We start from the raw sequence: 54,987 nt of genomic DNA on the forward strand, positions 1-54,987 counted from the left end.
GACCCGGGCCGGTCGCCGCGGAGTACAGCCATGCACTGGCTCGCACTGCAGCCCACGCCTGAGGCCCCCCACGCCCCGCTGGCCGACGCGCCCACCGCCTGGGCGTGGTGGGCCTTGCAGTTCACGCCGCAGGTGGCGTGCGTGGAAGACGCGCTGGTGCTGGAGGTGTCGGCCAGCGCACGCCTGTTTGGCGGCCACTCCGCCTTGCTGGCGCAGATATTTTCCGAAAATGGGCCGCTGGCCGGCGTGGAATATGCGCAAGGCGCTACATCTTTGGTAGCAATGGGGCGCCTGCGCTGCGCCAGCCAGGCCCTGCCACCCGACGCCTTGCCCCTGCACACCCTGGGCGCCGCCCGGGCGCACCTGCCCACGCTGGCGCGTCTGGGGGTGCGCACCTGGGGCCAGTTGCGGGCGCTACCGCGGGGCGGGCTGGCGCGGCGTTTTGGGGCGCCGCTGGTGGATGCGCTGGACCGTGCGTATGGCGAGCGACCCGAGACCTATGCCTGGCTGACCCTGCCGCAGGTGTTTGATGCCCCACTGGAGCTGGCGGCCAGCGTGGAGTCGGCCCCGGCGCTGCTGTTCGGCGCCAGCCGCCTGCTGGCGCAGCTGCGGGTGTGGCTGCAGGCGCGCCAGCGTGGGGTGCTGGCGCTGGAGCTGTTGTGGGAGTTGGATGCCCGGCGCGCCAACGCTCAGTATGTGGATGCCCACCACAGCGGGGGCGCACAGGGCCGCCTGCTGCTGCGCACCGCCGAGCCCACGCAAGACATGGGGCACCTGCAGCGCCTGCTGGCCGAGCAGCTGGCGCGCGTCACGCTGCCGGCACCGGTGCTGTACCTGCGTCTGCGCTCCCTGCAGACGCAGGCCCTGGCGGGCGAGAGCGCCAGCCTCCTGCCCGACGCCGTGCGCCAGGGCGACAGCCTGCACCAGTTGCTGGAGCGCCTGAGCGCCCGTCTGGGCCCGCAGCAGGTGCGCTGCGCCACGGCGCTGGCCGACCACCGGCCCGAGCGCATGCAGCGCTGGCAGGCCACCGCCGATGCCGCAGAGTCGGGAGGTGCTATCAAATCAGGAGCTGTCTGCGCAAGTAATACGGATGCTTCCGGTGCAAATGATGCTCAAAATGCGGTGCTCTATCCCACCTGGCTGCTGCCGGTGCCCCAGCGGCTGGCGGTGCAGCAGGGCAGCCCCCAATACCAGGGACCCTTGACCCTGCTGGCGGGCCCGCAGCGGCTGGAGGCCGGCTGGCTGGAGGGCGCCACCCACTGCGCCCTGCGCGACTACTTCGTGGCGCGCAGCCCGGTGGCCGGGCTGGTGTGGGTGTACCGCGAGCGGCTGGCCGGGCAGGGCGACGGCTGGTATCTGCACGGGCTCTTTGCCTGAGCCGGCGCGCGCCGGCACCCGGGCAATGCCAGAATACGTCCATGTCGAATCCTCCTGCCCCCGAATCCGCACCCGAGCCCGCGGCCCAGCCCCGCAACCCCTTGCACGGCCTGACGCTGGAGGCCATCGTCACGGCGCTGGTGGCGCACTACGGCTGGGCCGGGCTGGGCGAGCGCATACCGGTGCGCTGCTTCACGCAGGACCCCAGCATCGGCTCGAGCCTGAAGTTCCTGCGTAAGACCCCCTGGGCCCGCGAGAAGGTGGAGGGGCTCTACCTTTTCATGCTGCGCGAGGCGCGCCGCAAGGGCTGAGCCCGGCAACCCCGGCGAATTCGTGTCCAATAGCGGCATGGAATCACCCAACACCACCGACCAGCGCCTGACCGATCTGGAGATCAAGGCCAGCTTCACCGAAGACTTGCTGGATTCGCTCAACCAGGTCATCGTGCGCCAGCAGCAGGAAATCGACCTGCTCATGCGCGAGGTCCGCCAGCTGCGCCAGTACCTGCCCGACAGCGGCGCCGCCGCGCCGGGCCGTGCCAGCGACGAACTGCCCCCGCATTACTGAACCCCGTGAACTGCAAAGACCTGTGCCATGGATGTTGATTCCCTGGAATCCGTCGAATCGTTTGACGCCAAAGACAACAGCGCCGAGCCGTCCAAGAAGCTCAACCGCTGGGTAGCCATCACGGTGGCGCTGCTGGCCACCTTCATGGGCATCTGCAAGGTCAAGGACGACAACATTGTCCAGACCATGCAGCAGGCCCAGGCCAGCAAGCTGGACCACTGGAACTTCTACCAGGCCCGCAATATCCGCGAAGAAGTGGCCAAGGGCACGCTGCTGCAGCTGCGGCTGGCGGCGCCGTCCCAAGCCGGCGCGCAGCGGGCCAGCTATGACAAGGCCATTGCGCAGTACGAACAGCTGGTGGCCGAGCAGATCACGAAGAAGGAAGAGCAGAAGGCCCTGGCCGAACAGGACCAGCGCGACTACGACGCCGCCAACTTCTGCGACGACCAGTTCGACCTGTCGGACGCGCTGCTGGCCATTGCCATCTCGCTGTTGGCCGTCACGGCGCTGACCCAGTTCTGGTGGCTGTACGGGCTGGCTTTGGTGCCCACGGGCTTTGGCCTGCTGATGGGGTTGTCGGGCCTGGCCGGCTGGGGCATTCACCCCGACGCGCTCATCCGCCTGCTGTCGTGACTTAACGCGCTGGCGGGGCGGCAGGCTGCAGGTCCACCTGGTCCAGCCGCACAAACACAAAACCCCGGCGCAGCAACTGCAGCAGGCCGGTGGACAGGCCCTCGGCCGAGTCCGAGGCCGGCTTGTTCATGTGGGCAATGATCACGTCGCCCGCCTTCACGTGCTGCAGTCGTTCTTCGATGGCTACCTTCTTCAGCGTGGCGCCGGAATCGGCGTTGACGGAAAAGCCGGCAATCCTGTAGCCCAGCTTGCGGATTTCATCCATGGCCTGCGGGTCGTACTCGGCCGTGGCGCCGCGGTACCAGCGGGGTGCCACGCCGGTCACGGCCTCCACCGCGCGGGCGCCCTCGGTCACCTCGCGCCGCAGGTGGATGATGTCGGGCTCGCCCGCAATGCCGTACACCTTGCGGCCCGCGCCTATGACGGCCGGGATGTGGTTCTCGCCATGGTCTTCCACATCCAGCAGGTCCAGGTTCGCCTTGATGACGGAAACGCCATACGGATTCTTGTCCAGCCACTTCTTGGTGGCAAAAATGGTGGCCGGTATGCGGTTGCGCACCAGGAACTGGATCAGGTCGTCATCGTATTGGCCTGTGCACGCGTCCAGCGTCAGCGCCACGCGCGACGGGTTGGCCGCTTGCGGCACCAATTGGTCATGCAGCTCGATGGGGCGTGGCTGGGCGAAGGCCAGGGCCTGTGCCAGCAGCAGCGCGGCAAAGACAAGAACAGGTTTCATGTGGGTTAGTGTGGGGCAAAAATAAACCCCGCCCAGGAGGCCCGGGCGGGGTTGGTGCGGGAGGCCTTACCGGGAATTACTTGGCCGGTGCGGCAGGGGTAGCCGGTGTTGCAGGCGTTGCCGGAGTGGCGGGGGTTGCCTTCTCGGCGCGCTTGGCTTTCTTGGCCTTGCGGGCAGCCGCGCGGTCCTTCTTGGCTTGTGCCTTGTCAGCCTTCAGTTGGGCCTTGTCGGCCTTGATGACAGCGGGTTCAGCCTTGGCAGCCTTGTCGGTAGCCATTTTTTCCTTGTCTGCCTTTACCGCGGCCTTGTCGGCAGCAACGGCACCCGTCTTGGCAGCCGCAGCGGCGGGCGCTGCCGGCGTGGCGGGCGTTGCCGGAGCCTGGGCAAAAGCACCGACGGAGAAGAAACCAGCGATCAGGGCAGTAGCAGTCAAAGTCTTGAAGTTCATTGTCGTCTTTCAAAGTGGTTGTTGAGACACTTCCACAACGAGGGCCGGTGCAACTGAGTTGACGGCGCAACACCCATCCCTCTGTAAAGATATGTAACGCTGGCCTGCCGCTGCGTTTGCCGGCATGATGTGCACATAAATAAATAACAGGGTGGTGGTCAGGGATGGCGACTCTTATTCCTTCTATGGGTGCGTGCGTGTCACGCATGACTGGCGGCGAGCGCAGGCTGGCCGAGCGGCTCGAACAAAAACTCGACGACGATTACCTGCTCTGGTACGACGTGCCGGTAGGCCCCAGGCATTCGCACCCCGACTTTGTGGTCATGCACCCGCGCCGCGGCATCCTGGTGCTGGAGGTGAAAGACTTCAAGCTCGGCACCATCCTTCGGGCAGACAAAGACACCTGGGAAATCCTGGGCGACGCAGGCCCCAAGAGCGTGCTCAACCCGCTGGAGCAGGCCCGCCAATACGCCCACCAAGTGGTGCACGCACTGGAGCGCGACCCGCAGCTGGTGCAGGGCGAGGGCCGCTACGCGGGCAAGCTGGCCTTTCCGTGGAGCTACGGCGTGGTGTTGCCCAACATCACGCGCAAGCAGTTCGAGGCGGCCGAACTGCAGCACGCCCTGGAGCCCCACCGCGTGGTGTGCCAGGACGAAATGCTGGAGAGCGTAGGCGCCGAAGACCTGCAGAGCCGCCTGTGGGACATGTTCCCCCACATGATGCTGGGCGCCATGTCCTTGCCGCAGCTCGACCGCGTGCGCTGGATCATGTTCCCGCAGGTGCGCGTACAAACCCAGGGCGCCCTGTTTGACGACAGCGATGCCGAGGCCGAGCTGCCCAGCATCATGCGCGTGATGGACCTGCAGCAAGAACAGCTGGCCCGCAGCCTGGGCGACGGCCACCGCGTCATCCACGGCGTGGCCGGCTCGGGCAAGACCATGATTCTGGGCTACCGCGCCGAGTACCTGGCGCAGGCCAGCACCGCCAGCAGCAAGCCCATTCTCATCCTCTGCTTCAACGAGCCGCTGGGCGTGAAGCTGGCCAGCGTGATGGACGCCAAGGGCCTGGGCGACCGGGTGCACGTGCGCCACTTTCACAAGTGGTGCTATGACCAGCTCAAGTATTCAGGACAGGCCATGCCGCCCCAAGGCCCCGGGTTCTCGGACGAACTGGTGGAGCGCGTCATCCGCGCCGTGGAGCGCAAGCAAATCCCCAGTGGGCAGTACCAGGCCATCCTCATCGACGAAGGCCACGACTTCGCCCCCGAGTGGCTCAAGCTGGTGACGCAGATGGTGGACCCCACCACCAACAGCCTGCTGCTGTTGTATGACGATGCGCAGAGCATCTACGAGCGCTCGCGCAGCAAGCAGTTCAGCTTCAAGGGCGTGGGCGTGCAGGCGCAGGGCCGCACCACCATCCTGAAAATCAACTACCGCAACACCAAACAAATCCTGCAAACCGCCAGCCTGGTGGCCAGCGACTTGCTCACCGCGGACGACAAGGACGACGACGGCATCCCGCTCGTCAAACCCATCAGCTGCGGGCGCGAAGGGCAGGAGCCCATCATCCTCAAGCTCCCCAGCCTGCGCGACGAGGCCTATGCCATTGCCGGGCAGCTGAGCGCCGCCCACCAGGAAGGGCACGCCTGGGGCGACATGGCCATCCTGTGTCGCAACAGCTTCACCATGGAGCTGTGTGCCAAGGCGCTGCAGCAACGCAAGCTGCCGCACAAGGTGCGCCGCGGCACGGGAGACTTCGTTCCCCATGGCGACCACATCCACATCATGAGCATGCACGTGAGCAAGGGGCTGGAGTTTCCCGTGGTGGCGCTGCCCGGCGTGGGGCACATGCCCGCGGCGGGCGAGGACGAAATGGAAGCGGCGCGGGTGTTTTATGTGGCGGCGACCAGGGCGACGCAGCGGCTGGTGGTCACGGCGAGTGGGGCGGGCGGGTTTGGACAGCGGTTGGCAGCTTGATGGATCTTGGCCCGGCCAACAACAACCAACTATTCAGCGCACTCCAATCCTTCCAGTCAAACCGGACATCTGCGGCCTCCTGCGTTCCCGGCTGGGAGCAGCCGGCACGCAAGCCCTGAGTGGACATCGATTGGTTTGAAAGGTGCTATGCAATTCATAGCTGCCTACGCAGTGTTGGAGAGGGCTAGCAAAAGTATTTAACGCCACCCACGATGCCAGCCATGGCTTGGGTGGTGCCAGCCCCAGCCATAGCGGTCGTGGTACTGCCATACATAACCCGGCCCGGGAATGGCATAGGTGGGGGCCACGTAGACCACGCCGGGGGGCGCGGTATAGACGGGGCCGCCATAGCCTGGTTCATAGCCGACGGGTGCCACCACACAGCCTGCAAGGGCCACCGTGGCGCAGGCTGCAGCAATGTAAGCGGAGGGTGAGAATTTCATGGTGATGGTCCTAGTGTTGGGCAAGGGTGTTTGCGACCCTTGTTCAACGCCAGCCACGGCGCCAGGACGACCGGCCACGGTAAAGCTGCTGCAAACCTGGTGTTCCAAAAGTAACAGGCCGCGCGCCACACGGTGCGGGTTGCGGGCTTCGCGTGCCATGCCTGCCAACCCATAACGGAGATAGCAATGTTCAGTCACGTGATACTTGGCGTCAACGACCTCGAGGCCTCCCGCAAGTTCTACGACGCCCTGCTGGGCACGCTCGGCATCAAGCCCGGTGTGTACAACCACAACGGCGTGGTGGGCCGTTACTTTTATCGCACGTCCACCGGCTCGTTTGGCATCACCACGCCCCTCAACGGTGAGCCGGCCACGCATGGCAATGGCAGCACCATCGGGTTCAACATGGCGTCTCCTGAGCAGACGGACGCCTTTCATGCAGCAGGCGTTGCCAACGGTGGCTCCACCTGCGAAGACCCGCCCGGCTGGCGCGACGGCGCGGTCGGCAAGCTGTATCTGGCCTACCTGCGCGACCCCAGCGGTAACAAGCTTTGCGCGCTGCACCGGCCAGCCAAGTAGCACGCGTTACGGCGCGCTGGCGGCGCTGCGGGCGTTGCGCTGCTGCATGATGCGGTAGAGGTTGCCCTCGATCCAGTCGGCCAGGCTGTCGACTTCGTGGGCCACTTCGGTCCCCATGGGCGTGAGGCTGTATTCCACATGGGGCGGCACCACGGGGTAGGCGGTGCGCAGCACGAAGCCATCGGCCTCCAGGGCCTGCAGCGTCTGGGCCAGCATTTTTTCACTCACGCCACCCACCTTGCGGCGCAGGTCGCTGAAGCGGTAGGTCCCCTCCAGCAGGGCGACCAGCACCAGTACGCCCCAGCGGCTGGTGACGTTTTGCAGAACCTGGCGGGACGGGCAGGCGACGGAGAACAGCTCTCCGCGCCGCTTCTTGGGCGACATGGCCATGTATGTACTTACCTTTTTGTGCGTACTTACTAAAAGTTTGCGTGTTGCCTATTATCGCGGCCTGTCTGTTTCTTTACAAGGAGGTCCTCCATGATCGCTGTTACCGGAGCCACTGGCCAACTGGGCCGTCTCGTCATTCAGGAACTGCTGCGCAGCGTGCCGGCAGCCCACGTCGTTGCGGCCGTACGCACGCCGGCCAAGGCGCAGGATCTGGCCGCCCTGGGCGTGCAGGTGCGCCAGGCCGACTACGCGCAGCCCGCCACACTGCAGGCTGCCTTTGCGGGGGTGGACAAGCTGCTGCTGATCTCGTCGAGCGAAGTGGGCCAGCGCGCCCCGCAACACCGCGCGGTGATTGACGCGGCCAAAGCTGCCGGTGTGAAGCTGATCGCCTACACCAGCCTGCTGCACGCAGACACCTCGGCACTGGGTCTGGCTGCCGAACACAAGGAAACCGAAGCCGCACTGCGCGCATCGGGCGTGCCGTTCGTGCTGCTGCGCAACGGCTGGTATGCCGAGAACTATGCCGGCACCGCGCCCACCGCCGTGCAGCACGGTGTGGTGATGGGCAGCGCCAAGGACGGACGCATTGCCGCCGCTGCGCGCGCCGACTACGCGGCCGCCGCCGCCGCCGTGTTGGTGCGCGACGGGCAGGCTGGCAAGGTGTACGAGCTGGCGGGCGACACGGCTTTCACCCTGGCGGAGTTCGCTGCCGAGATTGCCAAACAGTCGGGCAAGCCCGTGGCCTATGTGGACCTGCCGCAGGCCGATTACGCAGCCGCGCTGGTGAAGGTGGGCCTGCCCGAGGGCTTTGCCGCGCTGCTGGCCGACTCGGATGCCGCAGCAGCCAACGGCGGTCTGTTTGACGACAGCGGCCAGCTGGGCCGGCTGATCGGGCGCAGCACCACGCCCATTGCCAGCGTGATTGCTGCCGCGCTGAAAGGCTGAGTCTCAGGCTCTCAGCAGCCGCCCGGGCTGAACCGTTCCAACGCCTGGCGTGCAGGAGGCACGCCGGGTGTCACAATCCGCACGAAACATACGGAGTGCAACATGGGTGCGGAACAGCAAATCAAGAATCTGGGTCTGGAGCTTCCTCCGGCCAGCGGGCCGGCCGGCAACTACGCTCCGGCGGTTCGGACCGGCAACCTGCTGTACCTCGCGGGCAAGGCGCCTTCGCCCGTGAACGGCGTTGCGCCCAAGGGCAAGCTCGGGCGCGAGTTTTCCACGGCAGACGGCTATGCATTTGCGCGCTCCGCGTGTCTGGAAGTGCTTGCGGCGATCAAGGCCGCATTGGGCTCGCTCGACCAGGTTGCGCAGGTGGTGGACCTGCACGGTTCCATCAACGCGGTGCCGGAGTTCGAAGAACACGCCCAGGTGCTGGACGGCGCGTCCGATCTGCTGGCCAGCGTCTTTGGTCCGGCCGGCGTGCATGTGCGCTCGGTGGTGGGGGTGAGTTCGCTGCGCAACGGCGTGCCGCTGACGCTCAAGGTCCTCGTCGAGGTCAAACCGTAGTTCTTTTTTTCCGCCAGAATGGGCGCATGAACACACTCTCTGCCTACCCCATCACCCGCAAATGGCCGGCGCAGCACCCCGACCGGCTGCAGCTGTACTCTCTGCCCACGCCCAACGGCGTGAAGGTGTCCATCTTGCTGGAAGAAACCGGCCTGCCGTACGAACCGCACCGGGTCGACTTCGAGACCCACGACCAGCTCTCGCCCGAGTTCCTCTCGCTCAACCCCAACAACAAGATTCCCGCCATCCTGGACCCCAACGGCCCCGGCGGCAAGCCGCTGGCGCTGTTCGAGTCGGGCGCCATTCTGTTGTACCTGGCCGAGAAGACCGGCCAGTTCCTGCCGCAGGATGCGGCGGCGCGCTACGAAACCATCCAGTGGCTGATGTTCCAGATGGGCGGCGTGGGCCCCATGTTCGGGCAGCTGGGCTTCTTCCACAAGTACGCCGGCAAGGACTATGAGGACAAGCGCCCGCGCGACCGCTACGTGGCCGAGAGCCGGCGCCTGCTGGGCGTGCTGGACCAGCGCCTGGCCGGCCGCGCCTGGATGATGGGCGAGGACTACACCATTGCCGACATCGCCATCTTTCCCTGGGTGCGCAACCTGTTCGGGCATTACGGTGCCGGCGATCTGGTGGGCGCGCAGGACTTTGCGCATGTGCAGCGCGCACTGGCGGCGTTTGTGGCGCGCCCGGCGGTGGCGCGCGGGCTGGCCATACCGGCCTGACACACCATGCCACCACCGTCTGACCCCAACGCGTCCGCCTACCTGGAGAACCGGGCCCTGCTGATGCTGCTGGCGGCCGTGTCGCTGGCGATGGGCTGGATTCTGCTGCCGTTCTACGAGGCCATCCTGTGGGGCTTCATCATCGCGCTGCTGTTCACGCCCCTGTACCGCTGGCTGCTGCCGCGGTTGAAGTCCCGGCGCAACGCCGCCGCGCTGCTGACCCTGCTGACCGTGCTGGTGGTCGTCGTCCTGCCGCTGGCCCTGATTGCCACCACGCTGGCGCGCGAGGCGGCGCTGCTCTACCAGCGCGTGCAGGCCGGCGAGTTCAGCCCCACGCTGTACCTGCATGGCGTGTTCGACGCGCTGCCCGCCTGGGCCCTGTGGCTGCTGGAGCGTTTCGGGCTGGCCGACTTCGATGTGCTGCAGCGCCGCCTGAGCACGGCCCTCATGCAGGGCAGCCAGTTCATGGCCACGCAGGTGCTGAGCGTGGGGCAGAACACCTTTAACTTTGCCGTCAGCGCCGGCATCACCCTCTACCTGGCGTTCTTCCTGATCCGCGACGGCGACGCCGTGGGCCGCAGCGTGCTGCAGGCCATTCCACTGGCGCCCGCGCACAAGCGGGAGCTGCTGGACAAGTTCACCACCGTCATCCGCGCCACCGTCAAGGGCAACCTGCTGGTGGCGGCGGTGCAGGGGGCGCTGGGCGGCGTGGCGTTCTGGTTCCTGGGCGTCAGCGGTGCGCTGCTGTGGGCGGTGCTCATGGCCTTTCTGTCGCTGTTGCCGGCGGTGGGGGCCGGGCTGGTGTGGGTGCCGGTGGCCGGCTACTTCTTCGTCACGGGCGCCCTCTGGCAGGGCGTGGCGCTCACGGCCTGGGGCGTGCTGGTGATCGGCCTGGTGGACAACCTGCTGCGCCCCATGCTGGTGGGCAAGGACACGCGCATGCCCGACTACGTGGTGCTGATCACCACCGTGGGCGGCATGGCGGTGCTGGGCATCAACGGCTTTGTGGTCGGCCCCACCATTGCGGCCATGTTCATGGCGGTCTGGCAGCTGTACGTGTCGACCCGGTCGCGGCGCTAGGCCACGCCGCCTGCGCGGGGCGCGGGCCTGTTCGGGCGGGCGTGCCATGGATATACTGTTGTTTTATACAGTATTTTCATGGAGCCCACCGACCCTCTTCCGGCCTACGCCGAGCTGCACTGTCTCTCCAGTTTCAGCTTCCAGCGCGGCGCCTCGCAGCCCGATGAACTGGTGGAGCGGGCCGCGGCGCTGGGCTACCGTGCGCTGGCCATCACCGACGAATGCTCGGTGGCCGGCGTGGTGCGCGCGCACGAGGCGGCGCGCCCACGTGGCCTCAAGCTGCTGCTGGGGGCGGAGTTTGCCGTTCCCCTCCCGGGTGCGGATGCGGGCTTTACCGTCGTGGCCCTGGCGCACCACCTGCAGGGCTGGGGCCAGCTGTGCACCTTCATCACGGCGGCGCGCCGGGCTGCGCCCAAAGGCCGGTACCGGGTGGGCTGGCACAGCGCGGCCGACCACGCGCTGTGGGCGCAGCTCGGCGGTTGCGAGATCCTGCTGGCGCTGCCGCTTGCGATTGCTTTTGAAGCAGCCTGCGCCCTCATCGCGCGGGCCAGAGGCCTGTTTGGCTCCCATGTCTGGCTGGCTGTGACCCAGCATCTGGGGCCCGACGATGCCGTGCAGCTGCACCGCCTGCTGCAGTTGTCGCGCCACACCGGCGTGCCGCTGGTGGCCACGGGGCACGTGCACATGCATGTGCGCTCGCGCAAGCCCCTGCACGACGTGCTCACCGCCGTGCGGCAGGGGGTGCCGGTGGCGCAGTGCGGCTTTGCCCTGCAGCCCAACGCCGAGGCGCACCTGCGCTCCCGCGCGCGGCTGGCCACGCTCTACCCGCCCGAGCTGCTGGCCAACACGCTGGTGGTGGCTGACCGCTGCCATTTCAGCCTGGAGGAGCTGCGCTACCAGTACCCGCGCGAGGCGGTGCTGCCCGGCCACACCCCGGCGCAGACGCTGCGCCAGTACACGCTGCAGGGCGCACAGGTGCGCTACCCGCAGGGCATGCCGGCGGCGGTGCAGCAGCAGGTGGAGCACGAGCTGGCGCTGATTGCCGAGCTGCGCTACGAGATGTATTTCCTGACCGTGCACGACATCGTGCGCTTTGCCCGCAGCCAGGGCATCCTGTGCCAGGGCCGCGGCTCGGCCGCCAACTCGGCGGTGTGCTACTGCCTGGGCGTGACCGAGGTGGACCCGTCGCGCAGCCAGCTGCTGTTCGAGCGTTTCATCAGCCGCGAGCGCAACGAGCCGCCCGACATCGACGTGGATTTCGAACACCAGCGGCGCGAAGAAGTCATCCAGTACATCTACGCCAAGTACGGCCGCGACCGGGCCGCGTTGACGGCCGTCGTCATCAGCTACCGCCCGCGCAGCGCCCTGCGCGACGTGGGCCGCGCGCTGGAAATACCCGAGGCGCTGATTGCCGCGCTGGCCAAGGAGCACCCCGGCATGTACAGCCGCGAGGTGCTGGCCGAGCGCCTGCAGTTTGCTATCGAAAAAGTAGCTGTTTGCGCAGAAGACACGGGCGCTGCAGGGCTGAAAGGCTCTGAAATACCGGATGCGCGCCGCCTGCAGCTGTGGCTGGACCTTGCGCGCCAGCTGCAGCGTTTTCCGCGCCACCTGAGCCAGCACGTGGGCGGCTTTGTGCTCACCCAGGGCCCGCTCACGCGGCTGGTGCCGGTGGAGAACGCCGCCATGCCGGAGCGCTCCATCATCCAGTGGGACAAGGACGACCTGGACGCCGTGGGCCTCCTGAAGGTGGACGTGCTGGCCCTGGGCATGCTCAGCGCCATCCGCCGCTGCCTGAACCTGGTGGGCCAGTGGCGCGGCACGCCCCTGCGCCTGCAGGACATTCCCGCCGAAGACCCCGCCACGTACGCCATGGTCTGTCAGGCCGACACCGTGGGCGTGTTCCAGATTGAGAGCCGCGCGCAGATGAGCATGCTGCCGCGCCTCAAGCCGCAGTGTTTCTACGACCTGGTGGTGCAGGTGGCCATCGTGCGGCCCGGCCCCATCCAGGGCGGCATGGTGCACCCCTACCTGCAGGCGCGCAAGCACCCCGACCAGGTGGTGTACCCCAGCCCGGCGCTGGAAAAGGCCCTGGAGCGCACTCTGGGTGTGCCCATTTTCCAGGAGCAGGTGATGCAGATCGCCATGCTGGCGGCCGACTTCTCGGCCGACGAGGCCGACGCCCTGCGCCGCTCCATGGCCGCCTGGAAGCGCAAGGGCGGCGTGCACGTGTTCTACGACCGCATGGTGGGCGGCATGCTGAAAAACGGCTACACGCAGGAATTTGCCGACGCCCTCTTCAAGCAGATGGAGGGTTTTGGCGAATACGGCTTCCCCGAGAGCCACGCCGCCAGCTTTGCCCTGCTGGTGTACGTGAGCAGCTGGCTCAAGTGGCACGAGCCCGCCTGCTTTCTGGCGGCGCTGCTCAACAGCCAGCCGCTGGGTTTTTACGGCCCGGCGCAGCTGGTGCAGGACGCCCGCCGCCACGGCGTGACCGTGCGTGCCGTGGACGTGGCGCACAGCGACTGGGATTGCACCTTGGAGACCATGGCGTCAGATCACCGCCTTGTGCCGCAAGGTGCGTGCTCGGCCTCCCTCACTTCAGGGCGTCCCCAGCCCGCCGTGCGCCTGGGCCTGCGCCTGGTCAGCGGCTTGGCGCAGGCCGTGGCCCTGCGCATTGCCGGCGAACGCGCGCGCGCGCCCTTTGCCAGCACCCAGGACCTGGCCCTGCGCTGCCGCCTCGGCGAGGGTGATCTCAAGGCCCTTGCCAGTGCCGACGCGCTGCAGTCGCTGTCGGGCCACCGCCGCCAGCAGGTGTGGGACGCCTCGGCCCTCAAGCCCGCGCCGGCGCTGTTGCAAGGCGTTCCCATCGACGAAGACCCCCTGCGCCTGCCTGCGGCCGGCGAGGGTGAAGAGGTGGTGTTCGACTACGCCGCCGTGGGCCTGACCCTGCGCCGACACCCGTTGGCGCTGCTGCGGGCGCAACTGGCCGCCAGAAAGCTGCTCACCAGCGCGCAGATGGCCGACATGCCCAGCGGCCGCCTGGTGCGGGCCTGCGGCATCGTCACCATGCGCCAGCGGCCGCAGACCGCCAAGGGCGTGGTGTTTGTCACGCTGGAAGACGAAACCGGCAGCGTGAACGTGATCGTGTGGAAGGCGGTGCACGAGCGCTTCCGCCAGGCGGTGTACCAGTCGCGCCTGCTGGCGGTGTACGGCGTGTGGCAGCGCGACGATGCCAGCGGCGGCCAGGTGCGCCACGTCATCGCCAAACGGTTGGTCGACCTCACCCCCTTGCTGGGGGAACTGGCCACCCGCAGCCGGGACTTCCACTGAGCCGGGGCGGCTGCGCCGGCTAGTCCCTGGGTGTCAGGCGGCCGCGGACCAGCAGCATGGCGGTGCGCAGCGCCAGGTAGCCGATGAACCCATTGGCGCCGATGAAGACCGGCACGGCCAGCACCTGCGCGGCAGGCACCCCGCTTTGCGCCAGCTTGAGCCCCGACACGGTGGCGGCCGCCACGCCGAAGGTGTAGGCCCAGTACGAGGGTGCAAAGGGCTGTGCCCCCAGCCACGGCCCCAGCCGCAGGCCCAGCAGGAGCTGGAACAAGCCGTAGCCCCACAGCATCAGCAGCCAGTGGTCGGTGCTGCCGGGCACCAGCGCCAGCCACGCCATGGCGCAGACCACCGGTGGCGCGAACTGGATGCCGATCAGGGGGCGCTGCGGTGCGGGAACGGCGCTGGCGTGCCACAGGCGCTGGATGATCAGCGACTCCAGCGCCAGCCACGAGAAGAAACCGGTCCCCAGAAACAGCCAGCCCCAGTCCGGGTGCCCCAGCGCCCCCAGCGCCGCTGCGCTGGTGAAGTTGCCGGCCACGGTGGGCAGGTACAGCGTGGGCGCGGTGTCCAGCGCGTTGCGCCCGCCCTGCCAGAGCAGGCCGGTGTGCCAGAGCGAGAAAACCAGGTGCCAGCCGATGCCGCCGGCCGTCAGTACCCAGGCCAGCGTGCGCGAGTAGGGCAGTACCGACAGCGCGATCAGCAGCGTGGCCACCGCCAGCAGCGCGGGCGTGCTGCCCTGCACGGGGTGCATGAACTCGTCGCGCACGGTGTCGGGGTGCCGCAGGGCCTGCCACAGGTAACGCACCAGCAGCGTGGCCCAGACGGCACACGCCACCAGCAGGACAGCTTCGCCAACGGCCGGCGGCAGGCTCCACAGACTGCTGGCCAACCGCCAGGCCTGCCCGAGGCCGGAGAGCCCGAGAACCATGCCGAAAAACGAAGCGGGAAGGGGAGCCTTGTTCATGGGAGTTGCTGCGGTTGGGAGGAAACGCCACGCCCGGAGGCGCGGGGTGCGTTGGATTCTGCCTGAATCCCGGTGCCACAGGCCCTGCGGCCCGGGCCTTCCATTGGGCCTGCAACACCGGTACGATAGGATGCACCTCCCGTCGCAACTCACTGTGTCCACACCATGCTGCCCCTGAACCTTTCCACCCTGCAGCGCTCTGCCTGGACGCGCCGTGCCGCCTGGGCCCTGGGCGTCTTGCTGCTGCTCTGGGGCGTGGCCTGGATGAGCGTACCCGGCCTGGTGAAGCGCCAGATCGAGGAGCGGGGCAGCGCCGCGCTGGGGCGCAAGCTCACGGTGGGCGCGGTGGACTTCAAGCCCTGGACGCTGGAGCTGACGGTGAGCGACATCGCCGTGGCCACGGCCGACGGTACGGGGCGCCAGCTGGGCATTGCGCGGGTGTATGCAGATGGCGAGCTGTCGTCGCTGTTTCGCCTGGCACCGGTGCTCGACGCCGTGGTGGTGGAGTCGCCCACGCTCACGCTCACCCGCAGCAGCGCGGGGCACTACGACATCGACGACATCATCGGCCGCCTGAGCGCGCCGTCGCCCCAGCCCGCCTCGGCGCCGCTGAAGTTCGCGCTCTACAACATCGAGCTGCGTGGCGGCTCGGTGGACTTTACCGACGCCCCGGTGGCGCGCCAGCATGCTCTGCGCCAGATGGAGTTGTCGGTGCCGTTCCTGAGCAACCTGGACGCCAAGCGCGACGTCAAGGTCGAGCCCCACCTGGCGTTCACGCTCAACGGCAGCGCCTTTGATTCCGCCGCCGAGGCCACGCCCTTCGCCCAGATCCGCAAGGGCGATGTCCGCTTCAAGATCAGCCGCCTGGACGTGGCGCCCTACCTGGCCTACCTGCCGGCCGATTTGCCGGTGCAGCCCAAGGCGGGCGTGGTGGACGCCGACCTGCGGCTGGACTTTGCACAGACGCCCCAGGTGGCGCTCAGCCTGTCGGGCACGGTCAAGGTTTCCAGCCTGAAACTGGCGAACGGCGCCGGTGCCGACCTGCTGGGGGTGGACGCCATCCAGGCCACGCTGGCCGACGTGCGCCCGCTGGAGCGGCGCGTCAAGCTCAGCGCGCTGGACATCAGCGGCCCCACCGTGTGGGCGGCGCGCAACCGTGCCGGGGTGCTGAACCTGGGCGCAGCCCCGGCCAAGTCCGTTGGGGACGCTCCTAAAAAAGGAGCTGTTGACGCAGATTCCACGGCGCCTGCAGCCCCAAATGGCACTGAAAAACCAGCCGCAGGCTGGCAGCTGGAACTGGCCCGCTTCGCCCTGCACAAGGGCACGGTGAACTGGGCCGACGACAGCGCTCAGCCCGCCGTGCGCATGGCATTGGGTGCGGTGGAGCTGCAGGCCGAGGCGCTGCGCTGGCCGTTTGCGCAGGCACCGGCCAAATTCTCGGGTTCGGTGGCGCTGGCGGGCGCCGACAAGCCCGGGCGGCTGCAGTTCGAAGGCCAGGGAACCGACCAGCAGGGCCAGGTGCACGCCACCGTGACCGACTTCGCCTTGGACAGTGTCAGCCCCCTGGCGGCGCGCTACCTGGAGCCCCGCCCCAGCGGCGCGCTGGAAGCCGAGCTGGGCGCCACCTGGCAGGCCGGTTCCGTGCAGCTGACCGTGCCGCGCCTGGCCGTGCGCGACTTTGCCCTGCGCTCGGGCAAGGGCGGCAAGACCGCGGCCAGCGAGATGCCCCAGTTCAAGGCGCTGGACGTGAGCGACGTCCAGGTGGACCTGGCCACCCAGAGCGTGCGGGTGGGCAAGGTGGGCCTGCGCACGCCCACCGTGACCGTGCAGCGGGGCGAGGACGGGCGCTGGATGTTCGAGTCGTGGCTCAGGCCGCAGTCGGCCGCCCCCAAGGCGGCGCCGTCCAAGCCCTGGAACGTCACGGTCGCCGAGCTGGCCGTGGACGAAGGCGCGCTGGCCTTGAACGACGCCAGCCAGGCCCGGCGCGTGCGTCTGGCCGTGTCGGCCCTGGCGCTACGCATGCAAGCCCTTACGCTCGACGGCAAGAAGCCGGCGCCGCTGACCGTGTCCGCCCGCATCAAGGCCGGCCGCACCGAGCCCGGCACCCTGCGCTACCAGGGCACGGTGGCGTGGAACCCGTTGGCGGTGCAGGGCAGCGTGGACGCACGCGACATTCCGGCGCACGCCGTGGCGCCGTACTTTGCCGACCGGCTGAACCTGGAGCTGCTGCGGGCCGACACCAGCTTCAAGGGCCAGGTGCGCTATGCCGCCGCACCCGCCGGGCCCACGGTGCAGGTGCGCGGGGACGCGGCGCTGGAAGACTTCCGTGCCAACAGCGTGTTCAGCGACAAGGGCGACCTGCGCGTGGCCGAGGAACTGCTGAGCTGGAAGTCGCTCAACGTGCCCGGCATCCGCCTGGCCATGGCCCCGGGTGTGGCCACGCGCCTGGACGTGCGCGAAGCCGCGCTGACCGACTTCTTTGCCCGTGTGGTGGTGCGGGAGAACGGCCGCCTCAACCTGCAGGACCTGGTGAAGGGCGACGCCCCCGCTGAAGCCCCGGCGCCTGGTGCGGCCGCATCGGCCCCTGTGGCCCCGGCGCCCGCCTTGGCGGCTTCCGCTGCTTCCGTGGCTTCTGCGGCATCCGCACCGGCTGCCGGCGGCGCGCCCGCAGCCATCGTCCAGATGGGCCCCATCAGCCTGGTCAACGGCAAAGTGCTGTTTTCCGACCACTTCATCCAGCCCAACTACTCGGCCGACCTGAGTGAACTCACCGGCAAGCTGAGCCAGTTCTCGTCCCAGCCCAAGGACGGCGTGGTGCAGCTGGCCGACCTGGACGTGCGCGGGCGTGCCGAGGGCACGGCGGCGCTGGAGATCACTGGCAAGGTCAATCCGCTGGCGCGCCCGCTGGCGCTGGATATTCGGGGCCGGGTGCGCGACCTGGAACTGCCGCCCCTGTCGCCCTACGCCATCAAGTACGCGGGCTATGGCATCGAGCGCGGCAAGCTCAGTGTGGACGTGCAGTACACCGTGCAGCCCGACGGCCAGCTTACCGCCACCAACAACATCGTGCTCAACCAGCTGACCTTTGGCGACGAGGTGGCGGGCGCGCCGCACAGCCTGCCGGTGAAGCTGGCGGTGGCGCTGCTGGCCGACCGCAATGGCGTGATCGACATCAACCTGCCCATCAGTGGCTCCATCAACGACCCCCAGTTCCGGCTGGGGCCGGTGGTGTTCAAGCTCATCGTCAACCTGATCGTGAAAGCCGTGACGGCGCCGTTCAGCCTGCTGGCCAATGCCTTTGGCGGCGGGGGCGACGAGCTGGGCATGGTGGTGTTCGCGCCGGGCAGCAGCGCCCTGACGGCCGACGCCAAGGCCGGGCTGGACAAGGTGGTCAAGGCGCTGGTCGAGCGGCCCAGCCTGAAGATGACCGTGACCGGCTCCGCCGCACTGGAACTGGAGCGCGACGGTCTCAAGCGCGAGCGCCTCAAGGCCCTGCTGTTGGCCGAGAAGCGCCGCCGCGCTGTGGGCAGTGGCCAGGACGCCGCAGCTGTGGGCGTGGTGACCGAGGCCGAATACCCGGTGCTGCTCAAGGCCGTGTACCGGCGCGCCGACATCACCAAGCCGCGCAACTTCGTGGGCATGGCCAAGGACATCAGCGGCCCCGAGATGGAAGCGCTGCTGCTGTCGAACATGGCGGTCACCGAAGACGCCATGCGCGAACTGGCCTTGCAGCGCGGCGTGGCCGTGAAGGACTACCTGGCCGCCAAGGACATGCCCGCGGACCGCCTGTTCCTGGGCGGGGCCAAGGTCATCACGCCGCCGGCCAACTGGAAGCCGCAGGCCGAGCTCAGCTTGACCCTGCGCTGAGTTGCCGGGCAGCAGCCGCCCGGCGTATGAATGAATAAGGAGTTCGCGCCATGAAACGTGAGAAGCCTTCCGTACCCCGGGACGACTATGAAACACAGCTGCACCTGCTGCAGGTGGAGCTGGTCAAGCTGCAACGGCACTTCATCGGCTGCGGCGACAAGATTCTGGTGCTGTTGGAAGGGCGTGATGCCGCCGGCAAGGACGGCGCCATCAAGCGGATTGTCGAGTTTCTGAGTCCACGCGAAACCCGTGTCGTGGCGCTGGGGAAACCCTCGGACCGGGACAACAGTGCCTGGTACTTCCAGCGCTATGTTGCCCACTTGCCGGCCGCCGAGGAATTTGTGCTCATGAACCGCAGCTGGTACAACCGCGTGGGTGTCGAACACGTGATGGGTTTCTGCACCACGGCACAGTACGAGGAGTTCATGCTGTCGGTGCCCCAGTTTGAGGCCATGCTGGTCAACTCCGGCATCAAGCTGATGAAGTACTACCTCGACGTCAGCAAAGCCGAGCAGGCGAAGCGGCTCGAAGACCGCAAGCGCGATCCGCTCAAGCAGTGGAAGTCCAGCCCGATCGATGCCGTTGCCACCAAGAAATGGAAGGCGTATTCGCAGGCCCGCGACGCGATGCTGCTGCGCACGCATACCGCGGTCGCACCGTGGCACATCGTGCGCGCCGACGACAAGCACCTGGCGCGCCTGAATCTGATCAAGGACATCCTGTCGCGCCTGCACTACGCCGACAAGAAGAAAAAGCTGGTCCAGCCCGACCCGGACATCGTGTTCGAGTTCACGTCCGACTGCATTGCCGCCAAACGGCTGGCATGAGGCGGCTATGCGCATGCGCCCCTGGGTCGGGGGTGCATGCCCATCAGGTGGGGTCGGCTTCGCTGCCGTGTCCGCTGCGTTGGGTTGCCGCCCAGATCAGCAGTGCCAGCAGCAGGAAGATACCGGCGCCGGCGCCCCACACCACGGCAAAGCCGGGCATGGAGAGCATGGGCACCGTGGCGTACAGCACGGCCAGCACCGCCCACACCACGAACACGATTGCCATCAAAACCATATCGTCTTTCATTGCCGGCTCCTCTCTAGTGTCCTGCGCCACTGCCGGCCATGAGCGGCAGCGTGCGCAACAAGACAAATGCCACTTGGGTGAACAGCGCCATGGCGCCCACCAGCACGACCACGCTCAGCGGGCCCATCCAGGCCTGGTGGCGGGCGACCGCGGGGCCGTCCCACTGCACGCTGGGCAACGCGGGCTGCGCCCGCGGTGCGCCGGCGCGGGCCAGCAGGGTGCGCAGCAGGCCGTACAGGTAGACCAGCAGCGCAAGGGCCATGAGCGTGCCGCCCACGCCCACGCCCTTCATCAGCAGCGCCCAGACGGCGGGCGCCCCGCTGTCGTAGGCCACGCTGAGCACGCGCCGGGGCACGCCGTTGTAGCCGGCCGCAATGCCGGCGGCGCCAAACAGGCCCAGGCCCAGCGTCACCAGCCACGGCAGGCGCGCCAGCACGGTGGGACGCCACAGGCGGGCGCCGGTGAGGCCGGGCAGCACGTAGCACAGGGCCGCCAGAAAGGTCAGTGACACCGTGCCCACCGTGAGAAAGTGGAAGTAGCCCGGCACGAAGAAGGTGTCCGAGAGCAGGGGGGCGAGTTTCTCCTGGATCAGCACGAACGAGAACACGCCGCCCAGCGCCAGGTTGATGACTGCCGCGCCCATGGCTGCCATGGCTGGGTTGCCCCAGGGCAACTGGCGCATCCAGCCAAACAGACCCTTGGCACCGCGGTTGCGGGCATGCACTTCCAGCGAGCACACCAGTACTAGGAACACCAGCACCGTGGGCACGCTGATGAACAGCGACAGCAGCGAGCCGATGACGCGCACCGGTGCCGCCAGGTCGGGCTCCAGGAACATGTGGTACAGCGAGGTGGGGGGCACGAACATGAGGTACAGCGAGAAGATGATCTTGGAGAAGCGCGCGCCGAAGATCGACTTCACGCCGGTCACGTTCTCCACCAGCACGTACCACACCAGCACGGTCGACATCAGCGGCAGGTAGTGCATGTTGTGGAACAGCACGTGCCAGCGCGTGGCGTAGTCGGCGGGCATGGTGCCCAGGCCCAGCGCCCACAGCGCTGCCGGGAAAAAGGCGTACAGCGAGGCCAGTGCGCTCACCATCAGCAGCCCGGCCCAGGCCACGGCCGCAAAGCCGATGGCCGACCAGCCTGGCGTGCTGGCCGGGTGGGCGGTGAAACGCGACTTGAGCGCCGTGGCCACGCCGGCCGCGGCAATGCAGAACAGGCCTGCGGCCAGCAGCAGGTAGCCCGCGTAAAACGCGGCCACGCCCGGCTCGCCCGGATGGGCCAGTTCGGGGGGCGCGTCGTACAGGCGCGGCACGCCCACCAGGGTGGCGTAGCCATTCACACCAAAGCCCAGCACCATGGCCAGCAGCCCCAGCCAGGCCAGGCCACGCCACGCCAGGCGCCCTTCGCTGTTGGCGTAGACGGCGCTGATGACCAGCAGCAGTCCGGCCTGCACGAAGTACAGCCAGTAGAAGAACACGTTGACACCGTGCGCCGTCATCAGGCGGTAGCCCTCGAGCTGGTCGGCCTGGATGAAGCCGGCGCGCACGGCGGCGGTGGCCACGCCGGCCAGCACCCCCAGCGCCAGCGCCAGCAGCGCAATGGCAAAGCACAGCCGCAGCAAGGTCTTGTCGCCAGCGGGCAGCGCGGCCAGCCCCTGGGTGAGTCGGTTGGTCGTCATGGTTGTTCTCCCTGGCTGGCGCTGGATACGATGAGGCGGCCCTGCATGCGGTCATGTGCCACACCGCAGTACACGGTGCAGTACAGCAGGTGTTCGCCCGGCTGGGTGAATTGCACTTCCTGCTCGACCAGCGTGCGGGCGCGCAGGCGCACGATGTGGCTGGCCGCGCCGAGTTGCAGCGACGCGCCGTGCGCCACGTCTTCGGCCATCATGCGAAAGCGGTAGCGCACGCCGGTCTGCAGCCGCAGTACGGAAGGCAGGTAACCCCACTGGTGCGCCAGCAGGTACACGTCCACCGGCGGGCTGGCGTGGCTGTCGGTGGCGTGCATCAGCTCGGGTTCGGGGGCGGGTTCGGATGGAGCCATCGCGGCCATGTCGTGGCCGGCGTGCGCGGACACCGGCGCCGGGGCGCCGTGCCCGGCGTGTGCGCTGGGGGGCGTTGGCGGCGTGGCGGCCATGTTCATGTCCATGTCTGCGTGCGCAGCGTGGGGGTCCGGGGCGCTCATGTCCATTGCCGCGGGCGCCGTGGGGCGCACACTGCCGTCGGGCAGCACGTTGGCGGCGATGAAGGCTTCCGTCAGGCGGCGGAACTCGGCGGGTGACATGCCGCTGCCGCCATCGCCGTGTTCACTGTGGCCGCCACCGGCAGAGGGCTTGGCGGTCGGGCCGCCCAGCAGGCTCAGTGGTGCGGCCCCGTTGGCGGCCCATACGCCGTACAGGGCCAGCACGCCAAATCCGGCGCCGAAAATGAAGCCCCGGCGCGTGGTGAAGGAGGGCTTGGGAGGGGTGTGGTTCATGCGTGTTCTCCGGGCAGCGGTGGCCTAGCCCCGCGGGTAGCTTTGGTAGACGCGGGTGCCGCCGCCGCGCTGGATGAGCAGCACGGAATAGACGTCCTTGCGGCCGCCATACACGGCGCCATCCATGCCGGGCGAACCGATGGGCATGCCGGGCACAGCCAGGCCGATGGCGTTGGGCCGCTCCATGAGCAGCCGGTGGATGTCGTGGGCCGGCACATGCCCTTCCAGGGCGTAGCCGCCCACCTGGGCGGTGTGGCAGGAGCCCAGCGCGTTCGGTACACCCAGGCGGGCCCGGGCGGCGGTGTTGCCGCTGTTGTGGACCTGCACGGTGAATCCGTTGGCGCGCATATGGCTCACCCAGTCTTCGCAGCAGCCGCAGTTGGGGTCTTTCCAGACCTCGACGTTGGGCTGGGGTCGGCTGCGGGTCTGGGCCTGCAGGCGGGTGGCCAGCGTGGCGGTGCCGGCCAGCGCCAGGAAGTGGCGCACAAAAAATCGTCTTTGCATGGTGGTTTTTTTCCTGTGAACGGGGACATGCACGCCGGCGCACGCGGGCCATGGCCAGCACGCTGCGGACGCACCTCGGGCGACGGAATCAGGAAATGGGGGGTTTGAAGCCGCGCGCAGGCTCTGCGCTGGCAAAGGCGGCATCCGCGTAACGGGGCACGCTGTGGAGCGTCAACGGCAGGGGCGGCACACCGGGCTGCAGGGCCACGGGGGTGGCCGAGCAGGTCTGGCAGGCGGTGCAACTACTGTGCTGTGTGTGCCCGGTGGCCCCATGGGGGTTGGGTGTCGGGTCGCTGGCGCTGCCGTCCTGGGCGTGCTCCTGGCATCCGGCATGGGCGGTCATCGCATTTTTGGCATGTTCATGGCTTTCAGAGCCCGTAAACATTGCGTGAATAGCTATGGTTTTTGTAGCATTCGGCGCATGTCCCAGCATGTTCACGGCCATGGCGTCCGTCGCCCAACCGCGCAGGGGCAGCAAAGCGATCAGGAGAATGGCAAACAGCACACGCATGGTTGAATGATACGGGACGGCCCGAAAAGTTCCAACCGGCCGGCTACCGTTCTTCCCGCCGTCCGTCGGCATGCAGCGCAAAGCGGCCCTGGTCGCGCGGGTGAACCGGGTCGGGTTGCGACCAGGGCCAGCCGCCGAATCCGGTGCGGCGGTAGTCGGCAAACGCCTGCTGGATTTCGGCCTGGGTGTTCATGACAAACGGGCCATATTGGGCCACCGGTTCGCCCAGGGGCCTGCCTTGCAGCACCAGCAGTTCGGCGGTATCGGCGCCGTTGACCAGCTCGACGTCCTGGCCCGCGTGCACTTCAATGGCGGACGCGGGCGGCACGGCCTGTCCGCCGATGGACAGCGCGGACCCCTGGAAAAAATACAGCTGGCGGCGCGTGCCGGCGCCCGCGGCGGCGGGCAGGGTCCAGCGGGCGCCGGGCGCCATCCGGATGGTGTAGATGGCCAGGTCGGCTTCCGGTGCCGAGGCCCAGGAATCGGGCGGGGGCGGCAGGCCCCGTTGACCGGCCAGAGCACCGGCCACGCACACCACCTCGGTGGTTTTCCCTTGCGCGTCCTGGAACTGCAGGCGGGGAATCGCCTCGCGCCACAGCATGGTGAAGTGCGGCTCCACCATCTTGTGGCGGGCTGGCAGGTTGAGCCAGATCTGGAACAGCTCCAGCGGGTTGGGTTGCTCGGGGTGGACCAGGGGAAACATCTCGCAATGCACCACGCCCTTGCCGGCGGTGAGCCATTGCACGTCGCCGCCACCGAAACGGGCGGTGGCGCCCAGCGAGTCGGAGTGGTCAATCAGCCCTTGGCGCACGATGGTGACCGTCTCGAAGCCCCGGTGCGGATGCGCCGGAAAGCCCGGCACGGTGGTGCCGTGGTACATGCTCCAGCCGTCCTTGCGGCCGAAGTCCTGCCCCAGGTCGCGCCCGGCCAGCGAGGCATCCGGCCCCTGGCGCGCATTGCCACGCGGATAGGCGTCGTCGTGGTGTACGCAGAACAGGAACGGGTCGAGGGTCTGCCAGGGGAAGCCCAGGGGCTGGACCTGTATCACGGGGTGGTTTGGCATGGGGACTCCATCGGGGACATGGGAGTTGCCATTGTCCGGGGATTGACCCGGGCGTGCGCTCAGAGCTCGGAATCGTCCTTCAGGGTGCGGGGTTTGTTGACCAGGCGCACCGCGCAGCGCGTGGCCGTGTCCTGCACGATGGCCAGCAGGTCGGTGTCATCGGCCACCCACAGGGCCGTGTCGCCGGTTTCGGCGGTCAGGGTGTCGCTGCCCCGGACCACCGACGCGCCGTACCGGGCCTGGACTTCGCGGGTGACGTCCTCAAACACGGCGCGGGCGTCGCAGGGTTGGGCGGACGACACCCAGGTCTGCTCGATGCGCTGCAACTGGTGGTTGCGAAAGTAAAACACGGTGTCAAATGGGTGCTGGGCCACGGTGGTGCGCGGCAGGGTCCACAGCCCGCGCGAACCGCCCGGGCCCGGCAGCGGCCGGTGCAGGCGCTGGAGCTCCGGCAGGGTCGACAGCAGCTGCGGTTCGCTCATGCCAAAGGCGGTGGCCGCCAGCAAGGGCTCGCCGCTGGCGGGCGGGGCCATGCCCAGCAGGACCACGCCCGGCACCAGGGACAGCAGAAAACGGAAGGGGAAGCGCATCGGCGCCCATTATCTGGCCGGTTCGCGGAACTTTGTGCAAAACATTTGCACAAATTCAGGCTGAATATAATTCAGCCCATCCCTTAACCCCTAGACCGGTCCGGACCTGGACCACGGAGAACACACCATGCGTTTCGTTAAAACCGCCATTTTTGTATCGGGCGTTGCTGCCTTGCTGGCTGCTTGCAGCAGCACGCCGGTGGCAACTTCGGATGCGGGGCAAACCGCTCCGGCGGCCCCGGCGGTGGCGGCTGCACCGGCTGCCAGCACCCAGGCCGTGACCATGGTCACCCCGCCGTACCTGGATGCCAACAGCGCGTTGTCCACCAAACGCAGCGTTTACTTCGATTTTGACGATTTTTCTGTCAAGAAGGAGTTTGAATCGGTGCTGGAACTGCACGGCAAGTTCCTGGCCCGCAACCCGGGCGTGGCGGTGAAGATTGAAGGCAATTCCGACGAACGGGGTGGTGCCGAGTACAACCTGGCGCTGGGCCAGAAGCGGGCTGAAGCCGTGGTGCGGGCACTGAAGGTGTACGGCGTCAAGGACAGCCAGCTGGAAGCCACCAGCTGGGGTGAAGAGAAGCCCAAGGCTGCCGGCCACAACGAAGCCGCCTGGTCGCAAAACCGCCGCGCCGACGTGGTCTACCCCAAGCAGTAAACGCGGGCCCGACGGCAGAATCTTGCCGCCAGCCGGCGGCGTAGGGGGCACCTGCCACTAAGATAGCCACGTTGGCGTGTTGCGGGTGCTTCTTGTTGTCGTCTTTTTTCTTTTTCCGGTCGGTTTTTGGGCGCCTGCTGGCTGCCGTGCTGGGCGCGGTGGTGCTGCTGGCGCTGGATGCCGGGCAGCGGGCCCCGGTCCCGGCGGCAGCGGCCGTCTGGAGCGGCGCGCCCTTGCCGGCCAACCCGGTGCTGCACGTGGTGGCACGTGGGCCCATTCCCATGCCCCCCGATGCGGCGGCGGCGCACGCCAGTTCGTTGCTGCCCATGCCACCCGGCCACGCGGCCGCGCTCACGGTGTTCTGGTTTTCGGGTGAACGCGAGAGCGGGCCCCAGGTGCAGATTGCGGCCTCGCAGTTCGACCGCGCCACGCAGCGGTGGTTGCCCCCCCGCGCGGTGGTGAACCGGCAGGTGATGGGGGCGCAGCTGGGCCAAGGCTTGCGCCGACTGGGTAACCCCGTTGCCTGGATGGACGGTGATGGAAAGATCAACCTGTTTGTGGTGGCCACCGGCTGGGGCGGCTGGGCCGCGTCGCGCATCCTGCAGGTTCGTCAGACCAGCAGCAGCAATGCGCTGGCCGATCTGACGTTCGCCCCGGTGCGCGTACTGCCCCTTTCGTGGTTCTGGAACACCAGCTTTCTGGTGCGCAACGCGCCGCTGCCGCTGGCCGACGGCGGCATGGTCTTGCCCCTGCATTTTGAGCTGGGCATCAAATACCCCAGCGCCGCGCGGTTTGACGCCCACGGGGCCTTCAAGGGCATGGTGCGCCTGTCGCAACGGCCTTACCTGCTGCAACCCACGCTGCTGATGCAGTCGCCCCAGGAGTGGCTGGCCCTGATGCGCGACGAACGCCCCAGCGGCAAGATCGGGGTGGCGCGTACCACCGATGGCGGCCGGCACTGGAGTGACCTGCCCGATCTGGCGCTGGACAACCCGGACTCTGCGGTGGCGGGCCTGGGCGTGGCGCCGGGCCGGATGCTGCTGGCGCACAACTCGTCGCCGGGGTCGCGTGCCACGCTGGACCTGAGCTACTCTCAGGATGGCCGCAACTGGACCGTGCTGAACACCCTGGAGCGTGGGAAACCGGAGGATGAGTTTTCCTATCCGGCCCTGACCTGGGCCGATGGCAGCTTGTGGCTCAGCTATACCGTGGACCGCGAACGCATTGCCTGGCAGCGTTTTGCGGTCGGCCCGGCGCCGGCGGGAGGCAAACCATGAGCGCGCTGGCCTGGGATTGGTTGGCGCCTCTGCTGGCCACCGACGCCCCGGTGCTGCCGCAGGCTGGGTTGGTGGAGGTGAACCTGAGCCTGGGGTGGAGCGTGGTATTGGCGTGGCTGGGAGCATGGGGTGTGGCGCGCTGGACGTCGCGCCCAGGCGTGCAGGCCGGCGTGGCACTGCTCCTGGCCCTGTGGGCGTGGCTGCCGGGGGCTTTCACCCCCGACTACTGGCTGGGGTTGGCGTTTCAGGCGCCCAGCCTGGTGACGACCTTGCTGTCTGCCGGACTGCTGTGGGACCGACTGGCGCGCACGCCCGCGCACAGGCCGCAACCCGCGCAGCGCAGTGCCCTGGCCCTGACGGTGCTGGGCGTGGGCGCCGGCTGGGCTTTGCTGGCTGACACCTTCGCCCGGCTCCCCGTGCCACTGTATGCCTGGGGCTTCAGCCCGCTGGTCACGGCACTGGTGCTACTGGCGGCGGCCTTGCCGTGGGTGCTGTGGCGGGACGGGCGGCGGCCCTGGCTGGTGCCCCTGGCGGTGCTGGTGTTTGCGGTTCTGCGCCTGCCCAGCGGCAATGTGTGGGATGCGGTGCTGGACCCCTGGCTGTGGCTGGTGCTGCACGGGTACCTGCTGCGGGCGATCTGGCGGCGCACCTGAACTGAGAATTCGATCCTAATCACGCGATGGCCCTTGTGGGTATTGCGTGATCAGCTATCAAAAACAGAGCATATCCGCTTAGGGGCTTGTCTTTTCCACCAGCCACTCGCGCCTAAACAACCACTGCTGCGGATACCACAGGTTGTCCAGCGTGACTTCGCCGCTCTTGTGGCGGCTCTTGATGTGCCAGCGCTCGCCCACCACCGTGCAGTGCGGCACACACGAGGGTTGGGGCTGGTCCAGGCTGTCTTGCAGCCACACCACGGCATCGAACTGGGCGAGCAGGAAGTCCAGCCGTTCGGCGGGCGGCAGATCGGGCTGGAGGGCGCCGGTGTTGCGTCCTTCGGCGTCGTAGGGCGTGATGCGTGCGCCCGGCAGAACAAAGTGGAAACGCTCGTACTGGCCGGTGAAGCCGTTGGGCACGGCCACGCGCCGGCCCTGCATGCGGGCTTGCACGGCGGGGCTGTAGTCGGCTGTGGGTGTGCTCAAGGGCGCCACCATGAGGCCGAAGGTGGCATACACGGCCAGGCAGGCCAGCAGGGTGGCGTTGCGGGTCCAGGCCGGGTTCAGCAGGCCCGCCAGTGCGGCTCCTGTGCCCACGCCGGCGGCCAGCAGGGTGGCGACGAGCATGCCGGTGGAGCCGACGTCCATGCCGGCAATGACCCAGGCAATGCGCCCCAGCACGGTGAATGCCGGCAGCGTGATCAGCAGGGTGATCCAGAACCAGGGGCGGGCGATGCGTTCCCATGCCAGCGCCATGACAATGGCCAGTGCCGGCATGGCCGGGATGACATAGCGCGCCGAGCGCTGGCTGGGAATGGTGAAGATGATGAGCCACACCGCCAGCCACGCCAGCAGAATCCACTGCCAGGGCGCCAGCCGCGCATAGGTCTGCCGCTGGAAGGCGCTGCGCAAGCCCACCCAACCCAGGCCCAGCACGGTAAACAGCAGCAGGCCGGCGTTTTCCGGATAGGCCAGCAATTGCGTCCACATGGGGTAGGCCCCAGACAGCGCGGCCTGCCAGTAACCCTGCGTACCCGACATCTTGCCGGCGTTCTCGGCCACCACGAACTCCTGCCAGACCGAGGCCGGGTCCGGGTCGAACACAAACCACAGGGCGAAGATGGCCACGCCGATCACGGTGCTCCAGCCAATGCCCAGCGTGGTCCGCACGACGACCGACCCGCGCAGGCGCGACTCACTCAGCAGGGTGGCGCACCACAGGGCGGCCGCCGCCGGCGCCACCAGGGCGAAGGATTTGTAGGCGGCGCCCAACCCCATGGCCACGCCCAGCAGCGTGTAGGTGACGAAGCCGGGGGCTGGCGCCGGGCGGGCGTAGAGGCCGGTCGTGCGCAGGCGCAGCCACAGCAGCCAGAACAGGGGCAGGGTCAGCCAGAAGGTTTCGGGGGCCGAGGTCAGGTACACCCGCCCGTAGCGGAAGGTCGAAAAATACAGCAGGTACAGCGCGGCGGCCAGGCAGGCGGTGCGCAGCCGGCCGCTGATGCGCAGCGTGGCCAGCGCCAGCAGGGCGGTGGTGAGAAAGGTGTAGACGATGCTGGGCAGGCGCAGCGTCAGCAGGGACCAGTGCTGGCCCCAGTCGCCCGCGACCATGGCCTGCCAGAACAGCAGTGGGGGCTTGGTGTTGCGCGTGGCAATGATCTCGGACTGCAGGGGCAGCCAGTGGCCAGACTCGGCGGTCATGCGGGCGATGTGGATGTAGACCATCTCGTCGCCATTGGTGGGCGCGTAGACGCTGCCCAGGCCGTACAGGTACAGACCCGCCACCAGGGCCAGCAGTGCCAACCAGGGCCAGGGCAGGGGCGAGCGGTTGGAGATCATGGCGGCAGAGTTTAAGGGGTGACGCGCGCGGTGGGGCGTGGGAGCCTCATTTTCCGTGGCGCTTGAAGGTCCAGCGGTCGTTGGCCAGGAAGTTGCTCACGCTGGCGGCGATGATGGCGATGATGTTGGCCAGGCGGTAGTCCATGCTGCCCGACAGCAACAGCGTCAGCACGTATTGCAGGGCACTGCCGAAGGCCGACGCCGTGATGTACTGGCCGAACTCCATGCCCAGCACGCGCAGGCTGACGGGCTGGGCCTCGCCGGCCTCCAGCGTGCGCACGCGGTCGGACCAGGTCCACAGCCGGTTCCAGGTGAAGTTGTTCAGCGTGGCCAGGGCGATGGCCAGCGCCAGCGAGAGGTAGGGCTTGTTGTACGAAGCCTCGATGGCGTTGAAGAGGTATTCGTGGCCTAGGTGCAGCACTACCAGGTTGACCACGGTGCCGCTGGCGCCGACGATGCCGAATTTTATGTAGCGGTAGCGCTCGATCCAGTCCAGCGCCCACAGCACGGCGCGCTGCAATCCCGAATGGCCGCTCATGCCGCAGCGCCTGTGCTGCCCGCCGTGGCAGGGGCGCTGCCGTCGCGCAAAAAGGCCAGGGCCTGCTCCAGCACCGGGTCGGGCGCAATGCGCTTGAGGCACTGGTTGTCGCCATCGCAGAAGGTCAGGCGGTGGTTGTAGGCCGACAGGCAGGGCGAGCAGGCAATGCCGCTTTCCAGAATGATGGTGCGCTGGCCCAGCGGGCCGTACAGCCTGCCGGTTTCGGGGCCGAAGAACACCATGGTCTGGATGGGGGTGACGGTGGCGAAATGGCTGGGGCCGCCGTCGTTGGTGATGAGCAGGCGGCTGGCGTGCATCAGCATCAGCAGTTCGCGGATGCTCTTGGTGTAACCGGTGAGGTCGAGGCAGGCATCGCTGCCGACCTGCGCCTTGAGATCGCGCGCCAGTACGGCGTCGTCCTTCAGGCCGATCAGGCCCACGGCATGGCCGGCCGCGCACAGGCCCTGCACCACGCGGGCGTAATGGGCGGCGGGCCAGGCGCGCTCGGGCAGGATGCCACCGCCGGCATAGACCAATACCAGCTTGCGCGTGCACGTCACGGGATGGTCGGCTTCGACCTTGCTGCGGTAGGCAGCCAGTTCTTCGGGCGTGAAGACTACGGACAGCTCCGGCTCGGCGGGTACGTCGCGGATGGGCGCTGCCTTGTTGCGCGGCATGGGGTCGCTCGCCTGCAGCGCATCCACCAGCGACAGGAACTGCTTGCTGATGTGCTGGTACGGGTTGTAGGGAATGGCGTGGTTAATGAAGCTGCCGCGGTACAGGCCTTCCTGCGTGTGCGGCGTAAAGCCCACACGCACCGGTGCGCCGGTGGAAAACGACAACAGGGCGCTGACGCGCGAGAACAGTTCGCAGTCGATGACGGCGTCCAGCCCCATGCGGCGCATCTTCAGGCTGACCGCCAGGATGTCGCGCACCAGTGAGCCGCCCGAGCTGTCGTCCAAGCTGTGCATGTACTCGGGCGCTGTCAGTTGCAGCAGCTTGGTGACTTCCTGGTTCTTCTTGAGTTGCAGGATGTGGATGGCTGCCCCCGGGTACTGGCGACGCAACTGGGCAAACATCGGGCCGGCCAGCACGATGCTGCCCATCTCGGAGAGCAGGATGACCAGGATGTTCCTGGGAGCCGGCCCAATGCGGGCCGGTGCCGTGAACAGGCCGGTGACGCGCACCCACGCAGACACCACGCTGCACAGAGCCTGGCCCACCCAGCGGTCAATGAAGCGTTGTGTCTGCAGTTTCATGGGCGCTTATTTCAGACCGGCGGCGTCGCGCAGGAAGCGGGCCTTGTCGGTGCGCTCCCAGGCGAATTCGGGCTCTTCGCGGCCGAAGTGACCGTAGGCGGCCGTCTTTTCGTAGATCGGGCGCAGCAGGTCCAGCATCTGGATGATGCCCTTGGGGCGCAGGTCGAAGTACTCGGTGACCAGGGCGGCGATCTGATCGTCGGGGATCACGCCCGTGCCTTCGGTGTAGACCGTCACGTTCATGGGGCGGGCCACGCCAATGGCATAGGCAACCTGGATCTGGCACTGCTTGGCCAGGCCCGCGGCCACGATGTTCTTGGCCACATAGCGGGCCGCGTAGGCCGCCGAGCGGTCCACCTTGCTGGGGTCCTTGCCGGAGAATGCGCCACCACCGTGGGGGCAGGCGCCGCCGTAGGTGTCCACAATGATCTTGCGACCGGTCAGGCCGCAGTCGCCCTGCGGGCCGCCGATGACAAAACGGCCGGTGGGGTTGACTAGGTACTTGGTGTCCTTGAGCCATTCCTTGGGCAGCACCGGTTTGATGATCTCTTCGATGACGGCCTCGGTGAACGAGGCCTTCATCGTGGTCTGGGTTTCCGACTGGTCGGGGCTGTGCTGGGTGGAGAGCACCACGGTGTCGATGCTGTGGGGCTTGCCGTCCACATAGCGCATGGTGACCTGGCTCTTGGCATCCGGGCGCAGGAAGGGCAGGCGGCCGTCCTTGCGCAGCTGGGCCTGGCGCTCCATCAGGCGGTGGGCGTAGTAGATGGGCGCGGGCATCAGCTCGGGCGTTTCGTCGCAGGCGTAGCCGAACATCAGGCCCTGGTCACCGGCACCGGTGTTGAGGTGGTCGTCGGACGCGTGGTCCACGCCCTGGGCGATGTCGTTGGACTGCTTGTCGTAGGCCACCAGCACGGCGCAACCCTTGTAGTCGATGCCGTACTCGGTGTTGTCGTAGCCGATGCGCTTGATGGTGTCGCGCGCCACCTGGATGTAGTCCACGTGCGCGTTGGTGGTGATCTCGCCGGCCAGCACGACCAGACCGGTGTTGGTCAGGGTCTCGGCGGCCACACGGCTGCGTGGGTCCTGCTTGAAGATCGCGTCCAGGATGGCATCGGAAATCTGGTCGGCGACCTTGTCGGGGTGGCCTTCAGAGACCGACTCGGATGTAAAGAGAAAATCGTTCGCCATGGGTAATAACTCCAAAAAAACATCAAGTCGCGTTGCTTGGGCTTTGGAGCTTCGGCGAACGCTTTAGCAGATTTGTCGGTAGTGACAAGGCACAATGGCATCCCGTTGAAGAATGCCCCTGTGGGCGTCGCCCTGCAAGTAGTTCCGTAACTCAGCGACGCGCCGATTTTAGCCCAGACATGACCTCATTATTCAAAACATTGTCCTTCCTGCCCTTGTGGATGTTGCACGGGCTGGGGTGGGGGCTGGGCTGGCTGGCTTTCCTGGGGTCGCCGACCTACCGCAGGCGTTTCGTGGCCAACGCCCGGCAGGCCGGCCTGGCGCGTGCCGGCTGGGTGCCGGCCGTCGGGGCCGCCGGTCGACTGGTCAGCGAGTTGCCGCGGCTGTGGATGGGCAGGCCGGTGGCCGTGCATTGGGACGGAGCGCAGCACGTGGAGGCTGCGCTGGCGGCCGGGAAAGGCGTGGTGTTCCTGACGCCGCACATGGGGTGTTTCGAGGTGACGGCACAGGCTTATGCCGCCCGGTACGGGCAACAAGGGCAGCCCATGACGGTGTTGTTTCGCCCGCCGCGTCAGCCGTGGCTGGCACCGCTGGTGACCTCGTCGCGCGCGCGCCCGGGTTTGCTCACGGCGCCCACCACGCTGGCGGGCGTCAAGCAGATGATCAAAGCGCTCAAGCAGGGGCAGTGCGTGGGCCTGCTGCCCGACCAGGTTCCGCCCCTGGGGCAGGGCGTGTGGGCGTCATTCTTTGGCAAGGACGCGTACACCATGACCTTGTCGGTGCGGCTGGCAGCGCAAACCGGTGCCACGGTCCTGCTGGCTTGGGGCGAGCGTCTGCCCTGGGGGCGCGGCTATGTCGTGCATGTGCTTCCCCTGGCCGAACCGTTGTCGGCCGATCTGCCGGCGGCAGCAAGGCAGATCAATGCCGCCATGGAGCAACTGATACGCCAATCGCCCGGCCAGTATCTTTGGGGCTATGCCCGCTACAAGACGCCACGTGATGGCGCATAAGGGAAAGAGTGGCGGCATGACCCGTATCGTTTTGGTGTTGATGCAGTGGGCAGCGCGGTTGCCGCTGCCCTGGGTACGTGCGCTGGGCTGGGTGCTGGGCTGGGTGCTCTATGGAGTGCTGGGTTCTCGCCGCCGGGTGGTGTGGATCAACCTGGGGTTGTGTTTTCCGCACTGGAGCGAGGCGCAGCGGCGTGCCTGCGTGCGCCAGGTGTTCGTGCTGTTTGCGCAGAGCTGGCTGGACCGCGGCTGGCTGTGGCACGCCCCGCCGGACGTGGTTCGGGCGCGTCTATCTTTGGGTGGGGCCGTGCAGGAACTGGAGGGCGATGCGCCCACCGTATTGTTTGCGCCGCATTTCGTGGGGCTGGACGCTGCCTGGACGGCGTTGACCCAACAGGTGCCGCGCCGGTTTGCCACCATCTACTCAGCCCAGGCCAACGCGGTGTCGGACGCCTGGATCCTGGCTGGACGCCAGCGTTTTGGCGATCCCGAGATGGTGGCCCGCCTGGCTGGTGTCAAGCCCATTGTGGCGGCGGTGCGCACGGGCGAGCCGCTGTACCTGCTGCCGGACATGAACTTCGACCCCGGGGAGTCGTTGTTTGTGCCTTTTTATGGTGTGCCGGCCTGCACGGTTCCGTCCCTGTCCCGTTTCGCCAAGCTGGGGCGTGCCAAGGTGGTGCCGGTGGTGACCCGGCTCACGCCGCAGGGCTATGACGTGCAGGTGTTGCCCGCCTGGACGGACTTTCCCACAGCGGATGTTGAGGCCGATACCGCCCACATGAACCAGGAACTGCAAAGCTATATCGATCCCATGCCCGCGCAGTACTACTGGGTGCACAAGCGGTTCAAGGACCGCCCCCACGGAGAAGCGCCGCCGTATTGAGCGGCGGCCGGCTGCAGGTGCGAACGCTGGCCTTCAGTGGGGTGCGACCTGCAGTAAGTCCTGCAAAAAGCGGGTCACCAGATCGGGGCGTTCGTGGATGATCCAGTGCGTGGCGTCCGGGACCCGGTGCAGTGTCAGGTTGGGCACAAAGGCGTCGAGCCCCTGAATCAACTCCGGTGGCAGTGCCGTGTCATTGAGCCCCCAGACCACCAGGGTGGGCAGGGAGACCGTCAACATGCTGAGAGGCAAATCAACGGCCGCGGCCGCCGGGTCCTGGGGGCGGGGTGGCCGCAACGGTGACGAGCGGTAGTAGTTGCAGCCGCCGCGCAGGCCCCGGTCCCACACGCTGCGGTACTGGGCCTTTACGGCTTCAGTCAGCCAGGATGGGGGCGGGCTGCCTGCCGTCGGGTTGGCCAGAAACCCCCATAAGCGTTGGTAGTCGTTCTCGGCCAGCAGGGTCTCTGCGTCCTCGCGGATTAGGAAGTTCATGTAGGCGCTGGCTTGCTGCTGCGCCGGGTTGTTCTTGAGTTCCCGCAGGAAGGTTCCGGGATGGGGGGAATTGATGATGGCCAGCTTGCGGGCGAGATGGGGGTGCTGGTTGGCAAAATTCCAGGCCACGGCGCCACCCCAGTCGTGTGCCACCAGGCAGGCCAGAGGTGCGGCGCCCCGGGTTTCAATGGCTACCAGCGCGGCAATATCCTGCACCAGATGCTTGGGACGGTAGGCCGCCACCTCCTGCGGTGCACTGGATTGTTCAAACCCCCGCAAGTTGGGCGCCACGCAGCGGTAGCCGCCGTTCTGCGGCTGTGCGAAGTGCTCCAGCAGGGCGTCCCAGACAAAGGCCCCTTCGGGGAAGCCGTGCAAAAACAGCAGTACCGGCCGCCCCGGTTCGCCGGCGGCGCGGCAGCTCAGCGTGATGCCGTGCGGCAGCGGTTGCTGGTAAGTTTCAATCATGTTGCTGCGTCAGGCGCGGGGGTGGTGGTCTGGGGGTGCGTCCATTTCCACAGCAGCTTGGCCACGTCATCCACCCCTTTGCGTTTGGTGGCGGAGAACAGCATGACCTCGCCGCCGCCGGCCTGCAGCTTGGTGATCGACAGCACTTTGGCGGCTTCGCTGCGTGTCAGTTTGTCGGCCTTGGTCAGCACGATCAGGAACTTCAGCCCCTCCTGGACCCGTGGACGGATGACATCCAGCAGGATTTCGTCCAGCTCGGTCAGCCCATGGCGCGGGTCACACAGGAGAACGATGCCCGTCAGGTTCTTGCGGGTGACCAGGTAGTTGGCCATGACCTGCTGCCAGCGGATCTTGTCGTGTTTGGGGACGGCGGCGTAACCGTAACCGGGCAGGTCGGTCAGGATGGCATCGGTGATGCCTTGCTTGCCCAGGCTGAACAGGTTGATGTGTTGGGTGCGGCCGGGTTTTTTCGAGGCATAGGCCAGTTGCTTCTGCTGCGTCAGCGTGTTGATGCAGGTGGACTTGCCGGCATTGGAACGCCCGACAAAGGCAATTTCGGGGACTTCCAGCGGCGGCAAAAAATGCAATTCCGGCGCGGTTGTCAGGAATTTGGCCGTGTGCAGCCAGCCCAAGGCGATGGTGGCTTGTGTCTTTTCGTCGAGGGCTGGCGCGGTGGCCGCCCCTGAGGAAGGGGGTGGGTTTGAGGTGGTGGTCATTAATTTAGGCAGTAAACCCGAAGCGCCATTGTAGAATGGCGCTGTTTTGCTCACCAGACACAACAGCACCATGAAGTTGATTGCCCCTTTGCTTATCGCCGCCGCCGTGGCTGCAGCCCCCTTTTCCGTCTTCGCACAAGAAGCCAAGCCCGAACCCGCCGCACATGCCGGGGCAGCCGCTGCCAAGGTGGTGAAGCCCGATCTGGCCAAAGGCGAGGCGATGTTCGGCGCCGTCTGCGCGGCTTGCCATGGCGCGGACGGAAACTCCGGTACCCCCGCCTACCCCAAGCTGGCACAGCAGCACCCGGAATACCTGGTCAAGCAGTTGCAGGAGTTCAAGTCGGACAAGCGTGCCAACGCGATCATGAAGGGCTTTGCCTCCATGCTGTCCGATGAAGACATGAAGAACGTGGCTTTCTGGGTGGCAACCAAGACCGCCAAGCCGGGCTTTGCCAGCGACAAGACCCTGGTTACCCTGGGTGAGCGCATTTACCGCGGCGGCATTGCCGATCGCCAGATTGCCGCCTGTGCGGGCTGCCACAGCCCCAATGGCGCCGGCATTCCTGCGCAGTATCCCCGTTTGAGCGGCCAGCATGCGGACTACGCGGTGGCGCAGTTGACGGCGTTCCGTGATGGTGTGCGCAAGAACAGCGCGCAGATGACTGCCGTGGCGGCCAAGATGAATGACCGCGAAATCAAGGCGGTGGCGGACTACATCGCCGGACTGCGTTAAGACTTGGCCTGAAAGTTTGGTTCTTTGCGGAACCAAACAGCAACAGTGCACCCTAACCGGGGCGGACGCATCACGCGATGGTCTGCCCTTTTTTTTTGAGCTCCCTGCCACTTATCCATGACAGTCTCCACCCAAGGTATTGAACTGAAGACCGGATCGCGCGCCTGGCGCGCGTTCGTGGAGCTGCTGTCTTCCATGCGGTTTGCCATTTCCCTGTTGACGGTTATCTGCATCGCCTCCGTCATCGGCACGGTACTCAAGCAGCATGAGCCGTTCAGCAACTACGTCAACCAGTTTGGCCCGTTCTGGGCCGAGGTGTTCGCAGCGGTCAGCCTGTACAGCGTCTACAGCGCCTGGTGGTTCTTGCTCATTCTCGGGTTCCTGGTGGTCAGCACGTCGCTGTGCATTGCGCGCAACACGCCCAAGATCCTGGCGGATCTGCGGTCCTACAAGGAAAACATCCGGGTGCAAAGCCTGCAGGCGTTTGGGCACCGGGCGCATGCGTCGCTGGAGGACGCGCCGGAATCCGCGGCGCACCGGATCGGGCAACTCCTGGTGGGCGGCGGCTGGAAAGTCCGGCTCCAGCAGCGCGAGACGCCGGACGGCGCGGGCTGGATGGTGGCCGCCAAGGCCGGGTCGGCCAACAAGATTGGCTACATTGCCGCGCACAGTGCCATTGTGCTGGTGTGCCTGGGGGGGCTGCTCGATGGCGACCTGGTGGTCCGTGCCCAGATGCTCTTGACGGGCAAGACCCCCTACAAGGGGGGGGGCATGATTGCCGATGTGGCGCCCGAGCATGTGCTGAGTGCACGCAACCCGACCTTCCGGGGCAATCTGGTGGTGGCCGAGGGAACACAGTCCGGCACGGCCGTCCTGAGCCAGTCCGACGGTGTGGTGCTGCAGCCCCTGCCTTTTGCAGTGGAGCTGAAGAAATTTGTCGTCGAGTACTACTCCACCGGCATGCCCAAGCTGTTTGCCAGCGACATCGTGATCCACGACCGGGAGACCGGTGAAAAAATCCCGGCCCGGGTGGAGGTGAACCATCCGGCGAGCTACCGGGGCATCGAGATCTACCAGTCGAGTTTCGATGACGGTGGCTCCACGGTGCACATGCGGGCGGTTCCCATGAATGCGCCGGCCAAGCCGTTTGATCTGCAGGGGATCATTGGTGGCACTTCCCAGCTGACCCGTGGCAACACCCCCGGGGCGGAACAATTGACGGTGGAGTACACCGGCTTGCGCGTCATCAACGTCGAGAATTTCGGCGACGGCGGAGATGCTGCGGTAGATGTGCGCAAAGTGGACCTGCGTGACGCCATCAATGCGCGCATGGGGGCCGCCAACAAGACGGTCAGCAAGAAGGAATTGCACAACGTGGGTCCCAGCGTGAGCTACAAGCTGCGCGATGCGGCCGGCCAGGCGCGGGAGTTCAACAACTACATGCTGCCGGTGGACATGGGCGATGGGGTACCGGTGTTCCTGCTGGGCACCCGCGACAGTCCCGCGCAGCCTTTCCGCTATCTGCGGATTCCTGCCGATGCGCAGGGCACCATGGACGAGTTCATGCGCCTGCGCATGGCCTTGCTCGATCCTCGCATGCGCGATCTGGCGGTGCGGCGTTATGCCAGCAAGGCGGTGGACGCCAAGCGACCGGAACTGGTCCAGCAGCTGAGTGTGTCGGCCGCGCGCGCCTTGTCGCTGTTTGCCGGAACCGAGACGCGGAGTGCCGCTGCCGCTCCTGCCGCGGGCTTGCAGGCCGTTGCCGATTTCATTGAAGCCAACGTGCCGGAGGCAGAGCGCAACAAGGCAGGAGAAGTGCTGATCCGTATCCTGAACGGCGCCCTCTTTGAACTGGCGCAACTCGCGCGTGAAGAGGCTGGCCTCAAGCCGCTGGTGCCCGATGCCACCAACCAGGCCTTCATGACCCAGGCGGTGCTGGCGCTGAGCGATGCTCCCCTGTACCCGGCGCCGGTGACTCTGCAGCTGACGGACTTTACCCAGGTGCAGGCCAGTGTTTTCCAGGTGGCCCGTGCGCCGGGCAAGAACGTGGTGTACCTTGGGTGCGCCTTGCTGATTCTGGGGGTATTTGCCATGCTTTACATCCGCGAGCGGCGGTTGTGGATATGGTTGGCCCCCGTGGCATCCACGGAAACCGCTGCGGCGGGTTCGCAGGCCACCATGGCCCTGTCGACCAACCGCAAGACGATGGATGGAGAGCGCGAGTTTGCACAGCTCAAATCCCGCTTGTTGGGCTTGAAGGAGGAATGACATGAATACGATGGTGAACAAGGGGCCGGCAACGCCCCGCAACATCACGCTGAATGAAGGCTACTTTGCCAAGCGCAACTGGCTGGACTGGCTGTTTGCCGCCGCGGCCGTGGCCGGCGGGCTGTACGCGTTCATGCTGTACGGCAGTGCCATGGATGTGTACGACAAGGGCATTCTGATGGCCGCCGTGCCCAGTGCCATTGCGCTGGGCTGGTTCTGGCGGCCCTTGCGGATCCTGATGCTGGCGGTGGCCGGCCTGTCGATCCTGGGGGTGGTGGCCTACCAGGGCAGCCTGGACCGGGCCGAGACGGTGTTCTGGCTCAAGTACTTCCTTTCCAGCCAGTCGGCCATCCTCTGGATGAGCATGTTGTTCTTTGCCAGCACGGCGTTTTACTGGGTGGGGGTGTTTGCGAAGGGCCGCGCCGAGGGCCTGGAGCTGGTGGCATCCCGCCTGCTGTGGGTTGCCGTGACCATGGCCCTGGTGGGGACCATGGTGCGCTGGTACGAGAGTTATCTGCTGGGGGCCGATATCGGCCACATTCCGGTCAGCAACCTGTACGAGGTCTTTGTGCTGTTCTGCTGGCTGACGGCGACGTTCTACCTGTACTTCGAAGCGCAGTACCAGACGCGGTCGCTGGGCGCCTTCGTCATGCTGGTGGTGAGTGCCGCGGTAGGGTTCCTGCTGTGGTACACCCTGGTGCGCGGGGCCCATGAGATCCAGCCACTGGTGCCGGCGCTGAAGAGCTGGTGGATGAAGCTGCATGTGCCGGCCAATTTCATCGGCTACGGAACGTTTGCCCTGTCAGCCATGGTGGCGTTTGCCTACCTCATCAAACAGCAGGCCGGCGAGACGCGCTGGTACAAGCTGGCGCCGCTGTGGCTGTTGGGTGTGGTGCTGTGTTTTGAGCCGGTGGTCTTTCGCAAGTCCGCCGTGCTGGGCATGAGCGACTACTGGGCGGTCTATTTCGGCATCTCGGCCCTGATCGTGGCCAGCATTGTGTTTGGCCGTCGCCGTCTGGCGGAACGGTTGCCGTCCTTCGAGGTGCTCGATGACGTGATGTACAAGTCCATTGCCGTCGGCTTTGCCTTTTTCACCATCGCCACGGTGCTGGGGGCGCTGTGGGCTGCCGAGGCCTGGGGCGGCTATTGGAGCTGGGACCCCAAGGAGACCTGGGCCCTGATTGTCTGGCTCAACTACGCAGCCTGGCTGCACATGCGCCTGATGAAGGGTTTGCGGGGAACCGTGGCCGCCTGGTGGGCTTTGAGCGGCCTGGCTGTCACGACCTTTGCGTTCATTGGCGTCAATATGTTCCTGAGCGGGTTGCACAGCTACGGAACTTTGTAAGCCCGGCGGTTCTCAGACGGTTCACCGCGACACGAGGACATCACCATGCTGATCAAAACGCCAGGCAACGGTTTCAACCACGCGGTTGCCAGTGAGATTACCGATCGTTCCGTGTACGAGGGGCGCCGTGACCTGCTGCGGATGGCGGCGGCCGGGGCTGCCGGCACCGCCTTGGCGGGCTGGGCATCGCGCCAGGCCCTGGCACAAGGGCAAAGCGGGGTGCCGCGTCCGGGCAAGCTGGCGGCACTGGCGGGCAGGCCCTCTGGCGTGGCGGGTGCCAGCACCATGGAAAAGCTGACGGCGTACAAGGACGCCAGCACCTACAACAATTTCTACGAGTTCGGCACCGACAAGGCCGACCCGGCCGTCAACGCCCACACGCTCCGAACCGCGCCTTGGTCGGTGGAGATCGAGGGGCTGGTCAAGAAACCGGGCAAGCTGGCCTTGGAAGACTTGCTCAAGCTCAGTCCCCTGGAGGAGCGCATCTACCGCTTGCGCTGCGTGGAAGGCTGGTCCATGGTCATTCCCTGGGTGGGCTATTCCCTGGCCGAGCTCGTCAAGCGGGTGGAACCCCTGGGCAGTGCCAAGTACGTCGAATTTGTGACCCTGGCCGATCCCAAGACCATGCCTTACGTGGGTTCCCGCGTGCTGGACTGGCCCTATGTGGAAGGGTTGCGTCTGGACGAGGCGATGCACCCGCTGACCCTGCTCACGTTCGGCATGTACGGAGAGGTGTTGCCCAACCAGAACGGCGCACCGGTGCGGCTGGTGGTGCCCTGGAAGTATGGCTTCAAGAGTGCCAAGAGCATTGTGAAGATCCGTTTCACGGACCGGCAGCCATCGACCGCCTGGAACAAGGCCGCGGCCAATGAATACGGGTTCTATTCCAACGTCAACCCGAGCGTGGACCACCCGCGCTGGAGCCAGGCCACGGAGCGCCGCATCGGAGAAGATGGCCTGTTCAGCAAGCGACGCAAGACCCTGATGTTCAATGGCTACGAAGCGCAGGTAGGACAGCTGTACGCGGGCATGGACCTGAAGCGGCTGTTCTGACGGCCGTGCGTGCCTTGCTCACTGCCGGTCTGGCGGGCCGGTTCGCCAAGCCGGTCTGGTTTACGGTTGCCCTGCTGCCTTTTTGTTGGCTGGTTTTTGCCACCGCCACCGACCGGTTGGGCGCCAACCCGGCCGAGGCGCTGGTGCGCTCCACCGGGGACTGGACCCTGCGCATGCTCTGTGTGGTGCTGGCCATTACGCCCCTGCGTGTGGTGGCGAAGATGCCGGCATGGGCCCGCTTTCGGCGCATGGCGGGCCTGTTTGTGTATTTCTACGGGGTGCTGCACCTGCTGTCGTATGGCTGGTTCGATATGGGGCTGGACGTGGCGGACATTGGCCACGACATAGCCAAGCGCCCATTCATCCTGGTGGGTTTTTCGGCGTTCGTGCTGCTGACACCGCTGGCGCTGACGTCCTTCAACCGGGCGATCCGGGCCCTGGGCGGACGGCGGTGGCAACAGTTACACCGGCTGGTGTATGCCGTTGCCTTGCTGGCCGTGCTGCACTTTTTCTGGATGCGAGCGGGCAAACACAACTTTGCCGAAGTCGCGGTCTACGGGGCCATCGTGGCGACCCTGCTGGGTTGGCGTCTGGTCCAGAATATCAGGAAAAAGACCCCGAAACCGGCGTCAATATTGCGCAAGCAGCTATGAAAACAGGAGCGCTTGTGGCGCGCCCGGACCTCTGTGCGCTCTCCGCTCCCTACAGCAGACGTTCCCCGCGCAGCTGGTCGGCCATGCTGTCGCGCGCGCGGATGAGATGGGCCTGCTCGCCATCGACCAGAATCTCCGCCGCGCGCGGCCGTGAGTTGTAGTTGCTGGACATGCTCATGCAGTAGGCACCCGCCGACAACACGGCCAGCCGGTCGCCGGCCTGGACCGCCAGTGGCCGGTCGTGGCCCAGCCAGTCGCCGCTTTCACATACGGGTCCGACGACGTCGTACACCGGCGCGCCGGGCTGGGTCTGCTTGTGCAGGTCCAGCGGCACGATCTGGTGGAAGGCCTGGTAGAGCGCCGGGCGCGGCAAGTCGTTCATGGCGGCGTCGACAATGCAGAAGCTCTTCTGCTCGCCCGGTTTCATGTACAGCACTTCGGTGACGCAGATGCCGGCATTGCCGACCAGCGAGCGTCCGGGCTCGATCATCAGCTTGCGCTGGCCAAAGCCGCGGGCATCGAGTTTGGCCAGCAGTTTGGCCCACAGGGTGTCGGCGGGGGGCGGTGTGTCGCCTTGGTAATTGATGCCCAGTCCGCCACCGAAGTCGATATGGTGGATGGGAATGCCGGCGGCTTCAATGGCCGCCACCAGGTCCAGCATGCGGTCCATGGCGTCCAGGTAGGGCGTTTCTTCGGTGATCTGGGAGCCGATGTGGCAGTCGATGCCCACCACGTGCAGACCCGGCAGCGAAGCCGCGCGCTGGTACGTGGCCAGCGTGCGCTCGTGTGCAATGCCAAACTTATTGCCCTTGAGCCCGGTGGAAATGTAGGGGTGGGTTTTGGGGTCGACGTTGGGGTTGACGCGGATGCTTACCGGAGCGCGCATCTGCAGGGACAGGGCCACCGTGTTGAGGACGTCCAGTTCGGCTTCGCTCTCGACGTTGAAGCAGCCAATGCCGGCCTGCAAGGCCTCCCGCATCTCCTGGCGGGTTTTTCCCACGCCGGAGAAGATAACCTTGGCTGGATCACCGCCGGCGGCCAGCACGCGGGCCAGCTCGCCACCGGACACGATATCGAAGCCGCACCCGGCCTGCGCAAACAGCTGCAGCACGCCCAGCGTGGAGTTGGCTTTCATGGCGTAGCAAATCTGCGCGTTGCGTCCGGCAAAGCCGCGCTGGTAAGCGGCCAGGGCGTCCAGCATGGAGGCCTTGGAATAGACGAACAGCGGCGTTCCGTGGGCGCTGGCCAGGGCGTCCAGCGGGCAGGCTTCCACATGAAGCTGGCCGTTGGCGTAGTGGATGTGTGGCTGGCCGGGAAGGGACGTGGAAATCATGGGGTGCGGGGTTCCGAAGGTGAGGTGGCGGGAGTTGCCGGCGCAGGCGCCGCTGCAGGGCCTGCAGGCTTGGCGGAGGTGGGCCGTGGCGGGGGCAGATACAGGTTGCCGGTCTGGCCGCATCCGGCCAGATTCAACACACCCGCGCCAAGGACAAGCGCGCTGACTAGAATTTGCTTTGCAATCAACATGGTGAAATTGTAATGACCGACCCCGAATTCATGGACCGCGCGGACGCTTTGCTCAAGGCTGTGGAGGCCTGCTGCGACCGCATCAACGACGAAACCGATGCCGATGTGGACAACCAGCGGGTGGGGGGCATGGTAACCCTGACCTTTTCCAACGGAAGCCAGATTGTCATCAACCAGCAAAAGCCGCTGCACGAGATCTGGCTGGCGACCAAGTCCGGGGGCTACCACTACCGTTGGGTGGATGGCCAGTGGCGTGACACCAAGGGCCAGGGGGAGTTCTTCTCTGCGCTCTCCAGCAACGCCAGCTTGCAGGCTGGTCAGGCGTTGCAGTTCGCGGCGTGATCAGTTCTTGAACAGATCCAGGATTTTTTTCTTCTCATCGGCGGGGGGCAGCGGCAGGGGCGTTGCGTCAGGTTTCTCCTCCAGCCCCAGCCCGGAAACGCCCGCGCCCTTGGCAAATTCGTCGTAATACCATTCGTTGTTCACGTTCACGACCCCCTCGGGTACGGACGGTTCCATGACGGGCACATTCTTGAGCGCTTGGGCCATGAAGCTGATCCAGACGGGCAGGCTCAGGCCGCCACCGGTTTCGCGGTCGCCGAGTTTGCGGGGTGTGTCGTAACCGATCCAGGTAACCGCCGTCAGGGTGGGCTGGAATCCGGCAAACCAGGCGTCCAGGGAGTCGTTGGTCGTCCCGGTCTTGCCATATACATCAGGGCGCTTCAGCGTGGCCTGGGCGCGTGCCGCCGTGCCGGAGCGGGTCACCTCCTGCAGCAGGCTGTCCATGATGAAGGCGTTGCGGGCGTCGATGGCGCGTTGCGACTCATCGAGTACCGGGGGCTGGGTTTCCACCAGGACCTTGCCGCGCTGTTCGTTCACTTTGGAGACCAGCCAGGGGTTGACCCGGTAACCCCCGTTGGCGAAGACCGAGTAGCCCACGGCCATTTGCATGGGCGTTACCGATCCGGCGCCCAGCGCCATGGTGAGATAGGGCGGGTGCCGTTCGGCTTCGAATCCGAAATGGGTGATCCATTCCTGTGCGTATTGGGGGCCGATGGAACGCAGGACCTGGATCGAGATCATGTTCTTGGACTTCGCCAGGCCGCGGCGCAGCGTCATCGGGCCTTCAAACTTGCCGTCGTAATTCTTGGGCTCCCAGGGTTGCCCGCCCGTGACGCCGGCGTCGAAGAATAGGGGGGCGTCGTTGACCACGGTGGAGGGGGTGAAACCCTTCTCCAGGGCGGCTGAGTAGATAAACGGCTTGAAGCTGGAGCCTGGTTGGCGCCAGGCTTGCGTGACGTGGTTGAACTTGTTCTTGGCAAAGTCAAAGCCCCCCACCAGCGCCTTGATGGAGCCGTCGCGGGGATCGATGGCAACAAAAGCGCCCTCCACCTCGGGCAACTGGGTGATTTCCCAGGTGTCTTTCGGAGTCTTCGATACCCGGATGACGGCGCCGCGCCGCAGCTTGATGTTGGGTGGGGCCTTGTCGGATAGGCCGGATTGTGCGGGTTTGAGGCCATCGCCGGTGATCTCCAGCACGGTGCCGCCCTGACGCATGGCTGTAATTTGCTTGGGGGAGGCCTCCAGCACCACGGCCGACATCACGTCGCCGTTGTCCGGACGCTCGTCCAGCGCTTCGTCCACGGCGTCTTCGACGTCCTGCGCCGCGGTTGGCAGATCGATGAACTTTTCGGGGCCCCGATAGACCTGGCGGCGCTCGAAGTCCATGATTCCCCGGCGCAGAGCCTGGTAGGCGGCATTCTGGTCGGCGCTGCGCAGGGTGGTGTGGACATCCAGGCCGCGTGTGTAGGTTTCATCGCCGTACTGCGCATACATCAGCTGGCGGACCATTTCCGCGACGTATTCAGCATGCACCTGGTTGCGGTTGTTCCCGTTTCGGACGTTGAGTTCCTGGTTCTTGGCCAGCTCGGCTTCCTTGTCGGTGATGAAGCCGTTTTCCAGCATGCGGTCGATGATGTAGCGCTGGCGGATGCGCGCCCGCTGCGGGTTGTTGATGGGGTTGTAGGCCGAAGGCGCCTTGGGCAGGCCGGCCAGCATGGCGGCCTCGGCAATGGTGATGTCTTTGAGGGGTTTGCCGAAATAGGTTTCGGAGGCGGCGGCAAAACCGTAGGCACGGTTGCCCAGGAAGATCTGGTTCATGTAGATTTCCAGAATCTGGTCCTTGCTCAGCATGTGCTCCAGCTTGAAGGTGAGCAGGATCTCGTAGATCTTGCGGGTGAAGGTCTTCTCCGACGACAGGTAGACATTGCGGGCCACTTGCATCGTGATGGTGGATGCGCCCTGGCTTTTTGCCCGGCCCACATTGGCCAGTCCTGCGCGTAGCACGCCCAGATAGTCCACGCCACCGTGCTGGTAGAAGCGTGCATCTTCAATCGCCAGCACGGCGTTGGTCATGACCTTGGGAATTTCGGCAATCGGTGTCAGGTTGCGTCGCTCTTCACCAAATTCCCCTAAGAGATCCCCTTCTGCGGAAAAAATCCGCAGGGGCAGCTTGGGGCGGTAATCCGACAGGTCGGAGATATCCGGCAGGTTGGGAAAGGCCACCGACAGGGCCAGCGCGATGACCATCAACAGGGAAACTGCGCCAGCAACGGCCAAGCCGGTCGCCCACAGGGCCAGGCGTGCAAGCCAATGCATGGACGCAATGCGTTCACGCAGCCTGGGTTTGTTTTTCTCGGACGGTGTGGGGGAAGTAGGCATGGCAATGGAAGTAAGGATGCCCGGGCATTATAAAAATGCACGGCTGGCAGGCTGCGGGGCGGCCAATGCCCGTATTGTTGCCGTTTCCGGCCGTGGCGTCCGAATCGGTGGATGGTTTTCCGTGGCGAGCCAAAATCGTCGGCTTTTGACAACGGTTGAAACGAGTTGAAACAGAAAAAACCTTTTGGGACAAGGAGCTTACTGATAGCATTCAAGTGATTTCTTAAGTTTGGCCGGTGCTTGACCGGTCTGTTTCAGGGGACCGTTTTGATCTCATTGGGGTCGTTTCTCAGTCGTCAGCCAGTACCGATGCTCGGGCTGGACATCAGTTCCTCCAGTGTGAAACTGGTGGAGTTGGGCCGTGACAAGGCCGGCAATCTCGTGCTGGAGCGTTGCGCCATTGAGCCGCTGGAGCGGGGATGGATCACGGATGGCAATATTGAGAAGTTTGACGAGGTGGCCAATGCGCTGCGGCGTCTGGTCAAGAAAAGCGGCACCAAAACCAAGAATGTGGCCATGGCATTGCCGCCGTCGGCGGTCATTACCAAGAAGATCATCCTTCCTGGGGGGATGACGGATCAGGAGCTGGAGCAGCAGGTCGAGACCGAGGCAAACCAGTACATCCCCTTTCCGCTGGATGAAGTCAGTCTGGATTTTTGCGTGATCGGTCCCAGCGCTACGTCGGCCGGTGATGTGGAGGTGCTGATTGCCGCTTCGCGCAAGGAAAAAGTACAGGATATTCAGGGCTTGGCGGAAGCCGCCGGACTCACGCCGCTGGTGGTGGATGTGGAGTCCTACGCGGCCCGCCTGGCGGCGGGGCGGTTGATTGAAAACCTTCCGAACAAGGGGGCAGGTCTGATCGTTGCCTTGTTTGAGGTTGGGGCGCTGACCACCAGCATGCAGGTGCTGCGCGATGACGAGGTGCTGTATGACCGGGATCAGGCATTTGGTGGAGCCCAGCTCACGCAGCTGATCGTGCGACAGTACGGCTTCTCGCAGGAGGAGGCGGAGAGCAAGAAACGCAGCGGTGAGTTGCCCGACGACTACGAGTCGTCCGTCTTGCGTCCTTTTATTGAAACCATGGTCCAGGAATTGGGTCGGGCGCTGCAGTTTTTCTTTACCAGTACGCCCCACAACAAGGTGGACTACATCATGTTGGCGGGAGGCTCTGCCGCCTTGCCCGGGCTGACGGCTGCGGTTACCCAGCACACCACGTTCCCCTGCACCTTGCTCAATCCCTTTGACGGCATGGAGATTGGAGACGGCGTGCGTTTGAAGAGAATGACCCGTGAGGCACCGTCGTACCTTACGTCGTGCGGTCTGGCGTTGCGGAGGTTTGCGCAGTGATTCTGATCAATCTGCTTCCGCACCGGGAAGCTGCCCGCAAACGGCGGCGCGAACTGTTCAATTTGTCCCTGGGGGCCTCCGCTGTGCTGGGCGGCCTGATCGCCGGGGCCGTGTTCTTGTGGTTCCAGGCGGCCATTTCGGTTCAGCAGGGGACCAATGTGGTCCTGGAGACGGAGATCAAGAAGCTGGAGAGCCAGATCAAGGAGATTGAAGGGCTGGAGGCCGAGATTGCGGCCTTGCGTGCCCGTCAGCAGGCCGTGGAGGATTTGCAGTCGGACCGCAATTTGCCAGTGCATTTGCTCACCGAACTGGTCAACCAATTGCCTGATGGCGTCTATATTTCCAGGATGACCCAGGCGGATCAGCTGGTGACGTTGAATGGTGTCGCGCAGTCCAACGAGCGGGTGTCCGAACTGTTGCGCAACCTGGCCAGCAATACGCCGTGGTTCAGCAAACCCGAATTGGTGGAAATCGTGGCGGGCAGTGTGGCGCTGTCGGCCCGAGACCAGCGGCGGGTGGCCAACTTTACGATCAGGGTTCGCCTGATGCGCGCCAGTGAGGCAGAAAAGGCCGCTGCAGCCAAGGTGGCGGAGGCAGCATCGACGGTTGCCGCTGCCGCATCGGCTCCTGTTGCTGCCGCGTCTGCAGGCGGCAAGAAATAGCAGGAACCCGTATGGCGATCAAAACTCTCAATTCGGTGAATTTTGCGGAACTCCAGCAAAAGGTGCTGGGGCAGTTCCGCGATCTGGATCCCAAAGATCCGTCGGTGTGGCCCTCCATTCCCCGCTACGCCTTGTTTGTGGCCACGGCGGTGGCCATTGTGGCGGCCCTGTGGTTCGTGTGGCTCAGCGGCGAGCAGGAAATCCTGCAGCAGGAGCAGGACAAGGAGGTCAAGCTCCGTGAAGAGTACAAGACCAAACTGGCCAAGGCGGTCAACCTGGATGTCCTGAAGAAGCAGCGTGAGCAGGTGCAGCAGTATGTGACCCAGCTCGAGAAACAATTGCCCAGCAAGGCGGAAATGGATGCATTGCTGTCCGATATCAACCAGGCGGGTTTGGGTCGTAGCCTGCAATTCGACTTGTTCCGCCCCGGCCAGATTGCCGTCAAGGAGTATTACGCCGAGTTGCCCATCGCGATCCGGGTTACGGGTCGTTACCACGATATCGGTGCCTTTGCTTCCGATATTGCCAACCTGTCCCGTATCGTGACCCTGAACAACCTGACTATCGTTCCCAAGGCGGCGGACGGCTCCCTCGTTCTGGATTCCACGGCCAAGACTTTCCGTTACCTGGACGCCAGTGAAGTGGCCTCGCAGCGCAAGGCATCGGGCGGCAAGGGAGCCAAGAAATGACGCGTTTGCAATTGCTGGCTGCGGCCGGCCTGCTCCTGGTACTGGCCGGCTGCGGGTCTTCCAGCGAAGATGAGATTCGCCAGTGGATGACCGAAGAGCGCAACCAGACCCGTCCCAAAGTGCCTCCCATTCCGGCGCCCAAGCAATTCAAGCCGGAGGCTTACACCAATGCGACTGCGGTGGAGCCCTTCAGCAACCAGAAGTTGACACAAGCCCTGAAGCGTGACGCCGCGCAAGTGGCGGCCAACGGCGCCCTGGTTGCCCCTGAACTGGCACGCCGCAAGGAGCCGCTGGAAGCGTTCCCGCTGGATTCCATGAGCGTGGTAGGCAGCATCATCAAGGCCGGGCAGCCGGTTGCCCTGGTGAAGGTGGACAACCTGTTGTACCAGGTGAAACTGGGCAATTACCTGGGCCAGAACTACGGCCGGGTGACCAAAATCAGTGAGACCGAGGTGACGCTGCGCGAAATCGTGCAGGACGCGGTCGGCGAGTGGATTGAACGCGTTGCAACGCTGCAGTTGCAGGAGAAGTCGAAATGAATCATCAGAACCAACGGTTGGGATTGCGCATGTGGCAACGCATTATTGTTTCGGTTGCCATGGCGCTGGGGCTGAGCGCCCAGGCACAGACGCAACCCTCCATTGAGGCGGTGACGGGGTCCATCCAGGGCGGGACGGCGGTTGTGCGCATCGATCTCTCGGAGGCCCTGACCGCGGTGCCAACCGGATTCGTCATACAGTCGCCCGCACGGATTGCGCTGGACTTTCCGGGGGTGGCCAATGCCATGGGGCGTTCGACCGTCGAGATCAACCAGGGTAACCTGAGGTCGGTCAGCGTAGTGCAGGCCGGTGAGCGCACCCGGGTGGTGCTCAACTTGAAGCAGCCTGCGACCTACAAGGCGGAAATTCAGGGTAAATCGCTGCTGGTCGCGGTGGAGTCTTCCGCCGCAACTCCTGCCGCTGCGACGCCGACCCCCACGTTCGCTGAAAACCGCAGCCGCGATACCGCCCCCTTGAAGGACCTGGATTTCCGGCGGACCGCCGACGGGGCCGGGCGCGTGGTGGTGACCCTGCCCAACAACCAGGTGGGCGTCGACATTCGCCAGCAGGGCAAGACACTGGTGGTGGAGTTCATGAAGTCTACGTTGCCGGAAGGACTGCGCAGGCGGCTGGATGTGGCCGATTTCGGTACCCCGGTGAAAACGGTGACCACGACCCAGTCGGGTGACCGAGTACGCATGGTCATTGAACCCCAGGGCCAGTGGGAGCACAGCGCCTACCAAAGTGACGAGCAATTCGTGGTGGAGGTCAAGGAGCTGAAGGTGGATGCCAAGAAGCTGACGCAGGGCGTGGGCTACAACGGGCAGAAGCTGTCGCTGAATTTCCAGAATATTGAAGTCCGCTCGCTGTTGCAGGTCATTGCCGACTTCACCAATTTCAACATTGTGACGTCCGACTCGGTATCGGGCTCGGTGACTCTGCGCTTGCAGGACGTGCCGTGGGATCAGGCGCTTGACATCATTCTGCAGGCCAAGGGTCTGGGCTTGCGCAAGAGCGGAAACGTTCTGTGGGTGGCCCCCAAGGACGAGATTGCCGCCAAGGAAAAGTTGGACCTCGAATCGGTAGCGGCCGTGCAAAGCTTGGAAGCGCTGCGAACCCAGTCGTTCCAGATCAATTACGGCAAGGCTTCGGAAATTGCCGCTGGGTTGACGGCAACGGGTGGCGGTACAGGTGCCAACACCAGCCGGATTCTGAGCCCCCGGGGTAGCGTGATATTCGAAACCCGGACCAACCAGTTGTTCGTGACCGATATTCCGAGCAAGCTGGAGCAGGTGCAGCAGTTGATCGCAAAAATCGACGTGGCCGTACGGCAGGTGCTGATCGAGGCGCGCATTGTGGAAGCCGCGGACAGTTTCGGCAAGTCGCTGGGTGTCAAACTCGGTGGTGGCGGCAGCAATGCCATCTCGGTCGGAACCCAGGAGGGCGGCCCTCTGACTGGCTCGGTGGGTTCCAACTATGTTACCGGCTCTGCGGCTACCACCTCCGGGAACTTCGTGAACCTGCCGTCTTCGGGGGCCTTGGGTTATGCCAATCCGGGGACCTTTGCGGTATCGCTCTTTGGGGCTTCCGCCAGCAGCTTTTTGAACCTGGAGATCTCGGCGCTGGAAGCGGACGGCAAGGGCAAAGTGGTGTCCAGCCCCCGGGTGGTGACAGCGGACCAGATCAAGGCCGTGATTGAGCAGGGTACAGAGTTGCCCTACCAAGTGGCGTCGTCGAGTGGTGCGACATCCATTGCGTTCCGCAAGGCAGCCCTGAAGCTGGAAGTCACGCCGCAGATCACCCCGGAAGGCAGCATCATTCTGGACGTTGACGTGGCCAAGGACACCGTGGGCCAGTCGACTCCCGCAGGCTTTGCCATCGACACCAAGCACATCAAGACCCAGGTCTTGGTGGAAAACGGCGGGACCGTCGTGATTGGCGGCATCTTCACGGAAGAGCAGCAGGACGATGCGGCGAAAGTCCCCTTCTTCGGTGACCTGCCTGGACTGGGTGTGTTGTTCCGGACCAAGTCCAGCTCGAACAAGAAACGGGAAATGCTGGTTTTCATCACCCCCAAAACCTTGGCGGATCGGTCGGCGGGGCGTTAAATACCCTGCTTGCACGGGGATTCGCCAGCTTACCACACCGTTGTTCAATTGCTAGTCAGTCTTGTAGGCCTACCCGGTTCCGGTAAAACCACGGTGGGGCGGCAGCTTGCCCGTCGCTTGCAGGTGCCGTTTGTCGACTCGGACCATGCCATCGAGGCGCGGTTGGGGTGCCCCATCCGCGAATACTTCGAGCGCGAGGGGGAGGCGAGCTTTCGGGACATTGAGGAAGAGGTCATCGACGCACTGACCCTGGAGTCGCCCCGTGTGCTGTCGACCGGCGGCGGCGCGGTTCTGCGGCCCGCCAACCGCCAGCACCTGCGGGAGCGTGGATGGGTCATCTACCTCAAGTCCTCCCCCGACGAGCTGTTCCGTCGCCTGCGCCATGATGTCAACCGTCCGTTGCTGCAGGTGGCCGATCCCTTGACCCGCCTGCGCGATCTGTTTGCCCAGCGCGATCCCTTGTACCGGGAAACAGCCCATTTCGTGCTGGAGACGGGGCGCCCTTCGGTGGCAACACTGGTCAACATGATCGTGATGCAGCTGGAACTGGCCGGGGTGATTCCTGCCCGGTGAGAGGTTCTGCGGGAGACTGCACGGCCGGTTTGGGGCTTCGCGTGACGGGAACCTCTAAACTCGGGGTATGAGTGCTTCAATTTTCCATACGGTTCACATCGCGTTGGCCGAACGCAGCTATCCGATCGCCATTGGCTCTGGATTGCTGGGGCAGTCCGCCACTTTTGCAGGCTTGCCGGCGGCGACCACGGCGGTGATCGTCAGCAACACGACCGTGGCCCCGCTGTATGCACAGCAACTGCAAGCGGCATTGGCGGGCAAATATCCGTCGGTGCACCTGGTGACCTTGCCTGACGGTGAGCAGTACAAGACCTGGCAGACGCTGAACACGATTTTTGATGCCCTGCTGCAACAGGGCTGCGACCGCAAGACGGTTCTGTTTGCGCTGGGCGGCGGCGTGGTGGGGGACATGACGGGCTTTGCCGCGGCCAGTTACATGCGGGGAGTGCCGTTTGTGCAGGTTCCCACCACCTTGCTGTCGCAGGTGGATTCGTCGGTGGGAGGGAAGACCGGCATCAATCACCCCCTGGGCAAAAATATGATCGGGGCGTTCTACCAGCCGCTGCAGGTGGTGTGCGACCTGGACACGCTCAAGACGCTGCCGGCCCGCGAGCTCAGCGCCGGGCTGGCGGAAATCATCAAATACGGCCCCATCGCCGATCTGGCGTTTCTGGACTGGATCGAGGGTCATATGGACCAGCTGCTGGCCCGCGATGTCTCCGCGCTGGCCCACGCGGTGCGGCGCAGTTGCGAGATCAAGGCGGAGGTGGTTGGCCAGGATGAGCGGGAGTCCGGCTTGCGCGCCATTCTCAATTTTGGCCACACGTTTGGCCATGCCATCGAGGCCGGCATGGGCTATGGCCAGTGGCTGCACGGCGAGGCCGTCGGTTGCGGCATGGTCATGGCGGCGCAGTTGTCGCGCGAGCTGGGCCTGGTGGATGCCGCTTTCGTGAGGCGGCTGACTACCCTGGTGCAGCGCGCGGGCTTGCCCGTGGTGGGCCCGCGCTTGTCCGTCCAGGACAACGCGGGGCGTTATCTGGAACTGATGCGGGTGGACAAGAAGGCCGAAGGGGGGGCGATCCGGTTTGTGGTGATTGATGGCCCGTCCCGTGCGGCGGTGCGCAGTGCCCCGGATGCGGTGGTCCGCAAGGTGATTGATGCTTGCTGCGCCTGATGCGCTATCAATTAAATAGCTGTCTGCGCAATTGCCGCGCGGGTTACCCGGTAAAAAGGTGCATGAAATGAGCCTGGCGCCCTACGCCTGCCATCCGGCGCAATCGCGCGGGCGACGCTTCGGGGAGGCCGATGCACCAACCCGCACGGCTTTTCAGCGTGACCGCGATCGCATCGTGCATTCCACGGCTTTTCGGCGTCTGGTGTACAAGACCCAGGTTTTCCTGAACCACGAAGGTGATCTGTTCCGTACCCGGTTGACCCATTCACTGGAAGTGGCGCAGCTGGGGCGCTCCATTGCGCGCTCCCTGCACCTGAACGAGGATCTGGTAGAGACCATCGCACTGGCGCACGACCTGGGTCACACGCCGTTCGGGCACGCCGGGCAGGACGCGCTCAACGCCTGCATGGCGGCGTATGGCGGCTTCGAGCACAACCTGCAGAGTCTGCGGGTGGTCGACCACCTGGAGGAGCGCTATCCCGATTTTGACGGCCTGAACCTCACCTTCGAGACGCGCGAGGGCATCCTCAAGCACTGCTCCCGTGCCAACGCCATCCTGCTGGAAGCGGATGAGCCCCTTTACGCCGATGGTCTCGGTGGGGTGGGGCAGCGGTTCCTGCAGCGCACCCAGCCCAGCCTGGAGGCGCAGCTGTGTAACCTGGCCGATGAAATTGCCTACAACGCCCATGACATTGATGACGGTGTGCGCTCGGGTCTCATTTCCCTGGAGCAGCTGCAGGACGTACCCCTGTTCGAGGGCTATTACCGCCAGGCCCTGGCGGCCCACGCCCAACTGGCGCAGCCCGCCAATGCCCGCCGCCTGCTCTACGAGTCTATTCGGCTCATGCTGAGCGAACAGGTTTACGACGTGATTGCCGCAACGCAGGCGGCCCTGGCGGAGGCCCGGCCGGGCAGTGTGGCGCAGGCGCGCGCCCTGCCTGCGCTGGTGGTCTTCAGTCGCGGGATGCGGGAGCGTTCGCAGGCCCTAAAGGCCTTCCTGTTGCGCGAGCTGTACCGCCATCCCCAGGTCATGGAGAACATGGCGCTGGCCCAGCAGGTGGTGCGTGAGTTGTTTGCCGCCTACAGCGAGGCGCCCCAGGAAATGCAGACCGGTTCTGCTGCACGGGTGGCCGCCGGAACCCCGGTTCCTCCCCCACAGACAACGCCCACCACGATGCGGACCATCGCGGATTACATTGCCGGCATGACCGACCGTTTTGCCGCCCGCGAACACGAACGCCTGACCGGTCGACGCCTGTTGCCCTGAGGACCGGCTATGCTGCCTGCCATGAACCTTGTGACGTCTTCCCCGTTTCCCACATCCGATGACGTGGTCCTTGCCGCCACCCGGCAGTGGGTGGAGCGGGCCGTGATCGGCCTGAACCTCTGCCCGTTTGCCAAGAGCGTGCATGTCAAGGGGCAGGTCCACTATGCCGTGTCGCACGCCACCACGCGCGCGGACCTGCTGCAAGACCTGATCACCGAGCTGCAGGCGCTGCAGGCCAGTGACCCGGTGGTGCGCGACCAGACGCTGGTGATCGCGCCGTCGGTTTTGTCCGACTTTCTGGATTTCAACGATTTCCTGCATGATGCCGATCGGACGCTGCGGGAGCTGGGTCTGGAAGGGGTGCTGCAAATTGCCAGCTTCCACCCGCAGTTCCAGTTCGCCGGTACGGCCGCGGACGACATCACCAATTACACCAACCGGGGGCCGTATCCGATGCTGCATTTGCTGCGCGAAGACAGCATTGCGCGCGCCGTTGCAGCGTTTCC

54 protein-coding genes (1 of these 54 only partly in view) are annotated in these 54,987 nt (G+C 65.7%); 33 read left to right on the top strand and 21 right to left on the bottom strand.

Going from position 1 to position 54,987, the window contains the following annotated elements:
* Window positions 1–30: 30 nt before the first annotated feature.
* Genes AC1Q5W_RS02595 through AC1Q5W_RS02610 form a run of 4 tightly spaced genes read left to right on the top strand, consistent with a single transcriptional unit; the run spans window position 31 to window position 2,577 of the window.
* Window positions 31–1,377, top strand: a complete 1,347-nt coding sequence (locus tag AC1Q5W_RS02595; protein ID WP_492644004.1) for a Y-family DNA polymerase — start codon at window positions 31–33, stop codon at window positions 1,375–1,377.
* Between the two features lie 41 nt (window positions 1,378–1,418).
* The gene (locus AC1Q5W_RS02600) at window positions 1,419–1,688 is read left to right on the top strand and encodes a VF530 family protein (protein WP_492644003.1); all 270 of its coding nucleotides are present in this window, start codon (window positions 1,419–1,421) and stop codon (window positions 1,686–1,688) included.
* 37 nt (window positions 1,689–1,725) lie between these two features.
* Entirely contained in the window at window positions 1,726–1,944 is a 219-nt protein-coding gene (locus AC1Q5W_RS02605) for a SlyX family protein (protein WP_492644002.1), read from the top strand.
* A gap of 27 nt (window positions 1,945–1,971) precedes the next feature.
* Entirely contained in the window at window positions 1,972–2,577 is a 606-nt protein-coding gene (locus tag AC1Q5W_RS02610) for a DUF4337 domain-containing protein (RefSeq protein WP_492644001.1), read from the top strand.
* 1 nt (window position 2,578) lies between these two features.
* Here AC1Q5W_RS02610 and AC1Q5W_RS02615 read toward each other — a convergent pair whose 3' ends face one another.
* Entirely contained in the window at window positions 2,579–3,313 is a 735-nt protein-coding gene (locus AC1Q5W_RS02615; protein ID WP_492644000.1) for a polysaccharide deacetylase family protein, read from the bottom strand.
* Between the two features lie 76 nt (window positions 3,314–3,389).
* Window positions 3,390–3,761 (bottom strand): histone, encoded by a 372-nt coding sequence (locus AC1Q5W_RS02620; protein ID WP_492643999.1) that lies wholly within the window; start codon window positions 3,759–3,761, stop codon window positions 3,390–3,392.
* 164 nt (window positions 3,762–3,925) lie between these two features.
* Between AC1Q5W_RS02620 and AC1Q5W_RS02625 the strand changes: the two genes are divergently transcribed.
* A complete protein-coding gene (locus AC1Q5W_RS02625) occupies window positions 3,926–5,737 on the top strand; it encodes a DEAD/DEAH box helicase (protein WP_492643998.1) in 1,812 nt (603 codons plus the stop codon).
* Between the two features lie 197 nt (window positions 5,738–5,934).
* Here the strand turns inward: AC1Q5W_RS02625 and AC1Q5W_RS02630 are convergent, their stop codons facing one another.
* Window positions 5,935–6,180: a hypothetical protein gene (locus AC1Q5W_RS02630; protein WP_492643997.1), complete on the bottom strand. Its 246-nt coding sequence runs from the start codon at window positions 6,178–6,180 to the stop codon at window positions 5,935–5,937.
* Window positions 6,181–6,366: 186 nt separating this feature from the next.
* On the opposite strand from AC1Q5W_RS02630, the gene AC1Q5W_RS02635 reads away from it, so the two are divergent.
* Entirely contained in the window at window positions 6,367–6,759 is a 393-nt protein-coding gene (locus AC1Q5W_RS02635; protein ID WP_492643996.1) for a VOC family protein, read from the top strand.
* 6 nt (window positions 6,760–6,765) lie between these two features.
* Here AC1Q5W_RS02635 and AC1Q5W_RS02640 read toward each other — a convergent pair whose 3' ends face one another.
* Window positions 6,766–7,149, bottom strand: a complete 384-nt coding sequence (locus AC1Q5W_RS02640; RefSeq protein WP_492643995.1) for a winged helix-turn-helix transcriptional regulator — start codon at window positions 7,147–7,149, stop codon at window positions 6,766–6,768.
* Between the two features lie 90 nt (window positions 7,150–7,239).
* Here AC1Q5W_RS02640 and AC1Q5W_RS02645 point away from each other — a divergent pair, with 90 nt between their 5' ends.
* From AC1Q5W_RS02645 to AC1Q5W_RS02665, 5 genes are all read left to right on the top strand, one after another.
* Window positions 7,240–8,094 carry an SDR family oxidoreductase gene (locus AC1Q5W_RS02645; RefSeq protein ID WP_492643994.1) on the top strand — a complete coding sequence of 285 codons (855 nt, stop codon included), beginning with the start codon at window positions 7,240–7,242 and terminating at the stop codon, window positions 8,092–8,094.
* Between the two features lie 102 nt (window positions 8,095–8,196).
* The gene (locus tag AC1Q5W_RS02650) at window positions 8,197–8,658 is read left to right on the top strand and encodes a RidA family protein (RefSeq protein WP_492643993.1); all 462 of its coding nucleotides are present in this window, start codon (window positions 8,197–8,199) and stop codon (window positions 8,656–8,658) included.
* A gap of 26 nt (window positions 8,659–8,684) precedes the next feature.
* Window positions 8,685–9,383, top strand: coding sequence for a glutathione S-transferase N-terminal domain-containing protein (locus AC1Q5W_RS02655; RefSeq protein ID WP_492643992.1), 699 nt, complete (start codon window positions 8,685–8,687; stop codon window positions 9,381–9,383).
* Window positions 9,384–9,389: 6 nt separating this feature from the next.
* Window positions 9,390–10,463, top strand: coding sequence for an AI-2E family transporter (locus tag AC1Q5W_RS02660; protein WP_492643991.1), 1,074 nt, complete (start codon window positions 9,390–9,392; stop codon window positions 10,461–10,463).
* A gap of 78 nt (window positions 10,464–10,541) precedes the next feature.
* The gene (locus tag AC1Q5W_RS02665; protein WP_492643990.1) at window positions 10,542–13,793 is read left to right on the top strand and encodes an error-prone DNA polymerase; all 3,252 of its coding nucleotides are present in this window, start codon (window positions 10,542–10,544) and stop codon (window positions 13,791–13,793) included.
* Window positions 13,794–13,812: 19 nt separating this feature from the next.
* Here the strand turns inward: AC1Q5W_RS02665 and tehA are convergent, their stop codons facing one another.
* Window positions 13,813–14,757, bottom strand: coding sequence for a dicarboxylate transporter/tellurite-resistance protein TehA (gene tehA / locus AC1Q5W_RS02670; protein WP_492643989.1), 945 nt, complete (start codon window positions 14,755–14,757; stop codon window positions 13,813–13,815).
* 165 nt (window positions 14,758–14,922) lie between these two features.
* Here tehA and AC1Q5W_RS02675 point away from each other — a divergent pair, with 165 nt between their 5' ends.
* Window positions 14,923–18,624 (top strand): DUF748 domain-containing protein, encoded by a 3,702-nt coding sequence (locus tag AC1Q5W_RS02675; RefSeq protein WP_492643988.1) that lies wholly within the window; start codon window positions 14,923–14,925, stop codon window positions 18,622–18,624.
* A 50-nt stretch (window positions 18,625–18,674) separates the two neighbouring features.
* Window positions 18,675–19,451 (top strand): polyphosphate kinase 2, encoded by a 777-nt coding sequence (gene ppk2, locus AC1Q5W_RS02680; RefSeq protein WP_492643987.1) that lies wholly within the window; start codon window positions 18,675–18,677, stop codon window positions 19,449–19,451.
* Between the two features lie 43 nt (window positions 19,452–19,494).
* Here ppk2 and AC1Q5W_RS02685 read toward each other — a convergent pair whose 3' ends face one another.
* The 7 genes from AC1Q5W_RS02685 to AC1Q5W_RS02715 form a co-directional block, all read right to left on the bottom strand.
* Window positions 19,495–19,698, bottom strand: a complete 204-nt coding sequence (locus tag AC1Q5W_RS02685; RefSeq protein WP_492643986.1) for a hypothetical protein — start codon at window positions 19,696–19,698, stop codon at window positions 19,495–19,497.
* Between the two features lie 13 nt (window positions 19,699–19,711).
* Window positions 19,712–21,385, bottom strand: coding sequence for a cbb3-type cytochrome c oxidase subunit I (locus AC1Q5W_RS02690; RefSeq protein ID WP_492643985.1), 1,674 nt, complete (start codon window positions 21,383–21,385; stop codon window positions 19,712–19,714).
* Complete coding sequence (locus AC1Q5W_RS02695) at window positions 21,382–22,182, bottom strand: cupredoxin domain-containing protein (RefSeq protein WP_492643984.1); 801 nt, start codon at window positions 22,180–22,182, stop codon at window positions 21,382–21,384. The genes AC1Q5W_RS02690 and AC1Q5W_RS02695 overlap by 4 nt, the downstream gene beginning before the upstream one ends.
* 24 nt (window positions 22,183–22,206) lie before the next feature.
* On the bottom strand, window positions 22,207–22,686 hold the full coding sequence (locus AC1Q5W_RS02700; RefSeq protein ID WP_492643983.1) for a DUF411 domain-containing protein: 480 nt from the start codon (window positions 22,684–22,686) through the stop codon (window positions 22,207–22,209).
* Window positions 22,687–22,774: 88 nt separating this feature from the next.
* The gene (locus AC1Q5W_RS02705; protein ID WP_492643982.1) at window positions 22,775–23,197 is read right to left on the bottom strand and encodes a hypothetical protein; all 423 of its coding nucleotides are present in this window, start codon (window positions 23,195–23,197) and stop codon (window positions 22,775–22,777) included.
* 43 nt (window positions 23,198–23,240) lie between these two features.
* Window positions 23,241–24,260: a pirin family protein gene (locus tag AC1Q5W_RS02710; RefSeq protein WP_492643981.1), complete on the bottom strand. Its 1,020-nt coding sequence runs from the start codon at window positions 24,258–24,260 to the stop codon at window positions 23,241–23,243.
* 59 nt (window positions 24,261–24,319) lie between these two features.
* A complete protein-coding gene (locus AC1Q5W_RS02715) occupies window positions 24,320–24,850 on the bottom strand; it encodes a hypothetical protein (RefSeq protein ID WP_492643980.1) in 531 nt (176 codons plus the stop codon).
* Window positions 24,851–24,977: 127 nt separating this feature from the next.
* Here AC1Q5W_RS02715 and pal point away from each other — a divergent pair, with 127 nt between their 5' ends.
* From pal to AC1Q5W_RS02730, 3 genes are all read left to right on the top strand, one after another.
* A complete protein-coding gene (gene pal, locus AC1Q5W_RS02720; RefSeq protein WP_492643979.1) occupies window positions 24,978–25,508 on the top strand; it encodes a peptidoglycan-associated lipoprotein Pal in 531 nt (176 codons plus the stop codon).
* 92 nt (window positions 25,509–25,600) lie between these two features.
* Entirely contained in the window at window positions 25,601–26,785 is a 1,185-nt protein-coding gene (locus AC1Q5W_RS02725; protein WP_492643978.1) for an exo-alpha-sialidase, read from the top strand.
* Window positions 26,782–27,438, top strand: coding sequence for a hypothetical protein (locus tag AC1Q5W_RS02730; RefSeq protein WP_492643977.1), 657 nt, complete (start codon window positions 26,782–26,784; stop codon window positions 27,436–27,438). Before AC1Q5W_RS02725 ends, AC1Q5W_RS02730 begins: the two co-directional genes overlap by 4 nt.
* Before the next feature lie 78 nt (window positions 27,439–27,516).
* Here AC1Q5W_RS02730 and AC1Q5W_RS02735 read toward each other — a convergent pair whose 3' ends face one another.
* The 4 genes from AC1Q5W_RS02735 to metK are packed head-to-tail and all read right to left on the bottom strand — an operon-like array spanning window position 27,517 to window position 32,265.
* Window positions 27,517–29,277: a phospholipid carrier-dependent glycosyltransferase gene (locus tag AC1Q5W_RS02735; protein ID WP_492643976.1), complete on the bottom strand. Its 1,761-nt coding sequence runs from the start codon at window positions 29,275–29,277 to the stop codon at window positions 27,517–27,519.
* Between the two features lie 46 nt (window positions 29,278–29,323).
* Complete coding sequence (locus AC1Q5W_RS02740) at window positions 29,324–29,815, bottom strand: GtrA family protein (protein ID WP_492643975.1); 492 nt, start codon at window positions 29,813–29,815, stop codon at window positions 29,324–29,326.
* The gene (locus tag AC1Q5W_RS02745) at window positions 29,812–31,074 is read right to left on the bottom strand and encodes a glycosyltransferase family 9 protein (protein WP_492643974.1); all 1,263 of its coding nucleotides are present in this window, start codon (window positions 31,072–31,074) and stop codon (window positions 29,812–29,814) included. Before AC1Q5W_RS02745 ends, AC1Q5W_RS02740 begins: the two co-directional genes overlap by 4 nt.
* 6 nt (window positions 31,075–31,080) lie before the next feature.
* Window positions 31,081–32,265 carry a methionine adenosyltransferase gene (metK, locus tag AC1Q5W_RS02750; protein WP_492643973.1) on the bottom strand — a complete coding sequence of 395 codons (1,185 nt, stop codon included), beginning with the start codon at window positions 32,263–32,265 and terminating at the stop codon, window positions 31,081–31,083.
* 179 nt (window positions 32,266–32,444) lie between these two features.
* On the opposite strand from metK, the gene AC1Q5W_RS02755 reads away from it, so the two are divergent.
* The gene (locus tag AC1Q5W_RS02755) at window positions 32,445–33,275 is read left to right on the top strand and encodes a lysophospholipid acyltransferase family protein (protein ID WP_492643972.1); all 831 of its coding nucleotides are present in this window, start codon (window positions 32,445–32,447) and stop codon (window positions 33,273–33,275) included.
* Between the two features lie 16 nt (window positions 33,276–33,291).
* The gene (locus tag AC1Q5W_RS02760) at window positions 33,292–34,155 is read left to right on the top strand and encodes a lysophospholipid acyltransferase family protein (protein ID WP_492643971.1); all 864 of its coding nucleotides are present in this window, start codon (window positions 33,292–33,294) and stop codon (window positions 34,153–34,155) included.
* Between the two features lie 33 nt (window positions 34,156–34,188).
* Here AC1Q5W_RS02760 and AC1Q5W_RS02765 read toward each other — a convergent pair whose 3' ends face one another.
* Both AC1Q5W_RS02765 and yihA read right to left on the bottom strand, forming a co-directional pair.
* Window positions 34,189–35,109 (bottom strand): alpha/beta fold hydrolase, encoded by a 921-nt coding sequence (locus AC1Q5W_RS02765; RefSeq protein ID WP_492643970.1) that lies wholly within the window; start codon window positions 35,107–35,109, stop codon window positions 34,189–34,191.
* Complete coding sequence (gene yihA / locus AC1Q5W_RS02770; RefSeq protein WP_492643969.1) at window positions 35,106–35,825, bottom strand: ribosome biogenesis GTP-binding protein YihA/YsxC; 720 nt, start codon at window positions 35,823–35,825, stop codon at window positions 35,106–35,108. Before yihA ends, AC1Q5W_RS02765 begins: the two co-directional genes overlap by 4 nt.
* Before the next feature lie 70 nt (window positions 35,826–35,895).
* Here yihA and AC1Q5W_RS02775 point away from each other — a divergent pair, with 70 nt between their 5' ends.
* The 5 genes from AC1Q5W_RS02775 (at window position 35,896) to msrQ (ending at window position 41,877) form a co-directional block, all read left to right on the top strand.
* On the top strand, window positions 35,896–36,558 hold the full coding sequence (locus tag AC1Q5W_RS02775; RefSeq protein ID WP_492643968.1) for a c-type cytochrome: 663 nt from the start codon (window positions 35,896–35,898) through the stop codon (window positions 36,556–36,558).
* A 117-nt stretch (window positions 36,559–36,675) separates the two neighbouring features.
* Window positions 36,676–38,826 (top strand): cytochrome c biogenesis protein ResB, encoded by a 2,151-nt coding sequence (locus AC1Q5W_RS02780; protein WP_492643967.1) that lies wholly within the window; start codon window positions 36,676–36,678, stop codon window positions 38,824–38,826.
* 10 nt (window positions 38,827–38,836) lie between these two features.
* On the top strand, window positions 38,837–40,171 hold the full coding sequence (gene ccsB, locus AC1Q5W_RS02785; protein WP_492646125.1) for a c-type cytochrome biogenesis protein CcsB: 1,335 nt from the start codon (window positions 38,837–38,839) through the stop codon (window positions 40,169–40,171).
* Between the two features lie 45 nt (window positions 40,172–40,216).
* Window positions 40,217–41,224, top strand: a complete 1,008-nt coding sequence (msrP, locus tag AC1Q5W_RS02790; protein WP_492643966.1) for a protein-methionine-sulfoxide reductase catalytic subunit MsrP — start codon at window positions 40,217–40,219, stop codon at window positions 41,222–41,224.
* Complete coding sequence (gene msrQ / locus AC1Q5W_RS02795; RefSeq protein WP_492646124.1) at window positions 41,221–41,877, top strand: protein-methionine-sulfoxide reductase heme-binding subunit MsrQ; 657 nt, start codon at window positions 41,221–41,223, stop codon at window positions 41,875–41,877. Before msrP ends, msrQ begins: the two co-directional genes overlap by 4 nt.
* A gap of 49 nt (window positions 41,878–41,926) precedes the next feature.
* Here msrQ and lysA read toward each other — a convergent pair whose 3' ends face one another.
* Window positions 41,927–43,210 (bottom strand): diaminopimelate decarboxylase, encoded by a 1,284-nt coding sequence (lysA, locus tag AC1Q5W_RS02800; RefSeq protein ID WP_492643965.1) that lies wholly within the window; start codon window positions 43,208–43,210, stop codon window positions 41,927–41,929.
* Window positions 43,207–43,401, bottom strand: coding sequence for an LPS translocon maturation chaperone LptM (gene lptM / locus AC1Q5W_RS02805; protein WP_492643964.1), 195 nt, complete (start codon window positions 43,399–43,401; stop codon window positions 43,207–43,209). Before lptM ends, lysA begins: the two co-directional genes overlap by 4 nt.
* A 12-nt stretch (window positions 43,402–43,413) precedes the next feature.
* Here lptM and cyaY point away from each other — a divergent pair, with 12 nt between their 5' ends.
* Window positions 43,414–43,743, top strand: a complete 330-nt coding sequence (cyaY, locus tag AC1Q5W_RS02810; RefSeq protein WP_492643963.1) for an iron donor protein CyaY — start codon at window positions 43,414–43,416, stop codon at window positions 43,741–43,743.
* Here cyaY and AC1Q5W_RS02815 read toward each other — a convergent pair whose 3' ends face one another.
* A complete protein-coding gene (locus AC1Q5W_RS02815) occupies window positions 43,744–46,059 on the bottom strand; it encodes a penicillin-binding protein 1A (protein WP_492643962.1) in 2,316 nt (771 codons plus the stop codon).
* A 330-nt stretch (window positions 46,060–46,389) separates the two neighbouring features.
* Between AC1Q5W_RS02815 and AC1Q5W_RS02820 the strand changes: the two genes are divergently transcribed.
* From AC1Q5W_RS02820 to AC1Q5W_RS02860, 9 genes are all read left to right on the top strand, one after another.
* Complete coding sequence (locus AC1Q5W_RS02820) at window positions 46,390–47,469, top strand: pilus assembly protein PilM (protein ID WP_492646123.1); 1,080 nt, start codon at window positions 46,390–46,392, stop codon at window positions 47,467–47,469.
* Entirely contained in the window at window positions 47,466–48,131 is a 666-nt protein-coding gene (locus AC1Q5W_RS02825) for a PilN domain-containing protein (protein WP_492643961.1), read from the top strand. Before AC1Q5W_RS02820 ends, AC1Q5W_RS02825 begins: the two co-directional genes overlap by 4 nt.
* An 11-nt stretch (window positions 48,132–48,142) precedes the next feature.
* A complete protein-coding gene (locus AC1Q5W_RS02830; protein ID WP_492643960.1) occupies window positions 48,143–48,820 on the top strand; it encodes a type IV pilus inner membrane component PilO in 678 nt (225 codons plus the stop codon).
* The gene (locus tag AC1Q5W_RS02835) at window positions 48,817–49,359 is read left to right on the top strand and encodes a pilus assembly protein PilP (RefSeq protein WP_492643959.1); all 543 of its coding nucleotides are present in this window, start codon (window positions 48,817–48,819) and stop codon (window positions 49,357–49,359) included. The genes AC1Q5W_RS02830 and AC1Q5W_RS02835 overlap by 4 nt, the downstream gene beginning before the upstream one ends.
* Window positions 49,356–51,467: a type IV pilus secretin PilQ gene (locus AC1Q5W_RS02840; protein ID WP_492643958.1), complete on the top strand. Its 2,112-nt coding sequence runs from the start codon at window positions 49,356–49,358 to the stop codon at window positions 51,465–51,467. Before AC1Q5W_RS02835 ends, AC1Q5W_RS02840 begins: the two co-directional genes overlap by 4 nt.
* A gap of 48 nt (window positions 51,468–51,515) precedes the next feature.
* Window positions 51,516–52,040, top strand: coding sequence for a shikimate kinase (locus tag AC1Q5W_RS02845; protein WP_492643957.1), 525 nt, complete (start codon window positions 51,516–51,518; stop codon window positions 52,038–52,040).
* Window positions 52,041–52,107: 67 nt separating this feature from the next.
* Window positions 52,108–53,214, top strand: a complete 1,107-nt coding sequence (gene aroB, locus AC1Q5W_RS02850; RefSeq protein WP_492643956.1) for a 3-dehydroquinate synthase — start codon at window positions 52,108–52,110, stop codon at window positions 53,212–53,214.
* A 67-nt stretch (window positions 53,215–53,281) separates the two neighbouring features.
* Window positions 53,282–54,481, top strand: a complete 1,200-nt coding sequence (locus AC1Q5W_RS02855; RefSeq protein WP_492643955.1) for a deoxyguanosinetriphosphate triphosphohydrolase — start codon at window positions 53,282–53,284, stop codon at window positions 54,479–54,481.
* Between the two features lie 21 nt (window positions 54,482–54,502).
* Window positions 54,503–54,987, top strand: the 5' portion of a protein-coding gene (locus tag AC1Q5W_RS02860; protein ID WP_492704038.1) for a DUF1415 domain-containing protein. It continues 121 nt past the right edge of the window; only the first 485 of its 606 coding nucleotides appear in the window; it begins with the start codon at window positions 54,503–54,505; the stop codon falls past the right edge of the window.

The organism is Rhodoferax sp. MLSD5-FHT05B10 (assembly GCF_058793415.1).

Bases quoted from the DNA above. Each gene is read 5' to 3' on its own strand.
- AC1Q5W_RS02595 (WP_492644004.1), top strand. From the start codon at position 31: ATGCACTGGCTCGCACTGCAGCCCACGCCTGAGGCCCCCCACGCCCCG.
- AC1Q5W_RS02600 (WP_492644003.1), top strand. From the start codon at position 1,419: ATGTCGAATCCTCCTGCCCCCGAATCCGCACCCGAGCCCGCGGCCCAG.
- AC1Q5W_RS02605 (WP_492644002.1), top strand. From the start codon at position 1,726: ATGGAATCACCCAACACCACCGACCAGCGCCTGACCGATCTGGAGATC.
- AC1Q5W_RS02610 (WP_492644001.1), top strand. From the start codon at position 1,972: ATGGATGTTGATTCCCTGGAATCCGTCGAATCGTTTGACGCCAAAGAC.
- AC1Q5W_RS02615 (WP_492644000.1), bottom strand. From the start codon at position 3,313: ATGAAACCTGTTCTTGTCTTTGCCGCGCTGCTGCTGGCACAGGCCCTG.
- AC1Q5W_RS02620 (WP_492643999.1), bottom strand. From the start codon at position 3,761: ATGAACTTCAAGACTTTGACTGCTACTGCCCTGATCGCTGGTTTCTTC.
- AC1Q5W_RS02625 (WP_492643998.1), top strand. From the start codon at position 3,926: ATGGCGACTCTTATTCCTTCTATGGGTGCGTGCGTGTCACGCATGACT.
- AC1Q5W_RS02630 (WP_492643997.1), bottom strand. From the start codon at position 6,180: ATGAAATTCTCACCCTCCGCTTACATTGCTGCAGCCTGCGCCACGGTG.
- AC1Q5W_RS02635 (WP_492643996.1), top strand. From the start codon at position 6,367: ATGTTCAGTCACGTGATACTTGGCGTCAACGACCTCGAGGCCTCCCGC.
- AC1Q5W_RS02640 (WP_492643995.1), bottom strand. From the start codon at position 7,149: ATGGCCATGTCGCCCAAGAAGCGGCGCGGAGAGCTGTTCTCCGTCGCC.
- AC1Q5W_RS02645 (WP_492643994.1), top strand. From the start codon at position 7,240: ATGATCGCTGTTACCGGAGCCACTGGCCAACTGGGCCGTCTCGTCATT.
- AC1Q5W_RS02650 (WP_492643993.1), top strand. From the start codon at position 8,197: ATGGGTGCGGAACAGCAAATCAAGAATCTGGGTCTGGAGCTTCCTCCG.
- AC1Q5W_RS02655 (WP_492643992.1), top strand. From the start codon at position 8,685: ATGAACACACTCTCTGCCTACCCCATCACCCGCAAATGGCCGGCGCAG.
- AC1Q5W_RS02660 (WP_492643991.1), top strand. From the start codon at position 9,390: ATGCCACCACCGTCTGACCCCAACGCGTCCGCCTACCTGGAGAACCGG.
- AC1Q5W_RS02665 (WP_492643990.1), top strand. From the start codon at position 10,542: ATGGAGCCCACCGACCCTCTTCCGGCCTACGCCGAGCTGCACTGTCTC.
- tehA (WP_492643989.1), bottom strand. From the start codon at position 14,757: ATGAACAAGGCTCCCCTTCCCGCTTCGTTTTTCGGCATGGTTCTCGGG.
- AC1Q5W_RS02675 (WP_492643988.1), top strand. From the start codon at position 14,923: ATGCTGCCCCTGAACCTTTCCACCCTGCAGCGCTCTGCCTGGACGCGC.
- ppk2 (WP_492643987.1), top strand. From the start codon at position 18,675: ATGAAACGTGAGAAGCCTTCCGTACCCCGGGACGACTATGAAACACAG.
- AC1Q5W_RS02685 (WP_492643986.1), bottom strand. From the start codon at position 19,698: ATGAAAGACGATATGGTTTTGATGGCAATCGTGTTCGTGGTGTGGGCG.
- AC1Q5W_RS02690 (WP_492643985.1), bottom strand. From the start codon at position 21,385: ATGACGACCAACCGACTCACCCAGGGGCTGGCCGCGCTGCCCGCTGGC.
- AC1Q5W_RS02695 (WP_492643984.1), bottom strand. From the start codon at position 22,182: ATGAACCACACCCCTCCCAAGCCCTCCTTCACCACGCGCCGGGGCTTC.
- AC1Q5W_RS02700 (WP_492643983.1), bottom strand. From the start codon at position 22,686: ATGCAAAGACGATTTTTTGTGCGCCACTTCCTGGCGCTGGCCGGCACC.
- AC1Q5W_RS02705 (WP_492643982.1), bottom strand. From the start codon at position 23,197: ATGCGTGTGCTGTTTGCCATTCTCCTGATCGCTTTGCTGCCCCTGCGC.
- AC1Q5W_RS02710 (WP_492643981.1), bottom strand. From the start codon at position 24,260: ATGCCAAACCACCCCGTGATACAGGTCCAGCCCCTGGGCTTCCCCTGG.
- AC1Q5W_RS02715 (WP_492643980.1), bottom strand. From the start codon at position 24,850: ATGCGCTTCCCCTTCCGTTTTCTGCTGTCCCTGGTGCCGGGCGTGGTC.
- pal (WP_492643979.1), top strand. From the start codon at position 24,978: ATGCGTTTCGTTAAAACCGCCATTTTTGTATCGGGCGTTGCTGCCTTG.
- AC1Q5W_RS02730 (WP_492643977.1), top strand. From the start codon at position 26,782: ATGAGCGCGCTGGCCTGGGATTGGTTGGCGCCTCTGCTGGCCACCGAC.
- AC1Q5W_RS02735 (WP_492643976.1), bottom strand. From the start codon at position 29,277: ATGATCTCCAACCGCTCGCCCCTGCCCTGGCCCTGGTTGGCACTGCTG.
- AC1Q5W_RS02740 (WP_492643975.1), bottom strand. From the start codon at position 29,815: ATGAGCGGCCATTCGGGATTGCAGCGCGCCGTGCTGTGGGCGCTGGAC.
- AC1Q5W_RS02745 (WP_492643974.1), bottom strand. From the start codon at position 31,074: ATGAAACTGCAGACACAACGCTTCATTGACCGCTGGGTGGGCCAGGCT.
- metK (WP_492643973.1), bottom strand. From the start codon at position 32,265: ATGGCGAACGATTTTCTCTTTACATCCGAGTCGGTCTCTGAAGGCCAC.
- AC1Q5W_RS02755 (WP_492643972.1), top strand. From the start codon at position 32,445: ATGACCTCATTATTCAAAACATTGTCCTTCCTGCCCTTGTGGATGTTG.
- AC1Q5W_RS02760 (WP_492643971.1), top strand. From the start codon at position 33,292: ATGACCCGTATCGTTTTGGTGTTGATGCAGTGGGCAGCGCGGTTGCCG.
- AC1Q5W_RS02765 (WP_492643970.1), bottom strand. From the start codon at position 35,109: ATGATTGAAACTTACCAGCAACCGCTGCCGCACGGCATCACGCTGAGC.
- yihA (WP_492643969.1), bottom strand. From the start codon at position 35,825: ATGACCACCACCTCAAACCCACCCCCTTCCTCAGGGGCGGCCACCGCG.
- AC1Q5W_RS02775 (WP_492643968.1), top strand. From the start codon at position 35,896: ATGAAGTTGATTGCCCCTTTGCTTATCGCCGCCGCCGTGGCTGCAGCC.
- AC1Q5W_RS02780 (WP_492643967.1), top strand. From the start codon at position 36,676: ATGACAGTCTCCACCCAAGGTATTGAACTGAAGACCGGATCGCGCGCC.
- ccsB (WP_492646125.1), top strand. From the start codon at position 38,837: ATGGTGAACAAGGGGCCGGCAACGCCCCGCAACATCACGCTGAATGAA.
- msrP (WP_492643966.1), top strand. From the start codon at position 40,217: ATGCTGATCAAAACGCCAGGCAACGGTTTCAACCACGCGGTTGCCAGT.
- lysA (WP_492643965.1), bottom strand. From the start codon at position 43,210: ATGATTTCCACGTCCCTTCCCGGCCAGCCACACATCCACTACGCCAAC.
- lptM (WP_492643964.1), bottom strand. From the start codon at position 43,401: ATGTTGATTGCAAAGCAAATTCTAGTCAGCGCGCTTGTCCTTGGCGCG.
- cyaY (WP_492643963.1), top strand. From the start codon at position 43,414: ATGACCGACCCCGAATTCATGGACCGCGCGGACGCTTTGCTCAAGGCT.
- AC1Q5W_RS02815 (WP_492643962.1), bottom strand. From the start codon at position 46,059: ATGCATTGGCTTGCACGCCTGGCCCTGTGGGCGACCGGCTTGGCCGTT.
- AC1Q5W_RS02830 (WP_492643960.1), top strand. From the start codon at position 48,143: ATGGCGATCAAAACTCTCAATTCGGTGAATTTTGCGGAACTCCAGCAA.
- AC1Q5W_RS02835 (WP_492643959.1), top strand. From the start codon at position 48,817: ATGACGCGTTTGCAATTGCTGGCTGCGGCCGGCCTGCTCCTGGTACTG.
- AC1Q5W_RS02840 (WP_492643958.1), top strand. From the start codon at position 49,356: ATGAATCATCAGAACCAACGGTTGGGATTGCGCATGTGGCAACGCATT.
- aroB (WP_492643956.1), top strand. From the start codon at position 52,108: ATGAGTGCTTCAATTTTCCATACGGTTCACATCGCGTTGGCCGAACGC.
- AC1Q5W_RS02855 (WP_492643955.1), top strand. From the start codon at position 53,282: ATGAGCCTGGCGCCCTACGCCTGCCATCCGGCGCAATCGCGCGGGCGA.